This is a genomic window from Aeromonas sp. 600276 (genome assembly GCF_049175815.1).
GTDB lineage: Bacteria > Pseudomonadota > Gammaproteobacteria > Enterobacterales > Aeromonadaceae > Aeromonas > Aeromonas dhakensis.
Genome location: NZ_JAAKVU010000027.1, coordinates 1 through 45,684, shown reverse-complemented (window position 1 = coordinate 45,684; position 45,684 = coordinate 1). Strand labels below are relative to the sequence as shown.

The 45,684-nt window shown below is 60.4% G+C and carries 34 protein-coding genes and 1 pseudogene; 23 read left to right on the top strand and 12 right to left on the bottom strand.

Annotated features, from left to right (window positions below):
* Window positions 1-29: 29 nt before the first annotated feature.
* From G5134_RS20080 to G5134_RS20065, 4 genes and pseudogenes are all read right to left on the bottom strand, one after another.
* A pseudogene (locus tag G5134_RS20080) lies at window positions 30-116 on the bottom strand (ribose 5-phosphate isomerase A); the annotation flags it as partial.
* Window positions 117-151: 35 nt separating this feature from the next.
* On the bottom strand, window positions 152-805 hold the full coding sequence (gene rpiA / locus G5134_RS20075) for a ribose-5-phosphate isomerase RpiA (RefSeq protein WP_017766696.1): 654 nt from the start codon (window positions 803-805) through the stop codon (window positions 152-154).
* Between the two features lie 184 nt (window positions 806-989).
* Window positions 990-1,589, bottom strand: a complete 600-nt coding sequence (locus tag G5134_RS20070) for a 5-formyltetrahydrofolate cyclo-ligase (RefSeq protein ID WP_005302612.1) — start codon at window positions 1,587-1,589, stop codon at window positions 990-992.
* A 128-nt stretch (window positions 1,590-1,717) separates the two neighbouring features.
* Window positions 1,718-3,052: a Na+/H+ antiporter NhaC family protein gene (locus G5134_RS20065; protein WP_005302609.1), complete on the bottom strand. Its 1,335-nt coding sequence runs from the start codon at window positions 3,050-3,052 to the stop codon at window positions 1,718-1,720.
* A gap of 310 nt (window positions 3,053-3,362) precedes the next feature.
* Between G5134_RS20065 and dapB the strand changes: the two genes are divergently transcribed.
* From dapB to leuA, 4 genes are all read left to right on the top strand, one after another.
* On the top strand, window positions 3,363-4,175 hold the full coding sequence (dapB, locus tag G5134_RS20060; protein WP_017783110.1) for a 4-hydroxy-tetrahydrodipicolinate reductase: 813 nt from the start codon (window positions 3,363-3,365) through the stop codon (window positions 4,173-4,175).
* A 686-nt stretch (window positions 4,176-4,861) separates the two neighbouring features.
* Window positions 4,862-5,998, top strand: a complete 1,137-nt coding sequence (gene carA / locus G5134_RS20055; protein WP_017780751.1) for a glutamine-hydrolyzing carbamoyl-phosphate synthase small subunit — start codon at window positions 4,862-4,864, stop codon at window positions 5,996-5,998.
* Window positions 5,999-6,014: 16 nt separating this feature from the next.
* Window positions 6,015-9,251: a carbamoyl-phosphate synthase large subunit gene (gene carB, locus G5134_RS20050; protein WP_213343938.1), complete on the top strand. Its 3,237-nt coding sequence runs from the start codon at window positions 6,015-6,017 to the stop codon at window positions 9,249-9,251.
* A gap of 481 nt (window positions 9,252-9,732) precedes the next feature.
* Complete coding sequence (leuA, locus tag G5134_RS20045; RefSeq protein ID WP_368160756.1) at window positions 9,733-11,391, top strand: 2-isopropylmalate synthase; 1,659 nt, start codon at window positions 9,733-9,735, stop codon at window positions 11,389-11,391.
* A gap of 65 nt (window positions 11,392-11,456) precedes the next feature.
* On the opposite strand, the gene G5134_RS20040 is transcribed toward leuA, so the two are convergent.
* On the bottom strand, window positions 11,457-12,485 hold the full coding sequence (locus G5134_RS20040; protein ID WP_010633551.1) for a sterol desaturase family protein: 1,029 nt from the start codon (window positions 12,483-12,485) through the stop codon (window positions 11,457-11,459).
* A gap of 235 nt (window positions 12,486-12,720) precedes the next feature.
* Between G5134_RS20040 and G5134_RS20035 the strand changes: the two genes are divergently transcribed.
* A complete protein-coding gene (locus tag G5134_RS20035) occupies window positions 12,721-13,893 on the top strand; it encodes a DUF1615 domain-containing protein (protein ID WP_421232153.1) in 1,173 nt (390 codons plus the stop codon).
* A gap of 60 nt (window positions 13,894-13,953) precedes the next feature.
* On the opposite strand, the gene G5134_RS20030 is transcribed toward G5134_RS20035, so the two are convergent.
* The 3 genes from G5134_RS20030 to G5134_RS20020 form a co-directional block, all read right to left on the bottom strand.
* Entirely contained in the window at window positions 13,954-14,517 is a 564-nt protein-coding gene (locus tag G5134_RS20030) for a hypothetical protein (protein ID WP_024943431.1), read from the bottom strand.
* A 109-nt stretch (window positions 14,518-14,626) separates the two neighbouring features.
* Window positions 14,627-15,520 (bottom strand): nuclease-related domain-containing protein, encoded by an 894-nt coding sequence (locus G5134_RS20025; protein ID WP_065017824.1) that lies wholly within the window; start codon window positions 15,518-15,520, stop codon window positions 14,627-14,629.
* A gap of 25 nt (window positions 15,521-15,545) precedes the next feature.
* Entirely contained in the window at window positions 15,546-16,178 is a 633-nt protein-coding gene (locus G5134_RS20020; RefSeq protein WP_017785942.1) for a phospholipase D family protein, read from the bottom strand.
* Window positions 16,179-16,494: 316 nt separating this feature from the next.
* Here G5134_RS20020 and G5134_RS20015 point away from each other — a divergent pair, with 316 nt between their 5' ends.
* Window positions 16,495-16,866 carry a hypothetical protein gene (locus tag G5134_RS20015; protein WP_065017823.1) on the top strand — a complete coding sequence of 124 codons (372 nt, stop codon included), beginning with the start codon at window positions 16,495-16,497 and terminating at the stop codon, window positions 16,864-16,866.
* A 34-nt stretch (window positions 16,867-16,900) separates the two neighbouring features.
* Here G5134_RS20015 and G5134_RS20010 read toward each other — a convergent pair whose 3' ends face one another.
* Window positions 16,901-17,863 carry an autotransporter domain-containing protein gene (locus G5134_RS20010; protein WP_010633558.1) on the bottom strand — a complete coding sequence of 321 codons (963 nt, stop codon included), beginning with the start codon at window positions 17,861-17,863 and terminating at the stop codon, window positions 16,901-16,903.
* Window positions 17,864-18,085: 222 nt separating this feature from the next.
* On the opposite strand from G5134_RS20010, the gene G5134_RS20005 reads away from it, so the two are divergent.
* The 7 genes from G5134_RS20005 to G5134_RS19975 all read left to right on the top strand — a co-directional run bounded on the left by G5134_RS20005 (window position 18,086) and on the right by G5134_RS19975 (window position 25,246).
* Complete coding sequence (locus G5134_RS20005; protein ID WP_017785940.1) at window positions 18,086-19,669, top strand: CHASE4 domain-containing protein; 1,584 nt, start codon at window positions 18,086-18,088, stop codon at window positions 19,667-19,669.
* Window positions 19,670-19,887: 218 nt separating this feature from the next.
* Window positions 19,888-20,538 (top strand): DedA family protein, encoded by a 651-nt coding sequence (locus G5134_RS20000; protein WP_005302578.1) that lies wholly within the window; start codon window positions 19,888-19,890, stop codon window positions 20,536-20,538.
* Window positions 20,539-20,636: 98 nt separating this feature from the next.
* The gene (gene speG, locus G5134_RS19995; protein WP_017783097.1) at window positions 20,637-21,170 is read left to right on the top strand and encodes a spermidine N1-acetyltransferase; all 534 of its coding nucleotides are present in this window, start codon (window positions 20,637-20,639) and stop codon (window positions 21,168-21,170) included.
* Between the two features lie 227 nt (window positions 21,171-21,397).
* A complete protein-coding gene (locus G5134_RS19990) occupies window positions 21,398-22,693 on the top strand; it encodes a DEAD/DEAH box helicase (protein WP_065017821.1) in 1,296 nt (431 codons plus the stop codon).
* A 95-nt stretch (window positions 22,694-22,788) separates the two neighbouring features.
* A complete protein-coding gene (locus tag G5134_RS19985; protein WP_065017820.1) occupies window positions 22,789-23,436 on the top strand; it encodes a DUF2913 family protein in 648 nt (215 codons plus the stop codon).
* A 267-nt stretch (window positions 23,437-23,703) separates the two neighbouring features.
* Window positions 23,704-24,747 carry a M35 family metallo-endopeptidase gene (locus G5134_RS19980; RefSeq protein ID WP_019840285.1) on the top strand — a complete coding sequence of 348 codons (1,044 nt, stop codon included), beginning with the start codon at window positions 23,704-23,706 and terminating at the stop codon, window positions 24,745-24,747.
* Window positions 24,748-24,811: 64 nt separating this feature from the next.
* On the top strand, window positions 24,812-25,246 hold the full coding sequence (locus G5134_RS19975) for a hypothetical protein (protein WP_005302566.1): 435 nt from the start codon (window positions 24,812-24,814) through the stop codon (window positions 25,244-25,246).
* Window positions 25,247-25,275: 29 nt separating this feature from the next.
* Here the strand turns inward: G5134_RS19975 and G5134_RS19970 are convergent, their stop codons facing one another.
* Entirely contained in the window at window positions 25,276-26,274 is a 999-nt protein-coding gene (locus G5134_RS19970) for a questin oxidase family protein (RefSeq protein ID WP_065017819.1), read from the bottom strand.
* A gap of 66 nt (window positions 26,275-26,340) precedes the next feature.
* On the opposite strand from G5134_RS19970, the gene soxR reads away from it, so the two are divergent.
* The 3 genes from soxR to G5134_RS19955 all read left to right on the top strand — a co-directional run bounded on the left by soxR (window position 26,341) and on the right by G5134_RS19955 (window position 27,879).
* Window positions 26,341-26,811, top strand: a complete 471-nt coding sequence (soxR, locus tag G5134_RS19965) for a redox-sensitive transcriptional activator SoxR (protein WP_005302563.1) — start codon at window positions 26,341-26,343, stop codon at window positions 26,809-26,811.
* Between the two features lie 68 nt (window positions 26,812-26,879).
* Window positions 26,880-27,458 carry an O-methyltransferase gene (locus G5134_RS19960; protein WP_065017818.1) on the top strand — a complete coding sequence of 193 codons (579 nt, stop codon included), beginning with the start codon at window positions 26,880-26,882 and terminating at the stop codon, window positions 27,456-27,458.
* Window positions 27,459-27,468: 10 nt separating this feature from the next.
* On the top strand, window positions 27,469-27,879 hold the full coding sequence (locus tag G5134_RS19955; protein WP_017766677.1) for a nuclear transport factor 2 family protein: 411 nt from the start codon (window positions 27,469-27,471) through the stop codon (window positions 27,877-27,879).
* A gap of 218 nt (window positions 27,880-28,097) precedes the next feature.
* Here the strand turns inward: G5134_RS19955 and G5134_RS19950 are convergent, their stop codons facing one another.
* Together G5134_RS19950 and gltB are read right to left on the bottom strand one after the other, a co-directional pair.
* Window positions 28,098-29,513, bottom strand: coding sequence for an FAD-dependent oxidoreductase (locus G5134_RS19950; protein WP_065017817.1), 1,416 nt, complete (start codon window positions 29,511-29,513; stop codon window positions 28,098-28,100).
* A gap of 12 nt (window positions 29,514-29,525) precedes the next feature.
* Window positions 29,526-33,983, bottom strand: a complete 4,458-nt coding sequence (gene gltB, locus G5134_RS19945; RefSeq protein WP_065017816.1) for a glutamate synthase large subunit — start codon at window positions 33,981-33,983, stop codon at window positions 29,526-29,528.
* A 612-nt stretch (window positions 33,984-34,595) separates the two neighbouring features.
* Between gltB and G5134_RS19940 the strand changes: the two genes are divergently transcribed.
* The 7 genes from G5134_RS19940 to G5134_RS19910 form a co-directional block, all read left to right on the top strand.
* On the top strand, window positions 34,596-35,531 hold the full coding sequence (locus G5134_RS19940) for a TIGR01212 family radical SAM protein (RefSeq protein ID WP_024943443.1): 936 nt from the start codon (window positions 34,596-34,598) through the stop codon (window positions 35,529-35,531).
* Between the two features lie 403 nt (window positions 35,532-35,934).
* Window positions 35,935-38,079: a type I secretion system permease/ATPase gene (locus G5134_RS19935; RefSeq protein WP_010633572.1), complete on the top strand. Its 2,145-nt coding sequence runs from the start codon at window positions 35,935-35,937 to the stop codon at window positions 38,077-38,079.
* The gene (locus G5134_RS19930; RefSeq protein WP_005302548.1) at window positions 38,072-39,490 is read left to right on the top strand and encodes an HlyD family type I secretion periplasmic adaptor subunit; all 1,419 of its coding nucleotides are present in this window, start codon (window positions 38,072-38,074) and stop codon (window positions 39,488-39,490) included. Before G5134_RS19935 ends, G5134_RS19930 begins: the two co-directional genes overlap by 8 nt.
* A gap of 35 nt (window positions 39,491-39,525) precedes the next feature.
* A complete protein-coding gene (locus tag G5134_RS19925; protein WP_005302546.1) occupies window positions 39,526-40,854 on the top strand; it encodes a TolC family outer membrane protein in 1,329 nt (442 codons plus the stop codon).
* Window positions 40,855-41,012: 158 nt separating this feature from the next.
* Window positions 41,013-41,735 carry a transglutaminase-like cysteine peptidase gene (locus G5134_RS19920; protein WP_017766671.1) on the top strand — a complete coding sequence of 241 codons (723 nt, stop codon included), beginning with the start codon at window positions 41,013-41,015 and terminating at the stop codon, window positions 41,733-41,735.
* A 3-nt stretch (window positions 41,736-41,738) separates the two neighbouring features.
* The gene (locus G5134_RS19915; RefSeq protein WP_065017815.1) at window positions 41,739-43,664 is read left to right on the top strand and encodes a bifunctional diguanylate cyclase/phosphodiesterase; all 1,926 of its coding nucleotides are present in this window, start codon (window positions 41,739-41,741) and stop codon (window positions 43,662-43,664) included.
* Between the two features lie 266 nt (window positions 43,665-43,930).
* Window positions 43,931-45,684 (top strand): retention module-containing protein (locus tag G5134_RS19910; RefSeq protein ID WP_421173350.1); only part of this gene is annotated, 1,754 nt, incomplete at its 3' end.

Genomic DNA, 45,684 nt, shown 5'->3' with positions numbered 1-45,684 from the left:
GCCGTTGAGCTGCGTTTTGGCAGACAACCTTATTGAGTGATGACCCCGTCGGGAGTACCAATCACCACCACGTCTGCACCGCGGTGGGCAAACAGACCGTTGGTGACGGTGCCTACCATGATGCCGTTGAGCTGCGTTTTGGCAGACAACCTTATTGAGTGATGACCCCGTCGGGAGTACCAATCACCACCACGTCTGCCCCGCGGTGGGCAAACAGACCGTTGGTGACGGTGCCTACGATGGCGTTGAGCTGCACTTCCAGCCCCTTGGCATCGGTGATGGCCATGCCTTTCACGTCCAGGATGTGGTTGCCGTTGTCGGTGACCACCCCTTCACGCCAGACCGGGTTGCCGCCGAGTTTCTTGATCTCGCGGGCCACGTATTCGCGGGCCATGGGGATCACTTCTACCGGCAGCGGGAAGGTGCCGAGCACGTCGACCGTCTTGGTGTTGTCGATGATGCAGATGAACTTGTCGGCCACGGCGGCGACGATCTTCTCGCGGGTCAGGGCCGCGCCGCCGCCCTTGATCATGTCGCGGGTGCCGTTGATCTCGTCGGCACCGTCCACGTAGACGGAGAGGGCGTCGATCTCGTTGAGGTCATACACAGGGATGCCGAAGCCCTTGAGGCGTTCGGTGGAGGCCACGGAGCTGGATACCGCTCCCTTGATCTCGTCCTTCATGGTCGCCAGTGCATCGATGAAGTGGTTGACGGTAGAGCCGGTGCCTACCCCGACGATGGTGCCGGGAACCACATACTTGAGCGCAGCCCAACCGGCCGCCTTCTTCATTTCATCTTGAGTCATGATCGATCCTTTGGAAAAAAGCGGCCGCATTATATCCAAGCCGCCCCTCCAGAGCGACCACCCAGCTCACGTTCCGAGCCAAAAACCCGCAAGATGTAAATCGTTTGCCTGTTTATTGCGCCATGTCATTGCGTCATGGCTGTGTCAGCAAGAGCCGATCAGTGCGGCAAGGGCGCTTCTGGCCTCAGTCGGGAAAGTGCCAGCAGCGGCTGGGGGTGATGATCTGGGGCAGCGGTACGTCCCACTCCTCCTGCGGCACCGCGTCTACCTGCTGGCAGTCGTGGGCAATCCCCAGCGGCTTGGGGCCGAGCCTGTGTTCGTGCCAGCAGGCGAGGGTGCGATCGTAGTAGCCACCGCCCATGCCGAGCCGGTTGCCTGCCGCGTCGAACGCCACCAGCGGCGTGCAAATCAGATCGAGGGTGCTGTGGGGCACCACCTGCTGCATGTCGAGCTCAGGTTCGGCGATGCCGTAACGGTTGCGGGTCATGGGACTGGTAGCGGTGTAGCGCAAGAAGAGCAGGTGGCCCGGGGTGAAGGGGTGCAACACCGGCAGATAGACCTCTTTTTGCTGGGCCCACAGCCAGTGGATGGCGGGCAGGGGGTTGAGCTCGCCGTCGTTGGCCAGATAGAGGGCGATACGTTTGGCCGCCAGGATCTCGGGATGCTGCTTGAACTGGGCAACCAGCTGCTGGGCCGCCTGCTGCTGCTCGGCCTGGGTCAGGCTCTTTCTGCGCTGACGGATGAGCTGGCGCAGGGATTGTCTTTCAGGCTGGGTATCCGGCATGGGGGCTCCTCTGATGAACGGGCGACGGGGCGATACGTGGATCGCACTGGCAGGCGATCACCTTAACAAGGCCGCGCCGGGTTGAACAGCGCGGCTCGGCCGCCGGGTGGGACCCGGCGGCCGCACTATCAGGCGTGGGCGGCTTTGCGCATCTGGTGCTTGACGAACACCGCCACCAGGGCGGCCAGCGCCAGCGCCATGGGGTAGAAGCTCATGCTCACCACCGCCAGCGGCGAGAGGGCGAAGATGGAGCCCAGCAGCAGCGCCTGGGCGCCCCAGGGGATTAGCCCCTGCACCACGCAGGAGAAGATGTCGAGCATGGAGGCGGCGCGGCGCGGGGTGACCCCGTGGTGATCCGCCAGATCCTTGGCCACCTTGCTGGCGACTATGATGGCCACCGTGTTGTTGGCGGTGCAGAGGTTGGTGAGGCCCACCACCCCGGCGATGCCGAGCTCGGCCGCCTTCTCGTTCTGCTCGCCGTCGTGCTGACGGGTGAAGCGGGCGATGAGGGCGCTGATGCGGGTGCTGATCCAGGCCAGTCCCCCCTGGCGCTCCATCAGGGCGCCGAGGCCGCCGATCAGCATGGAGAGCAGGAAGATCTCCTGCATGCCGGTGAAGCCCTGATAGATGTCCTTGCTGAACTGGCCGAGGGGGTAATCCCCCAGCAGACCGACCCCGCCAGCGGCCACAATGCCGAGCCCCAGTACCATGAATACGTTCATGCCAGAGAGGGCCAGCACCAGAATCAGCAGGTAGGGCATCACCTTGAGCAGCTCGATATGGGCCTCGGTGGCGGGGGCATCCCCGACCGACCCCAGGGTCAGATAGAGCAGGATCACCCCGATGGCGGCCGGGGCGGCAATCTTGAAGTTCTCGCGAAACTTGTCCTTCATCTCGCAGCCCTGGCTGCGGGTGGCCGCAATGGTGGTGTCGGAGATGATGGAGAGGTTGTCGCCAAACATGGCGCCGGAGAGGATGGTACCCGCCATCAGCACAGGATCGATGCCGGCGGCCTGAGCCACGCCCAGCGCTACCGGTGCCACGGCGCCTATGGTGCCCATGGAGGTGCCCATGGCGGTGGCGATGAAGGCGGAGATGAGGAACAGCCCAGGCAGCAGGAACCAGCCGGGGATGAGGGAGAGGCCGAGTGCGACCGTGGCATCCACCCCGCCGGTGGCCTTGGCCACGGTGGCGAAGGCGCCTGCCAGCAGATAGATGAGGCACATCGCCATGATGTTGCTGTCACCGACCCCCTTGAAGAAGGTCTCGAGGTTCTTGTTGAACCCCTCCTTGCCCAGTACCAGCGCCAGCATGACGGCGGGGAGGGCGGCGACGGGGGCGGGCAGCTGATAGAAGGCGAACTCGACCCCCTGCAGGGTCAGCCAGGTGCCGGTACCGATAAAGAGAGCAAGAAAGACCAGCAGAGGCAGCAGGGCTCTGGCGCTGGGTTGAGTCTGGATCATGTGTTCCTCGATGGTTGTACATGACCTCCCTGTCTCAGCCAGCCCGCAGTGGGGTGAGCGTGGCGGGCATCCTGCCGCTATGGGGTGCCTACAGTAGTGAGTCGCGCCCGCCCGGTCAAGATAGACGTCCAGATGGATGCTGCTTTTTGTCTGGTGATTTTGTTGAATTGATTAAATCCGTGAAATATTCGGATTTCAGTAAATATGTTGTTGATTTTTCGGGTGGCCAACGATGGCCACGGCGGGCTTTTCAAAGCGGGCGCAGGCTGGTAAAACGGTCTCTTTCCTTAATAGAGATGAGAGGGTGGAGATGGACAATCCGATCCGTGTGGCCGTGATGGGCTGTAATGGTCGTATGGGCAAGGTGCTGCTGGAAGCGATCAGCCATGCCGAGGGCGTGGTGGTCGGGGCGGCGCTGGAGCGACCGGGCTCCGCCGTGATCGGGCTGGATGCCGGCGAACTCAACGGGCTGGGTCGGCTCGGCGTCATCATCAGCGACAGCTTGGACAAGGTACGGGACGAGTTTGATCTCATCATCGACTTCACCCGCCCCGAGGTGACCCTGGCCAACCTGGCTTTCGCCCGGGCCCACCACAAGCAGATGGTGATCGGCACCACCGGCTTTGACGACGCGGGCAAGGCAGCGCTCCAGGCTGCCGCCGGCGAGATCGGCATCGTCTTCGCCTCCAACTACTCGGTGGGCGTCAACCTGGTGTTCAAGCTGCTGGAGCAGGCCGCCAAGGTGATGGGGGATTACACCGACATCGAGATCATCGAGGGGCACCACAGACACAAGGTGGATGCACCGTCCGGCACCGCGCTCTCCATGGGCGAGGTGGTGGCCAAGACGCTGGGACGCGATTTGAAAGAGTGCGCCGTTTACGGCCGCGAGGGGATCACCGGCGAGCGGGATCGCAACACCATCGGCTTTGCCACCATTCGCGCCGGCGATCTGGTGGGGGAGCACACCGTCATGTTTGCCGACATCGGCGAGCGGGTGGAGATCAGCCACAAGGCCTCCAGCCGCCTCACCTTCGCCAACGGTGCGGTGCGCGCCGGCAAGTGGCTTAAGGGGCAGGACGCCGGCCTCTATGACATGCAGGACGTGCTCGGCCTCAAGTAACCACATCCACTGACATCACGGCACCCGTGGTGTGCACGAAGGGCTGCCCGGCCCGTCGTCTGCTCAAGACCCCGCTCATGCGGGGTTTTTTATTGGTGATTTTGTATAAATGCCGCTTACATGGTGATTTTTGCACGAAACGAGATAAATCTACCCTCTCTGCTGTTTTACCGGATCCTGCATTGCATGAATGTCATCGACTGGTAACGAAAATGGGCCTCAATAGCCCCTACCAGGGCATTTTTTTACATCCACCAAAACAGACTAAAAATTCAAACACGGAAAAACGTTTTCCATTTTTCAAGGCCACTCATCCTCCCTAAAAAAGCTGATTGCAGGCGTTGAGATTTTTTATGTGAAACTTCATTGCATTGTTTTTTAAGGATTAAAAATTGGTTTTTGTATCAATGCTGGTCTCTTGGTCTGGATTGGTAGCAACTTTTGCCTTTTCTTTTCAGGGAGGGGCTTGCAAAGCAATGAAGTGCATAGATAATGGGTAATGTTGCTTGTTTATTGAATTTAGATGCATTTCGAATGAGAAAAGACGTTGAAATGCGATCGTTTTTAAGTAGAATGCGCCCAATTTGCCAGAAATCTGCCGGGTTCGAGTCCTGTCCAAGGCCGGAACCGAGCCCGCAACACCCAGGTAAATTGCTGAATTTAAAGCTAAATAACTGGAGGTTGTCTTGAATCACACTGCATTGCTAGTGCTGGAAGATGGAACTGTGTTCAAAGGCGTGTCGATAGGCGCCGAGGGATGTTCCGTTGGTGAAGTGGTTTTCAATACGTCGATGACGGGCTATCAGGAAATCCTCACCGATCCCTCTTATTCCCGTCAGATAGTCACCCTCACTTACCCCCATATAGGCAACACCGGCACCAACAGCGAAGATGAAGAGTCCAGTCAAATCCACGCTCAGGGATTGATCATCCGGGACCTTCCGATACTTGCCTCCAATTTCCGCAATCAGCAATCCCTCTCCGATTACCTCAAGTCCCACAACATCGTTGGCATCGCCGACATCGACACCCGCAAACTGACCCGCATCCTGCGCGAGAAAGGCGCTCAGGCCGGCTGCATCCTGGCGGGTAAGCAGATAGATGAAGGGTTTGCCCTCGAACAGGCGCGCGCCTTCCCCGGTCTGAAGGGGATGGACCTGGCCAAAGAGGTCACGGTTGGCGAGGCGTACAACTGGACCGAAGGCAGCTGGCAGCTTGGCAAGGGGCACGTTACCCCGGATGCCGACCAGCTCAAATACCACGTGGTCGCCTATGACTTTGGCGTCAAGCGCAACATCCTGCGCATGCTGGTGGACCGCGGCTGCCGCCTGACCGTGGTGCCGGCCAAGACCCCGGCAGCCGAGGTACTGGCGCTGAACCCGGATGGCATCTTCCTCTCCAACGGCCCAGGTGACCCCGAGCCGTGCGACTACGCCATCGAGGCCATCAAGACCTTCCTTGATACCAACACCCCGGTGTTTGGCATCTGCCTGGGTCACCAGCTGCTGGGTCTCGCCTCCGGTGCCAAGACCGTCAAGATGAAGTTCGGCCACCACGGTGCCAACCACCCGGTGAAGAGCCTGGACGACAACACCGTCATGATCACCGCCCAGAACCACGGCTTCGCGGTGGACGAGAACAGCCTGCCGGAGTGCCTGCGCGCCACCCACGTCTCCCTGTTCGATGGGTCCCTGCAAGGCATTCATCGCACCGACCGTCCGGCCTTCAGCTTCCAGGGTCACCCTGAGGCGAGCCCGGGCCCGCACGACTGTGCCGGTCTGTTCGACCACTTCATTGAATTGATTAAGCAGTATCGCGCCTAAGAGGATAAAGAGAGCCATGCCAAAACGTAACGACCTTCAGAGCATCCTGATCCTCGGCGCCGGCCCCATCGTCATCGGCCAGGCCTGCGAATTCGACTACTCCGGCGCCCAGGCGTGCAAGGCCCTGCGCGAGGAGGGCTACCGCGTCATCCTGGTGAACTCCAACCCGGCCACCATCATGACCGACCCGGAGATGGCCGACGCCACCTACATCGAGCCCATCACCTGGGAAGTGGTGCGCGAGATCATCAAGAAAGAGCGCCCGGACGCCATCCTGCCCACCATGGGCGGCCAGACCGCACTGAACTGCGCGCTGGATCTGGAGAAGCACGGCGTGCTGGCCGAATTCGGTGTCGAGATGATCGGTGCCACCGCCGACGCCATCGACAAGGCCGAAGACCGCTCCCGCTTTGACAAGGCGATGCGCAGCATTGGCCTGGAGTGCCCGCGCGCCGGCATCGCCCACAACATGGAAGAAGCCTGGAAAGTGCAGGCCGAAGTGGGCTTCCCCTGCATCATCCGTCCCTCCTTCACCATGGGCGGCTCCGGTGGCGGCATCGCCTACAACACCGAAGAGTTCGTCGAGATCTGCGAGCGCGGCCTGGACTTGTCGCCGACCAAGGAGCTGCTCATCGACGAGTCGCTGATCGGCTGGAAAGAGTACGAGATGGAAGTGGTGCGGGATCGCAACGACAACTGCATCATCGTCTGCGCCATCGAGAACTTCGACCCCATGGGCATCCACACCGGTGACTCCATCACGGTCGCGCCAGCCCAGACGCTGACCGACAAGGAGTACCAGATCATGCGCAACGCCTCCATGGCGGTGCTGCGCGAGATCGGCGTCGAGACCGGCGGTTCCAACGTCCAGTTCGGCATCAACCCCAAAGATGGCCGCATGGTCATCATTGAGATGAACCCGCGGGTCTCCCGCTCCTCCGCACTGGCCTCCAAGGCGACCGGCTTCCCCATCGCCAAGATCGCCGCCAAGCTCGCCATCGGTTACACCCTGGACGAGCTGATGAACGATATCACCGGCGGTCGCACTCCGGCCTCTTTCGAGCCGGCCATCGACTACGTGGTCACCAAGGTGCCGCGCTTCAACTTCGAGAAGTTTGCCGGCGCCAACGACCGTCTGACCACTCAGATGAAGTCCGTCGGTGAAGTGATGGCCATCGGCCGCAACTTCCAGGAGTCCCTGCACAAGGCCCTGCGTGGCCTCGAGACCGGCAAGACCGGCTTCGACCCCATGCTGGATCTCAACGCCCCTGACGCCCTGACCCGCATCCGCCACGAGCTGCAGGATGCCGGTAGCGACCGTATCTTCTACATCGCTGACGCCTTCCGCGCCGGTCTCTCCATGGACGGCGTGTTCCGCCTGACCAAGATTGACCCCTGGTTCCTGGTGCAGATTGAAGAGCTGGTGAAGCTGGAAGAGCAGGTGAAAGAGCGCGGCATGGCGGGCCTTGATGCCGACTTCCTGCGCAGCCTTAAGCGCAAGGGCTTCGCCGATGCGCGTCTGGCCAAGATCCTCGGCGTGGCCGAAGGTGAAGTGCGTAAATTGCGCGCCCGCCACAACATCTTCCCGGTCTACAAGCGGGTCGATACCTGCGCGGCCGAGTTCGCCACCAACACCGCCTACATGTACTCCAGCTATGACGAGGAGTGCGAGGCCAACCCCACCAACCGCGACAAGATCATGGTCATCGGTGGCGGCCCGAACCGTATCGGCCAGGGTATCGAGTTTGACTACTGCTGCGTACACGCGGCGCTGGCCCTGCGCGAAGACGGTTACGAGACCATCATGGTCAACTGCAACCCGGAAACCGTCTCCACCGACTACGACACCTCGGACCGCCTCTACTTCGAACCGGTCACCCTGGAAGACGTGCTGGAGATCGTGCGGGTCGAGCAGCCCAAGGGCGTCATCGTCCAGTACGGCGGCCAGACTCCGCTCAAGCTTGCGCGAGCATTGGAAGCCAATGGCGTGCCGGTCATCGGTACCAGCCCCGATGCCATCGACCGCGCCGAAGACCGCGAGCGCTTCCAGTCCGCCGTCGAGCGCCTCGGCCTCAAGCAGCCGGAGAACGGCACCGTCACCGCGCTGGAGCAGGCGGTGCTGACCGCCGAGCGCATCACCTACCCGCTGGTGGTTCGTCCCTCCTACGTGCTGGGTGGCCGCGCCATGGAGATCGTCTATGACGAGCAGGACCTGCGTCGCTACTTCGCCGAGGCGGTGAGCGTCTCCAACGAATCGCCGGTGCTGCTGGACCGCTTCTTGGACGACGCCACCGAGGTGGACGTGGACGCCATCTGCGACGGCGTGGATGTGGTCATCGGCGGCATCATGGAGCACATCGAACAGGCCGGTATCCACTCCGGTGACTCCGCCTGCTCCCTGCCGCCCTACACCTTGTCCAAGGCCATTCAGGACGAGATGCGCGAGCAGGTACGCAAACTGGCGCTGGAGCTTGGCGTAGTGGGCCTGATGAACGTGCAGTTCGCGGTGAAAGACAACGAGATCTACCTCATCGAGGTGAACCCCCGTGCCGCCCGTACCGTGCCGTTCGTCTCCAAGGCCACCGGTGCCCCGCTGGCCAAGATCGCCGCCCGCGTCATGGCCGGCCAGAGCCTGAAAGAACAGGGCTTCACCAGCGAGATCATCCCGCCCTACTACTCGGTGAAAGAGGTAGTGCTGCCGTTCGCCAAGTTCCCGGGTGTCGACCCGCTGCTGGGACCGGAGATGCGCTCTACCGGTGAAGTGATGGGTGTGGGCAGCAGCTTTGCCGAGGCGTATGCCAAGGCGCAGCTGGGCGCCGGTCACCAGGTGCCGCGCGAAGGTCGCGCCCTGCTCTCCGTGCGCCACAGCGACAAGGAGCGGGTGGTGAATCTGGCCGCCAAGCTGCTGGAGCTGGGCTATGACCTCGACGCTACTCACGGCACTGCGGTGACCCTGGGTGAGGCGAGCATCAACCCGCGCCTGGTGAACAAGGTACACGAGGGCCGTCCGCACATTCTGGACCGCATCAAGAATGGCGAGTACACCTACATCGTGAACACCGCCGAGGGCCGCCGCGCCATCGAGGACTCCAAGCAGCTGCGCCGTGGCGCCCTGCAGCACAAGGTGGCTTACACCACCACGCTGCACGCGGCGTTCGCCACCTGCATGGCCATCACAGTCGATGCTACCGCCAACGTGAGCTCGGTGCAGGAGCTGCACCAGAAGGTCGAGAGCCAGCTGAAGAGCCGCTAAGAGCGCGTGATGAAGGAGGGACGCCTCCTTCGTGACCCGATAAAACCCCGCCAGCGATGGCGGGGTTTTTTATTGGCCGAAGGCTGCGGGGCAGAGGGGAAAATGCCTGGTCAGGGAACCTGAGGGAGATAGTCACTCAATAATCAGATAAAACATCACAATGATTGTGCAATAGATGTATTTCACAGCGCTCTTTGCAATCTCTCACCTGCGTCGCCTCTCTATACTGGGTTCTCGTCACAGGAGTCAACGGATCAGATCGTCTGCGCCTGCCGATGCAGGGGCGAACAGATCGGGCCCGCAGCCTTATCGGGTTGTGCGGCCGGCCCTTCTTACCGGGAAGGGCCACAGGATACCGGGCGTGGGGTTACCGCCTCGCGACTCGTCAGGGCCGGCGTTACCGCGCCGCCCCGCTTCCCTCTCTTCGTCCCTCTGTCAGCCGCCAGTCAGCCGTTCGTCTATCAGCCAAGGGAATCAGAATATGAGCTTCGATCATCGCAAATACCGCCGTGCCCCCGTCATCAATCTGGCGGATCGCCAGTGGCCCAACCGGGTGCTGGAGCGGGCGCCGCTCTGGTGCGCCGTGGATCTGCGCGACGGCAACCAGGCGCTGGTCGAGCCCATGACGGTGGCCCAGAAGCTGCAGATGTGGGCGCTGATGGTGCACATCGGCTTCAAGCACATCGAGGTGGGCTTCCCTGCCGCCTCCCAGCCCGATTTCGACTTCGTACGCGAACTTATCGACCGCAACCTGATTCCGGACGATGTCACCATCCAGGTGCTGGTGCAGGCGCGCGAAGATCTCATCGCCCGCACCTTCGAGGCCCTCAAGGGGGCGAAGCGGGCCATCGTGCACGTCTACAACTCGGTCAACCCGACCCAGCGCAACTATGTGTTCAACACAGGTCGCGACGGGGTCAAGGCCATCGCCGTGCAGGGGGCGCGCTGGGTGCGGGAGTATGCGGCCCGCAATCCGGGCACCGAGTGGAGCTTTCAGTACTCGCCGGAGAGCTTCAGCAGCACCGAGGTGGAGTTTGCCGTCGAGGTGTGTGACGCCGTCATCGATGAGTGGCGCAGCGCAGCCCGCCCCATGATCCTGAACCTGCCCGCCACGGTGGAGGTGAGCACCCCCAACGTGTTTGCGGATCAGGTGGAGTGGTTCTGCCGCAATTTGAAGGCGCGCCCCGAGGTGAGTATCTCCATCCATACCCACAACGATCGGGGTTGCGGGGTGGCCGCCGCCGAGCTGGCGGTGCTGGCGGGGGCGGATCGCATCGAGGGCACCCTGCTCGGCAACGGTGAACGTACCGGCAACATGGACATCGTCACCATGGCCATGAACCTCTACAGCCAGGGGATCAACCCCGAGCTCAACCTCTCCGACATGGATGCCATCGTCGCCACCGTGGGGGCCTGTACCCAGATTGCCCTGCATCCGCGCCACCCCTATGCCGGCGAGCTGGTCTACACCGCGTTTTCCGGCAGTCACCAGGATGCCATCCGCAAGTCTCTCGCGGCAGAAAAGCCGGATCACTACTGGGACGTGGCTTACCTGCCCATCGATCCGGCCGATCTCGGTCGCAGTTACGAGGCGGTGATCCGCATCAACAGTCAGTCCGGCAAGGGGGGCGTCACCTACCTGCTGGAGCGCGACCTTGGTCTGCAACTGCCACGCTGGCTGCAAATTGACTTCAGCCGCCGGGTTCAGGCCGAGGCCGAGGCTTGCAGCAGCGAAATCAGCCCGGAGCAGATCCGCTCCCTGTTCGAGCGCCACTACCTCGAGCCTGCCCACGGCTATCGCATCGGTCGCTTCCAGCTTGGTCGCGACAGCCAGGAGAGTTTGCGCCTGGAGCTGCAGACCCCGACCGGCTCGCTGCAGCTCAGTGGTGAAGGGGAGGGGGCCATCACGGCCCTGGTCAACGGCTGGCAGCGTCAGACCGGGATGCACATCGACGTGCTGGATTATTCCGAGCATGCCCTCACCGCCGGTACCGAGTCCCGCGCGGCGGCCTATGTGCTGCTGAGCGTCGATGGGACCCGCACCTGCGGGGTAGCCATCGGCCGCGACGTGGTCAGCGCCTCCCTGCAGGCGGTGATCAATGGCGCCGCCCAGATAGAGGCGCTGCGCCAGAGCGCCTGAGCCAGCACGCTTCTTCGCCAATAAAAAACGCCACTGCAAGGTGGCGTTTTTTATGGCTGCCAGGCTCAATCGGCCATCGCATTACGCCCGCGCGGGCGCGGCAGGGTGCGCCACAGCTTGAGTGCGGTGACCAGGAAGGGGCGCAGGATGAGCGCGCTCAGGTGGCTGTAGCGCTCGTTGTCCCTGGGACCGACCCCGAAAGAGAGTGGCTCGGGTTGGCTGTTGGTCACATAGAGGGTGCCGAACCACCAGTCCCAGAGCGAGAGGTTGGTGCCGAAGTTGTGGTTGAAGTGGCGGGGATCACGGCTGTGGTGGATCTGGTGCTGGGCCGGGCTGTTGAAGACATGTTCGAGCCGCGGGCCAAACGAGAGCCAGACATGGGTGTGGCGCAGGTTGGCAGCCAGGGAGTTAAACAGCAGCACCAGGTAGCTCACCCCGAACAGGGTGTAGGGGCGCACGGTGCCGCCACACAGCCAGTGGAAGGCGCCGGCGTAGAGGGCAAGACAGCTCCCCTTGGCCAGCATCTCGCACAGCTTCTCCACCAGATGGATGCGGCTCGCTGTCGGCGGCACCATGACGGTCGCGCTGTGGTGTACCTTGTGAAACTCCCAGAGCCAGCGACTGTGGAAGGCGCGGTGCAGCCAGTAATGCACCAGATCGCTGATGAGAAAGACGCCCAGACCGTAGAGCATCATCAGCCAGCTCGCCTCGGCCAGCCGGGGACGCTCCCCCCACAGCCGGGTCAGGGCAGACTGGACATCCTCAGCCTGCAGCAGCCAGGGGTGGAGCAGGGCCAGGATCGGCAGGATCAGCGCCACATGGAGCAGCGCCCGCACCAGATAGTATTGGTAGTCGAGCAGAGCCGAGGGGTGCAGCCAGACGGCCCGGCCCCCGAGGAAACTGCTAAAGCTGCGGGCGCCGGGATCTCCCTGGCGGCGTCGATAGCGATAGAGCAGGTAGGCGATCGTGCCCGAGATCAGCAAGAAGGGGACACCCAGGCGCCCATTGAAATCGAGCAATCCGGTGAGGCAGTGCCAGAGCGGCGTGATCAGCCACCGCTGCACGGGGTCAAAGAGAAGGGTCAGTCTGTCCATGGGGTCTATACCGTGAGCGTCCGGGCGGCGGCATTCTAAATGTAAATCACTCTCGATAAAAGCTTATCAATGGGCCTTTGTCATCCTGGTTTGTGAGGGGATGACGGCAGGGGCTGTCAGGCACAATAGAACGCCGCGGCCATCAGGCTTTAGCCTTGTGGATCAATCCTCTACAATGAGCGACCATTTGCTCGCCTGATACAGGTCGGGCACAGTCTCTGTACCGGATGCCTTGATGATCATGTCTCTATTCTCTCCTTCTGTGGTCGTGCGCGGGTTGCCGCTGCTCGTCACCTTGCTGCTCGCCGGTTGTGCCAGCGAGCCGCCCGCACCGGCCACGCCGTCGACCTCGGGGACCCCGGCGGGGCGTCCCATTCCCAAGGCGATGCAGCCACAGAAACCGGCCGACATGAAGAGCCGCATCGTCACCTTCCTGCCGCGCAATGTGGTGGACAAGCCGGGCTGGGCCAACGACGTGGTGACGGCGCTCACCAGCCAGGGGCTGACGGTGAGCGATCACAACGTCTGTACCGTGCTGGCGGTGGCCGAGCAGGAGGCCACCTACCAGGCTGACCCCGTGGTGCCGGGCCTTGGCAAGATAGCCTGGAAGGAGATCAACGCCCGCGCCGGCAAGCTGCTGATCCCTGAGTTTGTGGTGCGCACCGCGCTCTCCATCAAATCCCCCACCGGCAAAACCTACGCCGAGCGCATCGACAAGTTGCGTAACGAGCGGGAGATGAGCGAGATCTTTGAAGACATGATCGGGGAGGTGCCGATGGGCAAGCAGCTCTTTGGCAACATGAACCCGGTGCGTACCGGCGGCCCTATGCAGGTGAGCGTCGCCTTTGCCGAGGCCAACACCCGCGGCTACCCCTATCCGGTCAAGGATTCCATTCGCCACGAGGTGTTCACCCGCCGCGGTGGCATCTGGTTTGGCACCAAGCACATCTTCGGCTACCCGGCCGACTACCCCGACACCCTCTATCGCTTCGCCGACTTCAATGCGGGCTGGTACGCGAGCCGCAATGCCGCCTTCCAGGCCGCAGTGAGCCGGCTGAGTGGCAAGACCCTGGCGCTGGACGGGGATCTCATTCGCTACGACTCCGATCTGCCGGGCAAGACCGAGCTCGCGGTTCATGCCATCGCCGGCCAGCTCAGCATGAGCAAGCAGGCCATCCACCAGAGCCTCAAGCTCGGCGATACTGCTGAATTTGGCCAGAGCGACCTCTATCATCGCGTGTTCACGCTGGCAGACCAGAAAGCGGGCAAACGGCTGCCGCGCGCCATCCTGCCCGGCATCCAGCTGAAAAGCCCCAAGATCACCCGCAACCTCACCACCGCCTGGTTTGCCAAGCGGGTGGATGAGCGCGAACAGCGCTGCGTGCAGAAGATGGCGACGATCCGCTGATACCTTTCAACAACAAAGGCGGCCAATTGGCCGCCTTTGTCTTATGTAAATATCATGGTTTCAAGTTAACTCTTTAACCGCAACCAGTATCTTGTAATTGTTTTTCCACTCTCCTTCGATCGGGAGATCAGAAAAATCTAGTGCCTTACTATAGAGAAATGGGCCGCTATTTAGGCAGGTTGGCCAAGTATCGAAGATATCTTGTTTTCCTTTAGTTTCTGTCCAAACATCTGCCAGTACTACTGCATACCGCTGGCGCGGTATTGGGTTAATCAATCCCTTTTCAAGTAATAGAAGGGCTTCACTGGACTGCATTCGCTCAATGTCATGCCTGACACTATTAGTTTTTGATTGAGGTGCAGTAAAACGCTTAGCCTCAATAAGAAAAAGCTCAGTTTCAGTGAAAACAACTGCGTCCATATGTTTCTTTTCCGTGAGGCTGATTGGAGCCTCAAACCATGAGAAGCATGAACCTGGGTAAAGGCTTTCAAGTGCAGAAACAAAGTTGTTGGTGAGATTTCGTTCGGTGAAACCGGTAGAGCCATGTGCCGGGTAATAGTGAGAAAAAATAGTTGTATATCTGCTGTGCAAACGAGCCATGAGTTTATCTAAAAACACTTGCATGTTATTGCTCCATAAATGTACTGATGTGTCTAGACCAAGGGTGTTTAAGCTGTGACAGGGTGTAGACATAAAATAATCCCCTGCACAGATTCAATAATCTCTGGTCCGTTTAATGATTCGGTATAGTGTTCTCCGACATAGGGGACTGATTATCTAACAAAGTAATGTATCTGCATTTTGGAAACCTGCTGCATCCCCAAAACTGACTGCCCTTGTTTTCACCCCGAGTCGCGGTACGCAAGACCATTGTGTTGCCACATCTGGGGCAAAGTGGAGATGGACTGTCCAGTGGCGATGCGTCCTGTGATGGTAGGCTTGTGACTGATTGCCTGACAGGGGTATGGGTGGACACAGTTTTGAAGGATGGGTTGGCATGGCGCGCCTTGAGCTGGGTGACATGCTGTCTGTGGGTCTGCCAGTTGGCGGCCAGTCGTCCTCGCTGGATTGTGTCGATAACCCGGGTTACTTCGGTAGGTGTCAAAACCGGTGTGGTGTTGCCTTTGATATAACGAATGAGCCCGCGGTTCATCACGTTGTCTGGCACAGGGGTTTTGAAAGTGCAGTCGCCGATAAAGAAGATGACGGAGTGAAGCTGGTGATCCGCCAGCCCAAGCAGGGATCTGAGGGTCATCACATGCAGATAGTTCTGGCGCAGGGGATTTTGAAAACAGTGCCTGCGGCGATAGATCTGCTGGGTCCAGCTTTTATGGGCAGGATTGCCGAATATCCACCCCTTTATGTTTTTGGTCTCTATCACGAAAACCCCGAAGCGTGACACCAGCACATGGTCGATTTGGGTCGTGCCCTGCGGGGTGGGCAGGGTTACGTCCTTGAGCAGGTGATATTCCTGCTTGTCGAGAAAGAGACGGAGGCTGAGATTGATAAACCACTCCCCGATCATCCCCTTGAACCAGGGTGTTTTGATCAGGGTGGCAATCAACAGCACTGGCAGAAGAAACCAGAGCTGAGTCAGCAGCGGCGCTATGGCAGCAGTGATATCCATGTGATTTAGCCTTCACAGACCTGGGTCAAGGATGTGTCTCGATGGGGATGATGCTGCGGCATTTGGGATAGCTGGGGCAGCCCCAGAAGCTGTTGCCCTTGGTATCTCCCCGTTTGCTGGTCCTCAGTACCATGGTTGTACCGCATTTGGGACAAACCGGTGCCGGACCTGCATGGGCGGCCACGGTGTCCTGCTGGTCACTGTCGCTTGTGACGCGCTCCAACGTGATGCGCACCTCTTCGCTCACCCGGATAATGCGCTGGGCTTCATCGTAGGCATCGCGGTACAGGTCGCTGTCTTCCGAACGCTGGATCAATACCCCCATCTCGTTGTTATTCACCTGGCTGAACTCATAGAGATTCAGGCTGGTGATGATGCACATCTCTTCATTGAGGTAGCACTTGGCATGGAGGTTCTTGCAAAAGCTGGTGCGGATATAGGTGAGCTCCTTGAGCCAGCTGATCTCTTCCGGCTGAAGCTCACTTTTGCCATAGACGATCCGTACATCGATCTTGAGGCGGTTCTTGTCGGTCAGCAGCTCCTTGATCCTGTCATTGAGCTTGAGGAAGGGGCTGATCAGGATCAGTCGCTCCTTGGCGTCCTTGATCAGTTCTTCAAGAAAGTAATTGGTTGCACTGGTATTGAGGAACTTGGCCATGGTGATGTCCTTGTCGATCTCTTCCGTCTGGGAAGCCCCTGATGTCCATAGTTGCCGAAGCAGGTAGGGGCGTTCTCTTTTTATACAGGGTCATCTGGCAATGTTAAATCACTCAATGATGAAAAAGTGCGAGCGGGATCAAGCGGTTGGTAGTGACAGCCTGGCGTAGGGAGCCGCGTTGAGGGAGGCCCCCTGTGCTATGCGATGAAAACTGGTTAGGATTGCCACCTTTTTGTAAAGCAAGTGAGGGTTGCCTGCTGGCAACCCGTTTACCTTGTGCCAAGGCAATACCATATGAACCGGGAAGGAAGTCATCATGACAAACGCCATACTCTTTAGCCTGCTGCTCGCTGGCTCTGCCGCGAGTGCGACGGAATTGACCGTGCAGCCACTGTCAGCGCAAAGCCGTTACATCGAGATCCCTGCCCAGGGTGGCCCCGTGTGGCAGTTCGAAAGAGGGGGGGAGCGGGTGAAGGTGACACGCGACAGTCAGGACGCGGGTGTCTACCATATCACCATCTTGCAGCTGGGCAAGAGTGGCGAGCGGCGCGAGCTCAGCAACCAGGTCTTCCTCTCTCCGGGGCCGGCAAAAGTGATAGGCGGTGTGTCTGATAGCCAGCGGGGCATGACGGTCTATTTGGTGTCCCTGGCCGCCACCTTTGACGAGGAAGGCGGCACAACGCCCTGAGCCAGCGGCGCAGGCAAATAAATGAAGGGTTGGCCTAGAAACTCATCGCCAGCCCGACGCCGTAGCCGCTGGTGTTGTGGCTGAACATATAGCGGGCCACCAGCCGGGTGCGGGTGACGAAGATATCGTACTTGCTGCTGTCGAGCTCCAGCCCGAGGCCGAGGGAGTTGAGGGAGTTGAAGCCGAGCAGGCCGCGCTGCTCGCCCAGGTATTCGGTACGGGCCCCCTCCAGCACGTAGCGCACGGGTTTGCCCAGCAGCGTCAGACTGCCGATGGGGGCGCGGCGGCGCAGATAGAGGCCGAGGTTTTCGGCGTTGGCCTGGCCGGTCACGCTGGCGGCGGTGCCACCAAAACTCTGCAGGTGCTGATAGGAGTAGCGCAGCTCGGCGTCGATGTCCTGAGCGGGGGAGAAGAGCTCGTAGTCCAGCATCATGGCACCGCCGAGGCCATAGACGTCGAGCCGGCCGCCATCGAGAAAGTCGAGGTTCTTGCCGGTGTACTGACCCAGCAGCCAGTTGCCGATGCGCAGATCGCTCGCCACCGTGCCGAGGGTGACGTTGCCGATGGGGCGCAGCACCAGGTTGCCGCCGTGTCTGTCCCGGTGCAGCCCTATGTCCCAGCCGATCCCGCCGGTGGCCGTCAGGCTGTTCCACTTGGTGGGGAGGGTGCGGCTCTCGCTGCCGTTGCTGATCACGAACTGGGGGTCGTAGCGGCTGAATCCCAGGGTTCCTTCCAGATAAACCGGCACGCTCTCGCTCATGGTGGCGCCGCCGCCGACCTGGGTCATGTTGAGGGCCGAGGATTGATTGGTGCCGCTGCCGATGTTGATGTTGCTGGCGGTGATGTCGGGCACCACGGTAAAGGTCATCAGGGAGACCACCGCATTGGCGCGTTGTTGCACCCGCGACTCCTCCTCGGCCATGGCCGGCTGGCCGAGGCCAAGCAGCGGGGTGAGCAGCAGGGCGCTGCGCAGCGGGTGAACGAGTGGTATGAGCATGGCGGGCTCCGTGACGCCTCTTGCGCTGAGGCACGGTTACACTGTAGCGATTTTTGGCTGGCTTGGCAGCTCATATGCCGAGTCGAATGAACCTTTCCAGGCGACGTTTTATCCCCGCGGCGAAGGGTTGAGCACTCTGGCGAGGTTTTTCGCACACAAGGCGGATGGCGAGGCAAAATCCATTAAACTCAATGGGTCACCTGTTCGGGAGTGTGGGTAAAGATGAAGATCAGCCGCAAGATTACGCTGACCATAGTGCTGACGCTGCTGCTGTTGCTGGGGGTCGGCTATGTCGGCCTCCATTATGTGGTGGGCAACAAGTTCGGCGAGCTGGAGCGCCTGAGCGTGGAGCGCAACCGCGAGCGGGTCAGGGCCGTGGTGCAGGCCGAACTGGATCAGCTCACCATCCTGGGGCAGGACTGGTCCGAGTGGGATGACACTTACGCCTACATGGCGAGCCGGGATCCCGCCTATCTGGCGGCCAACCTCAACGCCCGCACCTTCGAGACCCTGGCGGTGGATCTGGTGGCTCTTTATGACGCCGACAAGCAGCCGCAGGTGGCCTTTGCCTATCACGGCGGCAAGCTGCTGGCGCAGACGCCGGACGAGCTCGCGCCGCTCACCGACTATCTGGTGCGCTACGGCAGCCTCAAGCCCAATGGCGGCATCTGGTTCGACGGGGAGCGCTACTACCTGCTGGCCGCTACCCAGATCCTGACCAGCGAGGGGGAGGGGCCGAGCCGCGGCACCCTGCTGCTGCTCAAGGCTTTCAATACCCGGCTGGTTCATCAGCTGCAAAAGCGCACCAATCTGTCGCTCTCGTTTCTCAGTCCGCAGCAGCTGGCCACCAGCCTGGGGGTCACCACCCTGGCCAGGCTCAGGGCCAATGACAGCCTGATCCTGCCGCAGGAGGAGCGGCTGCTCACCCTGGCCCAGATCGATACCCTGCGAGAGGAAGATCCCCTGATCTTTCGCTTCACCCTGCCACGGGATCTGATGCTGGAGGGCAAGGCCGTCGAGCGGCGCATCTTCTGGCTGCTGAGCCTGGGGGTACTGCTGTTTGGTGGCCTGGTGCTGCTGATCCTCAACGGCTATATCGCCGCCCGCCTACAACGGTTGAGTGCCAATCTGCGGCTCATCGGCGAGGACGGCGCGGTGCGCCGCCTGCTGGTGGAGGGCAGTGACGAGATCTCCCAGGTGGCCGTCGACTGCAATCGGATGCTCGATCATCTCGACAGTCTGCGCCAGCAGCAGGCCGACAGCGAAGCCCGCCAGAAGTTGCAGCACGGCGCCCTCATTCACCTGGCCAAAAGCGATCTGCTGACCGGCGAGGATCCGGGCCAGGCCGCCCGTCACATCAACGAGGCGATCTGCGCCGGCACTGGGGCGGTGCGGGCCAGCGTCTGGTTCAGCGCCGAAGACAGGCAATCCATGTACTGCCAGGATCTCTTCTTCCTGCCCAAGCTCCACCATCAGCAGGGGTTTCACCTGCCCTATGCGCTGATCCAGGGGCGCTACGAATCCTCCAAGCCCGAGCACGAACCCTGCCTCATCCTGCGCGAGCCCTACGATCTGACCCGCTTTGGCGCCATGCTGGCCCAGCTCGGGCTGGAGGGGCTCTCTGGCACCATCCTGATGGCGCCCCTCAAGCATGGGGATGAGCTGCTCGGTTTCATCATCGCCGAGCGGGCTAGGCTGGAGGAGGTCTGGCACCCGGACGAGCTCGCCTTCGTGCTGTCGGTGTGCGATCTCTCGGCTCAGACCCTGCTCACCCTCACCAAGCTGCAGCGGCTCAAATACAGCTGAGTGGCTGGATGGCCGGGGCCCGCACGACAGATGCGGGCCTCATTTTTTTAGGGCCTGCAGCCGATTATCTCGTCTATCCGTGACCTGTATTAATTTCTTGTTCACTTGGCCGGGTGTATAACGGGCCACCCTCAGGGAAGAGAGGGGTTGGCGACAGGGGAGGGTCTGCCGCACCGGAGGCCGTCGGGCCACCTCATGAAGTTGATGGGAGTCACCAGATGCAGGAGATGCTGCTTGCCATATGGCAACAGGACTTTGACCAATTGATCCAGATGCAGGCCGTGGGTCTGCTCGTCACCTGCCTGGTGGTGATCCTGTTTCTCGAATCGAGTTTCGTGTTCCTGCCCCTGCCCGGTGACAGCCTGGTGCTGCTGGCCGGCGGCCTGGTGGGCATGGGGGTGCTCGGCCCCGAGGTGACGCTGCTCTACATGCCGCTTGCCGCCGGGCTTGGCAGCCTCATCGCCTACGTGCAGGGCCAGGCGCTGCACGGTACCTCCTTCATGGGCCACGTGGAGCGGATGATCCCGGATGGCAGCCTGCCACGGGCCTCGCGCCTGCTGCACAACTACGGCTTCTGGGCCATGTTCTCCTCCCGCTTTGTGCCGTTCGTGCGGGTGTTGACGCCCATGCTGATGGGGGTCTCGCGTCTGCATCTGCCACGGGTGATGATCGCCAGCTTCGCCAGCGCCTTCCTCTGGGCCCTGGTATTGAGCCTGGTGGGCAAGTTCGTGATGGCGACCCCGGTGTTCGCCCAGCACCACGAGCTGCTGACCAAGTGCCTGCTGGTGACCTCGCTCGGCCTCTTCATCATCGCCATGGCGGCCATCGCCATCCGTCTGCTCAAGCGACCGACCAACCGCATCCGCTAAGGGGGCAGGGGCCTTGCCCTCTGTTTCTCCCCTCTTCATGTCATGGCGCCGCCCCTTTTGGCTGGCCGGCGCCCTTCCAATCTGCAAGCAGGTACCTTATGTCATCCCCCGACACCCTGACCCTTCGTCCCCTCGAGCGCGAGGATCTCAAGTTCGTTCATCAGCTCAACAACAACGCCAGCATCATGCGCTACTGGTTCGAGGAGCCTTACGAGGCTTACATGGAGCTGGCCCAGCTCTATGACAAGCACATCCACGACCAGCACGAGCGCCGCTTCATCCTCGAGGTGGCGGGCAGCCAGGTGGGGCTGGTGGAGCTGGTGGACATTCGCAGCATCCATCGCCGTGCCGAATTCCAGATCATCATCGCCCCCGCCCATCAGGGGAAGGGGTATGCCAGGAGCGCGACCCTCAAGGCGATGACGTACGCCTTCAACGTGCTCAACCTGCACAAGCTCTATCTCATCGTCGATCGGGACAACGCCCGGGCCATCCACATCTATCAGGCGCTGGGATTCGAGCCGGAAGGGGAGCTCAAAGAGGAGTTTTTCATCGATGGCCACTACCGCACCGCCATCCGCATGTGCCTGTTCCAGCGCGATTTCCAGGTCAGAAACGGGCGGGGAGGCTAAGCTGGAGCCAGCCCGGACCGGCCCATGGGGGGCGATCCGGGACGCCGTGAAAAGGAACGTTTTTGAGGCAGAATTTGCGCCGCCTATCTGTTACACTTCGCGCCCGCCATTTTCCGGCCACTCTCTGACTTGATGTCAGGCACAGCCGTCGGTGGTCATAGCCGACTTCTTGCTCATGCCGAGCCAACCAGGCCAGCCACAGTCCCGCTGGAACACAGGAACCCATTATGAGATTTGAATCGTTCGATTTTGCCCCCGAGATTTTGCGCGCCATCTCAGAGTGCGGTTATCAGGAGATGACCCCTGTGCAGAGCCAGGCCATCCCGGCCGTGCGCCGTGGCCGTGACCTGCTGGCCAGCGCCCAGACCGGCACCGGCAAGACCGCCGCCTTCGCCCTGCCGATCCTGCAGCGACTGGTGGACAATCCGGCGCCGGTGCAGCCTTCCAACGCCCGGGTGCTGATCCTGACCCCGACCCGCGAGCTGGCGGCCCAGGTGGCGAGCAACATCAATGACTTCGCCAAGTATCTGGATATCACCACCCTCACCATCGTGGGTGGCGGCAAGCAGGACGTGCAGGCCAAGCGGTTGAAAGCGGGCGCTCACATTATCGTGGCGACCCCGGGCCGTCTGCTCGAACACCTCACCGCCTGCAACCTGAGCCTCTCCGGGGTCGAGACCCTGGTGCTGGACGAAGCGGACCGCATCCTCGACATGGGCTTCAGCGCCGATGTGCAGAAGATCCTGCAGGCGGTCAACAAGACCCGCCAGAACCTGCTGTTCTCCGCCACCTTCTCCGAGGCAGTGAAGAAGCTCGCCAACCTGATGCTGGACAAGCCGCAGATCGTCAGCGTCAACAAGCAGAACTCCACTGCCGACACCGTCAGCCACACCGTCTACCCGGTGGAGCAGAAGCGCAAGCGCGAGCTGCTCTCCGAGCTCATCGGCAAGCAGAACTGGCAACAGGTACTGGTGTTCGCCAGCACCCGTGAGAGCTGCGACGAGCTGGTGGAAGAGCTGAACCTCGATGGCATCAAGTCCGCCGTGGTGCACGGCGACAAGGCTCAGGGCAGCCGTCGCCGCGCCCTGCGCGAGTTCAGCGAGGGCAAGCTGCGGGTGCTGGTGGCCACCGAAGTGGCCGCGCGCGGGCTGGATATTCCGGATCTTGCCTACGTGGTCAACTATGATCTGCCGTTCCTCGCCGAAGACTACGTGCACCGCATCGGCCGTACCGGCCGCGCCGGCAAGAGCGGCATGGCCATCTCCTTCGTCAGCCGCGAAGAAGAGCGCACCCTGCTGGAGATAGAAGCAGTGATCGGCCAGAAGATCCGCCGCATCATGGTGCCGGGCTACGAGGTAAGCAGCCGCGACGATCTGATCAAGCAGCTGCAGGAGCGTCGTCGTTTCGGCAAGCGCCCGCAGCGTGAAGACAACGCCGCCGCCCAGGCCATGGCCGAGTCCAAGCTGCAGGGCCAGCGCCTCAAGCGCCTGGCGGCCGCCAAGAAGCCGCGTCAGCCTAAATAAGGGCGCACGCTCTATTGAACCGCAAAGGCGCCACTGGCGCCTTTGCCTTCTCTGTCATCGGTGTTGACCCGTCGCGGTCAACTGAAGGATTGCTTATGACCTCTCCCACCTACAATCAGGCCCTGCTCGAGATGGCCAGTCAGAGCCTGGCAGAACTGGCCCGTACCGCCGAGCAGAAGTCTGGCAAGCGCACCCCGGCGCAAGAGAGCCACTTTCTCTGCAGCTGGATGGCGGAATCCCTCAAGGAGAAACGCTTCTCCCGCCTGGTGATGGAGGATTTGAAAGAGTGGGTGCAGCTGGGCCGCACCCTGGGGGCTGGCGCCGATCTCAAGGGGTTGCTTGAGCGGATCATTCGCCAGTATGAGCGGGCCACATGCGAACCGCTGCAGCTGGGGAGCAAGCTGGCGGCCCTGCTGGCCGAGCTCGCGGCCGAGGGTTGGTTAGTGATCACCGACAGCGAGGTGAGCGCCAAGCTGCGCCTGCAGTCGGGCGGTCAGCCGAGCCTCATCATCAGTGCCAGCGAATATCAGGGCCACATCGAGGCGGGTGAGCTGGTCAAGCCGCTCACCCTCTATGTGCGCGGCGACGAGGCCCGACTGGCGCAAGGCGCCTTCACCCACGGCCTGCTGCTGAGCCAGGGCAACAAGAAGACCACCCTGGTCAAGCACCACAAGGCCTACCGGCTGGTGCCGGGCAATGCGCAGCCGGCGCTGGCCCTGCTGGCGGGCCCCTGCAAAGAGTGAGTGCCATTTGTCTGAGACCCCGGCCCGGTGCCGGGGTTTTTTATGGACGCAATCCACCGGACAGAGAATGCAGAGAGGGGCAAGGGGGAGGGGCCGCGATTGTTGTCGCAGCAGCGAGGGATGCCCGACGTTCCCCCTATCCTGGGGGGCGTCACCCATATGGTGGGATGGTCGCGGAAAAAAACTGCTCTAGGGTGGTTGAGCCCCAAAGAGGGCCTTGAAGGAAGCAAACCGCCTGACAAGGCGACACTCAATGAATGAGGAAACATGATGAAAGCGACTCCCATTGCCCTGTTGCTGGCCGGCGTGCTGGCCTCTCCGCTCTGCGCCGCCGGGCTCGATGCCAAGCTCACCCTGGTGGATGGCAGCAGCGACGACGTGCGCGTCAACCTGACCCTGACCAACACCGGGGACAAGCCGGTTCGCCTGCTCAAGTGGCAACTGCCGGGCAGCGAGGATGCCCCCCTGTTTCTGGTGGAGCGGGACGGCCAGCAGGTCAGCTATGAGGGGGCCCTGATCAAGCGGGCTGCCCCGACCGACAAGGACTTCCAGCTGCTCAAGGCCGGCCAGAGCCTGACGGTGCAGGCTGAAGTCTCCGGTCTCTACGACATGAGCGCCCAGGGCCAGTACAGCATCCGCTACCTGCTGCCGACGCTGCCACAAGAGGCGAAAGCCGCCAAGGCCAAGCAGGCCCAGGCGAGCGAGTCCAATGCCGTGACCCTGTGGGTGGAAGGGGTGAGCGACGAACGGGTGCTGGCCAAGGCGGCTCCCCTGGTCGAGCCGCAGGCGGTGACCGCCTCGGTCAGTTTCAGCGGCCGCTGCACCAACACCCAGAAGAGCGACATCTTGGCGGCGCTGGATGCCGCCAGCGGCATCACCAACAACTCCAGCAGCTACCTGGCGGTGGACAAGCCGGATGGCCAGCGTTACCGCAGCTGGTTTGGCGCCTATGATGCGTCGCGCTGGGATCAGGCCGAGACCCACTTCAGCAAGATCAAGGATGCCATCGACAACAAGCCGCTCACCTTCGACTGTGGTTGCAAGCAGAGCTACTTTGCTTATGTCTATCCGGATCAGCCTTACAAGGTCTACCTGTGCAAGAGCTTCTGGACCGCACCGGTCAGCGGGACCGATTCCCGTGCCGGCACCATCGTTCACGAGCTGAGCCACTTCAATGTGGTGGCGGGCACCGACGATCTGGGTTACGGTCAGGCCAATGCCCGCAACCTGGCGAAGACGGATCCGGTCAAAGCGCTCAACAACGCCGACAACCACGAGTACTTCGCCGAGAACACGCCGAGCGAAAACTGATTTGCCGACCGGGGGCCGCAAGGCCCCTTTTTGTCCATGTCGTTTGTCACAGGAAGGAGCGACCATGATGACACTCTTGCTCACCACCCTGGCGCTGGCCCCCCTGCAGTGCGAGCTGTCGGTCAAGGCACAAAGCCGGGTCAACGAGCCGCTGCCGCTGGTGATGACCCTGACCAACCGGGGGGAGGGGCCGCTCGAGGTGCTGAGCTGGTTCACGCCGTTCGAAGGCTGGTTTGCCGATGCCATCGATCTTACCCTCGATGAACAGCCGCTGCCCTACAAGGGCCCGCTGGCCAAGCGGGGCAACCCGGGCGCCGAGGATTTCTTCCTGCTGGGGGCTGGTCAGCAGAGTCAGGCCGACGCGGATCTGACCCTGGTCTATGATCTCTCCCGGCCCGGCAGCTACCGGCTGAGTTACCGTGCCCAGCCGCTGACCCTGACCCGGGGCGTGGCCCCCCGCTGCCCCGTCATTCATTTCACCCGGCTGCCCGCCTCCTAGGGGCGGTCCCATCCTGTGGAGCCCAGCCCTTAGATGGCATCCGGCTTGGTAAGGGGCGCCAGCAGACCCGTTGCGCGGGCAGCCACCACCAGATAACGCTCCGCCAGCAAAGGCCTGGCGAGCCCCTCCCGCCAGCAGCAGTGCACCAGCTTGATCACATGATCGTCGAGGCTCTCCACCGCGCTGGCCAGCACGTGTTGCCACACCAGCTTGCCGGTATCGGGCCAGACCGGCCTTTGCAGTGACGGTGCGCCGACCGTGACATAGGCGGCCGCTACCGCCTGCCACATCAGGGTCTGCCAGCGCCCTTGCCATGACGCGGGCAAATGGCGGGCGACGATGGCGGCGGCGCGACTGCCGGTCACCATGTGCAGCACGGTAAAGTTGCCGGTCTGCCAGTAGAGGGCGAGGGCCGCGTCAGCCAGCTGCACCAGCAGATCCGAGGATGACGGGAGCCCACCCGGCAATCCCGCCGCCCAGGTCGGCGCATCCGTCACCTGCCGCAGTCGCTCGGTGATCCAGTCGCCCTGCCAGCGCGACCCTTCCCACTGCTGCGCCAGTACGCTCAGCAGGCCGTCGATATCCTGCACCGGTGCTCCCTGCCCGGCCGGCACCCGCAAGGGGTCGCATTGCCAGGCAGCCAGGGCGGCGGCCTGCTCTCCCAGGTGACCATTTTCCAGCGCGCAGGCCAGGCGGATCAGCGGATGAAAGGCGCCGCCTGCCGGGGAGAGCCCCTGCTCCAGCAGGTCGCCAAAGGCGGGTAGCCAACCCTCAGCGGCCAGCCGTGCTGCCAACTGCTGACGCAGCCGGACAAACTGCATCTCCTTTTCATCCCCCTGCTGTTGCTCACCCCCCGGCAGGGCATGATTGGCCTGCCAGTGGGCAAAGAAACGCTGCAGCCGCGCTGGGCTGGCGCTCATCTCATGCAGGGCGTGCAGCGCCATCGGGCAGTGGTTGGTGGTGCCGCGACCATTGAGGGCAAATGCCTGGTTGGCATCGAGCAGTTGATGAAGATAATGCATAATCATTTGACTCCTTTCATGAGGGGAGACAGGATTGTGCAAGTTAAAGCTAACTTGAGGTCAAGCGTGGCGATGGAACGCAAATGGCTGGCCATCGGCCAGATTGCCAAACGCTCGGGCGTCAAGGCCAGCGCCCTGCGCTTTTACGAGCAGAAGGGGCTGATCCGCAGCGTGCGCAGCGACGGGGGACAGCGGCTCTATCCGCAGGATGTGCTGCGGCGCATCGCCTTCATCCGGGTGGCGCAGGGCATGGGGCTGAGCCTTGGCGAGATAGGCGAGGCCCTGGCCGGCCTGCCCGAGGGGCGCACCCCGGATCGCAGCGACTGGGTCGGGATTGCCGGTCAGTGGCAGGGGCTGCTCGATCGGCGCATCGCGGCCCTGCAGCAGCTCAAGGAAAAGCTCGGCGCCTGTGTCGGCTGTGGTTGCCTCTCCCTCGAGCACTGCGCACTTTACAATCCGGATGATCAGGCCGCCGCCCTCGGCAGCGGCCCTCGCTACCTGCTGGGGGATACGCCCCCGGATGACGAACAGGCAGCCACATGATGAACATCGGGGTCGGCCCAGCCATGCCATGCACCGGGCCGACTCGTTTACACCGTCAAGGAGGATACATGGCACTGGAACAACTGAAACGGGAACTGGAGCTGTTTGGCGAGCGGCACGACGGCGCACAACACTCCCGTGGCAGCAAGATGCTCAACATTACCCGCGACACCGGCGAACTGCTGGCTGTGCTGGTCCAGACGAGAGGGGCACAGGCGGTGCTGGAGATAGGCACCTCCAACGGCTACTCCACCCTCTGGCTGACTGAAGCGGCGAAACGGCTGGGGGGGCGGGTCACCACCATAGAGCTGGACGAGGGCAAACGGGCCATGGCGGCCGCCAATTTTGAGCGCGCCGGGCTCGATGCCTGGATTGAGCAGCTGGCAGGGGACGCAGGCACGCTGCTGCCCACCCTGCCGAAGGCCGCTTATCAGCTCATCTTCCTCGACTCCGATCGCCGCCACTACCAGGCCTGGTGGCCCGAGATCCAGCGCCTGCTGGCCCCCCGCGGCCTGCTGGTGGTGGACAATGCCGTCTCCCATCGCGAGGAGCTGGCCGAGTGGATGGCAGAGGTGGAGCAGGATCCGGCCTTCGCGACCTCGCTGGTGCCGGTGGGCAAGGGGGAGTGGCTGGTGGTGCGTCTGTAGGAGGGCTGGCATGGAAAACAAGACCATGGAACCAAGAGCGGTGGTGGAGGCCTACTGGCAGGCCATGCAGAGCAATGATTTTGCCAAGGCAGCCCGCTGGCTGTGTGAAGATTTCATCTGCGACTGGCCCCAGTCGGGGGAACGGATCGAGGGGCGCAGCAACTTCGTCGAGATCAACCGGCGCTATCCGGCGGCCGGGCCCTGGAACTTCGACGTCGTCCGCCTGCTGGAGCAGGGGCGGGAAGTGGTGACCGAAGTGCTGATCACCGACGGTGAAGTGGAGGCACGCGCCATCACCTTTCACACGGTGCGCGGCAATGCCATCTGGCACCAGACCGAGTTCTGGCCCGATCTCTACGAGGCGCCGCACTGGCGTCGTCACTGGGTCACCACCATTCCACGGGAGCCGCAACCCGCCTGATCCCCTCCGCTGGCGCGCTACCGCCAGCGGAGTCGTTCATGATGTGCCGTGACCATCCCGCCGCCTGCCTCATGTCCCCCTTTTTATGATCTCCAGGCGCCTCCCCGACATGACCTGGCTAGGGTGTGCCCGCTATTGCATCGCGGTTTGCGGCAAACATAAAACAACAGCCCCGCATAAGCGGGGCTGTTTACTTGGGTTGGTCTTGGGATGGCCGCTTACACGGCCAGATAGTCCATGATCCCTTCGGCGGCCTTGCGACCCTCGTAGATGGCGGTCACCACCAGATCCGAGCCGCGCACCGCGTCGCCACCGGCGAACACCTTGGGGTTGCTGGTCTGGAAGGCATACTCGGCCTGCTCCGGCGCCTTGATGCGATCCCGGCCGTCGAGCTCGATGCCGTACTCCGCCATCCAGGGCTGGGGGTTGGGCTGGAAGCCGAACGCCATCACCACCGCATCGGCGGGCAACACCTGTTCGGAACCTTCGATCACCACAGGATTGCGGCGGCCATTGGCATCGGGCTCACCGAGCGCGGTGCTCACCACCTTGATGCCGCAGGTACGGCCATGGGCGTCCAGCTCCACGCCGATGGGCTGAAGGTTGAACATAAATTCCACCCCCTCCTCCTGGGCGTTCTTCACCTCCCGCTTGGAGCCCGGCATGTTCTCGGCGTCGCGGCGATAGGCGCAGATCACCCGATCGGCACCCTGACGGATGGCGGTGCGCACGCAGTCCATGGCAGTATCGCCGCCCCCCAGTACCACCACCTGTTTGCCGGCAAAGTCGATGTAGTCGGCCTGGGCCTTCTCGAAGCCCAGCAAGCGGTTGGCGTTGGAGATGAGGTAGGGCAGGGCGTCGTAGACCCCTGGCGCCTCTTCGTTGGCAAAGCCGCCCTTCATATACTTGTAGGTACCGACCCCGAGGAAGACCGCATCGAACTCGCCAAGCAGGTCGGCGAAGGTGACGTCACGGCCCACTTCGGTCTCGAGGCGAAACTCCACCCCCATCCCCTCGAAGATCTCGCGCCGGCGCTGCATCACCTCTTTCTCCAGCTTGAAGGAGGGGATGCCGAAGGTGAGCAGGCCGCCTATCTCCGGATACTTGTCGAACACCACCGGGGTCACGCCATTGCGTGCCAGCACGTCGGCACAGGCGAGGCCCGCGGGACCGGCGCCGATGACGGCGACCCGTTTGCCGGTCTTCACCACCTTGGAGAGATCAGGGCGCCAGCCCATCTCGAACGCCTTGTCGGTGATGTATTTTTCGATGTTGCCTATGGTGACGGCACCGAATCTGTCGTTGAGGGTGCAGGCACCCTCGCACAGACGATCCTGCGGGCAGACCCGGCCGCACACCTCCGGCAGGCTGTTGGTCTGGTGGGAGAGTTCCACCGCCTCCAGGATGCGCCCCTCGTTGGCCAGTTTCAGCCAGTTGGGGATGTAGTTGTGCACCGGGCACTTCCACTCGCAATAGGGGTTGCCGCAGTCGAGGCAGCGATCCGCCTGCATGCCGACCTGGGCCTGGTTGAAGGACTCGTAGATCTCCACAAACTGGATCTTGCGGATCTTGAGCGGCTTCTTGGGCGGGTCGACCCGCTGGACGTCGATAAACTGGAATACGTTCTGGCTCATAGGGTTCCCTCCTTATTGCGCCTGGATTCTGAGTTCTGCACTGGAACGGCTGGTGTGGCCCAACAGGGACTTGACGTCGCTGGACTTGGGTTTGATCAGCCTGAACTTGGGCACATAGGAGTCGAAATTGGCCAGGATCTCCTCGGCGCGCGAGCTGCCGGTTTCGTTGAGGTGCGCCGTGATGATGCCGCGCAGGTGCTCCTGGTGGATGGCAAGATCCGCCACGTCCAGCAGTTCAACCAGCTCGGGGTTGGTGCGCTTGGCGAAGCTGCCGCACTCATCCAGCACATAGGCAAAGCCGCCGGTCATGCCCGCCGCGAAGTTGACGCCGGTCTCGCCGAGCACGGTGACGATGCCGCCTGTCATGTATTCACAGCCGTTGTCGCCAATCCCCTCGACTACCGCGAGGGCCCCTGAGTTACGCACCGCGAAGCGCTCGCCGGCGGTGCCTGCGGCATAGAGCTTGCCGCCGGTGGCGCCGTAGAGGCAGGTGTTGCCTATGATGGCCGCCTCGTGGGATTTGAACGCCACGCCGACGTGGGGTTTGATCACCAGCTTGCCGCCGGTCATCCCCTTGCCCACGTAGTCGTTGGCATCCCCGGTGAGGATCATCTCAAGGCCACCCGCGTTCCAGACGCCGAAGCTTTGGCCGGCGGTACCGTTGAAGTGTACCTTGACCGGATCGGCCGCCATCCCCTGGTTGCCGTGGCGCTTGACGATCTCGCCGGAAAGGCGCGCCCCCACCGAGCGGTCGGTGTTGCGGATGTCGTAGCGGAACTCGCCGCCACTCATGTTCTCGACGGCCTCCAGCAGGTCTTCCACCATCTTGAGGTTGAGCGGCCCCTTGTCGAAGGTGGGGTTGTGCTGCTGGCTGAACAGGCTGGAGCCTTCCGGTGCTACCGGACGGGCCAGGATGCCGGACAAGTCCAGCTTGGCCTGACGGGCGGTGAGGCCGGGCAGGGCCTCCAACAAGTCGGTGCGACCGATGAGGTCGGTGAGCTGGGTGACGCCAAGCTGGGCCATCAGCTCGCGGGTCTCCTCGGCGATGAACTTGAAGTAGTTCATCACCATCTCCGGCAGGCCGGTGAAGTGCTCGCGGCGCAGCTTCTCATCCTGGGTGGCAACGCCGGTGGCGCAGTTGTTCAGGTGACAGATCCGCAGGTATTTGCAGCCGAGCGCCACCATGGGGCCGGTGCCGAAGCCAAAGCTCTCGGCGCCGAGGATGGCCGCCTTGATGATGTCCAGACCCGTTTTGAGACCGCCGTCCACCTGCAGGCGCACCTTGTGGCGCAGGCCGTTGGCGACCAGGGCCTGCTGGGTTTCGGCCAGGCCCAGCTCCCAGGGGGAGCCGGCGTATTTGACCGAGGTGAGCGGGCTCGCGCCGGTGCCGCCGTCGTAGCCGGAGACGGTGATGAAGTCCGCATAGGCCTTGGCCACGCCGCAGGCGATGGTGCCGACGCCGGGCTCGGAGACCAGTTTCACCGAGACCAGGCAGTTCGGGTTGATCTGCTTGATGTCGAAGATGAGCTGGGCCAGATCCTCGATGGAGTAGATGTCGTGGTGGGGCGGCGGCGAGATCAGGGTCACGCCGGGCACGGAGTAACGCAGCTTGGCGATCTGGGCCGTCACCTTGTCACCGGGCAGCTGGCCGCCTTCGCCGGGCTTGGCGCCCTGGGCGACCTTGATCTGCACCACGTCGGCGTTCATCAGGTAATGGGGGGTGACGCCAAAGCGCCCCGAGGCCACCTGCTTGATGCGCGAATTCTTCTCGGTACCGAAGCGCTTGGGATCTTCACCGCCTTCACCCGAGTTGCTCTGGCCGCCGAGGCGGTTCATGGCCACCGCCAGCGCCTCGTGGGCTTCCGGCCCCAGAGCGCCGATGGACATGGCGGCGGAGTCGAAGCGGGGGAACAGCTTGGCCGCCGGCTCCACCTGATCCAGCGCCACCGGATTGTCGACCTTCTTCAGAGTAAGCAGATCGCGCAGGGTAGCGATCGGCCGCTCGTTCACCAGACGGGCGTACTCCTTGTAATCGGCATAGTTGCCGGAGCGCACCGCGGTCTGCAGGGTCTGCACCACGTCCGGGTTGTAGGTGTGGTACTCGCCGCCGTGGACGAATTTGAGCAGGCCGCCCTGGGTGAGGGCCTTGCGGGCCAGCCAGGCCTGGCGGGCCAGGTTGAACTGATCCTGCTGGATGTCGACAAAATCGGCACCCTGGATGCGGCTCGATACGCCGCGAAAACACATCTCGACCACGGCTTTGGAGAGGCCCACCGCTTCGAACAGCTGGGAGCAGCGGTAGCTGGCCACCGTGCTGATGCCCATCTTGGACATCACCTTGTAGAGCCCCTTGTTGATGCCGTTGCGGTAGTTGAGCATGGCCTGGCGCAGGCTCATCTTGAGCACGCCCTCTTCTACCTGCTTGGCGAGGGTCTCGTAGGCGAGGTAGGGGTAGATGGCGGTGGCGCCAAAGCCCAGCAACACAGAGAAGTGGTGCGGGTCGCGCACGCTGGCGGTTTCCACCAGGATGTTGGCGTCACAGCGCAGGTTGTTGTCCACCAGGGTACGCTGCACCGCCCCCACCGCCATGGCGGCCGGGATGGGCAGGGTGTCGGCAGTGACGTCCCGATCCGAGAGCACCAGCAGCACTGTGCCGGCCTTGGCGGCAGCCTTGGCCTCTTCACAGACGCGTAGAATGGCCGCCTCCAGCCCCTCTTCGGGTCTGAAGTTGAGGCTGATCACCTGATGGCGATAGTGCTCCCCTTCCAGGGCCAGCAACTGGTGGAAGTCGGAGTAGAGCAGGATCGGCGACTGGAACAACACCCGGTGGGCGTGGCCGAAGGTCTCGTTGAACACGTTCTGCTCGCGGCCGATACAGGTGGCCAGCGACATCACGTGGTTCTCCCGCAGCGGATCGATGGGCGGGTTGGTCACCTGGGCGAACATCTGGCGGAAGTAGTCGTACAGGGTGCGCTGGCTGGAGGAGAGCACCGCCATCGGGGTGTCATCCCCCATGGAGCCCACCGCTTCCTGGCCGTTTTCACCCAGTACCCGGATGATCTGATCCAGCTCCTCATAGGAGTAGCCGAACAGCTTCTGATAGGTTTTCAGCTGATCGTCGGAGAACTCGCGGGCGCCGGTGCTGGCGTCATCCATCTGCTCGAACGGCACCAGCCGCTTGCAGTGCTTGTCCATCCACTGCTTGTAGGTGTGGCGGCTCTTGAGGTCGTCGTCGATCTCGAAGCTGGTCCAGATCTTGCCGTTGCTGGTATCCACCACGAACAGCTCGCCCGGGCCGACCCGGCCCTTCTCCAGCACCTCGTCCGGGGTGTAGTCCCAGGTGCCCACTTCGGAGGCCAGTGTGATGAACTTGTCCTTGGTGATGACGTAGCGGGCCGGGCGCAGGCCGTTTCTGTCGAGTGCGCAGGTGGCGTAGCGGCCGTCGGTCATGACGATGCCGGCCGGGCCGTCCCAGGGCTCCATGTGCATGGAGTTGAAGTCGTAGAAGGCGCGCAGGTCGTCATCCATGTTCGGGTGCTTCTGCCACGCAGGCGGGATCAGCAGGCGCATGGCGCGGAACAGGTCCATGCCGCCGGCCAGGAACAGATCCAGCATGTTGTCGAGGCTGGAGGAGTCCGACCCCGTGGTGTTGACGAAGGGGGCGGCTTCTTGCAGATCGGGGATGAGCGGGGTGGCGAACTTGTAGCTGCGCGCTTTGGCCCATTGGCGGTTGCCGGCGATGGTGTTGATCTCGCCGTTGTGGGCCAGATAACGGAATGGCTGCGCCAGCGGCCAGCGCGGACTGGTGTTGGTGGAGAAGCGCTGGTGGAACACGCAGATGGCCGCCTGCATGCGGATGTCGGCGAGATCCAGATAGAAGCGCGGCAGGTCCACCGGCATGCACAGCCCTTTGTAGACGGTGACCAGGTTGGAGAGGCTGACCACATAGAAGTAGTCGTCGCTGATGCGTTTCTCGATGCGGCGGCGCACGATGTAGAGGCGGCGCTCGAGATCCTTGTCGACCCAGCCAGGCGGGGCGTTGACAAAGACCTGTTCAATGCTGGGCAGGGACGCCTTGGCGATGGAGCCGAGTACATTGGTATCGATGGGCACCTTGCGCCAGCCGACCAGACTCAGGGTCTCCTTTTCCAGCTCCTCGTCGATGATGTCGCGCGTGGCCTGGGCCAGGATGGGATCGGGGTTGAGGAACAGCATGCCGACCGCGTAGTTGCGGCCCAGGTGCCATCCCTTCTCTTCGGCGACCGCTCTAAAGAAGCTGTCGGGTTTTTGCAGCAACAGACCGCAGCCGTCGCCGGTCTTGCCATCGGCGGAGATACCGCCGCGGTGCTGCATGCGAGCCAATGCTGACATCGCGAGACGGACAAGCTTGTGGCTGGCTTCACCTTCCATGTGGGCCAACAGGCCGAAGCCACAGTTATCCCTCTCCAGCTTTGGATCATATAGTGACATTGCATTTCTCCCTTGCTCGGCCTTGCATCGCGCTGTCGTCAACAGACTGCATAAATTGCGATTGGCTCTTGTGGTTCCGTCCGCCTGAGGTGGCGAATCTCCAAACTAATGGGATTTTTCGGCAAGGTCAATTGGACATCCCGGCTGTTTTCATTATTACAATGTCATAACAAAATCTCGATGCGCGAGGATAAATGGGGTGGTAATTGGCTATTACTCTGGCATTTTTTATTTTTGCGAGATTAAATCCTGATGTGTCGGGTTTTGTTGGTTGACTCGGTGGGTGTGGATGTTTGTAGTAAATTTACCAATTCACTGTCGGAGTGGCTGGTTGAGATCACATTACTGATGTGAATGACTTGCATTTGCCAAATCCCCGTCTAAAGAAAAATTTTCATTATTCAACAGAATGTTAGCTAACAATTATGCAGCCATGCTGAAGGTTGGTCAGAAGGGGGATGGGTCTCGAAAGCGTCGAGAATGTCCGGTTAACTGATATTTATCCTATTATTGGTGAATATTTATATGTTTTTTGACTCTCGTATCCCTTGATCCAGCGCAGCGCCCCGTACGGGCAAGCTCGTACAATGACGCTCCTTTACTGGAGGTGTCATGCAGTTACACGAACTCGTCAATACATTCGGTCAGGATCTCAAGCAGCGCCATGGCCAGAAGATCCACAAGCTCTCCATTCACGGCGCCTTCACCTGCCCCAATCGTGATGGCACTCTGGGGCGTGGTGGCTGCACCTTCTGCAATGTCTCCTCCTTTGCCGACGAATCGGCCCAGCAGCTCTCCGTGGTGCAGCAACTGCTGGCCCGTCGGGACGAAGTGACCCGCGCCAAGCGCTATCTCGCCTATTTTCAGGCCTATACCAGCACCTATGCCGAAGTGGAGTACCTGCAGCGCATGTATGAAGAGGCGTTGTCGGTGAGCGACATGGTGGGCTTGTGTGTGGGGACGCGCCCAGATTGTGTGCCGGATGCGGTGCTGGACCTGCTGGCCGGTTATCAGGCCCGGGGCTACGAGGTGTGGCTGGAACTGGGGCTGCAGAGCGCCAACGACAAGACGTTGCAGCGCATCAACCGGGGCCACGGCTATGCCGCCTATGTGGATGCGGTGACACGAGCCCATCAGCGGGGCATCAAGGTGTGTGCCCACCTCATCGTGGGTTTGCCCGGCGAGGTGCCGATGGACAGCCTGGATACCCTGCACCGTATCGTGGATACCGGCGTGGAGGGGATCAAGCTTCACCCGCTGCATGTGGTGGAGGGCAGCACCCTCGGTAAGGCCTGGCAGGCGGGGAGGCTCGATGTCTTGAGTCTGGAGCAGTATGTCGAGGCGGCAGTCGCCATGATCCAGCACACCCCCCCCGAAGTGGTGTATCACCGCATCTCGGCTTCAGCGCGCCGGCCAACTCTGTTGGCTCCTGCCTGGTGCGAGAATCGCTGGACAGCGATGGCCGATATTGCTAGTGCGCTGGCCCGCACCGGTCCTCAGGGGCAGGCGTTGGGGCGCCCGTTTTCCCTTGTGGGCAATATTGATTAGGTCGTCAGATTTCATTAAAAAAACAGTGGGTTATTAGATGAAATTCAGTCTTTGCGGTATAGTTTCGGTAAAATTGTCTTGATATAGTACTTGGCTTGAAAAAGATATCATTATCAATAAGCTTGTATTATTTCCAATTTGGACGGGGTATATCGGGCATGGCGCCACCCTGTGTCGCGATCAACAGCCTGACCTGCCGTCCCCGCTTTGGGCATAATGCCGTTCAGGTCTGTCGATGACATCCAGTGTCATGTACCTGTACTTTTAGTGTGTATCAGGCTGTAGCTCCTTTTTTGGGAGCGCTGTTCTTTATGTCACGGGCATGTCTGCGCCAACAATGCCCGTGAGGCTTGAATATCGGTATGGCGAGACAGCCGGCCCAATCATGCAGTGACAGGATGCTATGCAAGCAGAAACTAACCGTATTGACGAGTTGTTGGAGTGCCTGGTCTTTCTGACCCGCTTTTATGGGGTACCCAACAGCAAGGACGCTCTTACCACCGGCCTGCCGCTGGTGTCCGGTCTGCTGACGCCCAATCTGTTCGGCCGTGCCGCCGAGCGGGGTGGCTTGTCCGCCCGGGAAGTCATCCAGTCTCTCGACGAGATCTCCCCCCTGTTGCTGCCCTGCGTGCTGCAGATGCGCAACGGCGGCGCCTGCATCCTGCTGGAGTGGAACGAAGACAGAACCCAGGGCAAGGTGATCTTTCCTCAGGCGGGGGATGCGGCCCAGTGGCTGAGTGCATCTCAACTGGGTGATGAGTATCTGGGGCGGCTGTTTTTTGTCAAAAAGCAGTTCAAGTTCGATGAGCGTTCACCCAAGGTGCTGGAGACCCGCGATGGTCACTGGTTCTGGAGCACCCTGCTCGAATCTCGCGGCATTTATCGGGATGTGTTGGTCGCCTCCATCCTCATCAACCTGTTTGCCGTCGCAAGCCCTCTGTTCACCATGAACGTCTACGACAAGATAGTGCCCAATCTGGCGTTTGATTCGCTCTGGGTGCTGGCGGTCGGCGCCATGGTGGTATTCACTTTTGACTTCGTGATGCGCCAGCTACGCAGCTACTTTATCGACATCGCCGGCAAAAAGTCCGATGTGCTGCTGTCTGCCAAGATCTTTGCCAAGGTGATGGGCATGCGGATGGAATCGCGTCCTGCGTCGACCGGCGCCTTTGCCAAGCATCTGCAGGAGTTTGAATCGGTGCGGGAGTTTTTCACTTCCGCGACGGTATCTACCCTCATCGATCTGCCCTTTGCCATCTTCTTCCTGTTCATCATCTGGATCTTTGCCGGCGTCATGGTGGTGGTGCCCATCGTGGCCATGGTGATCCTCATCATTTACAGCTTCTATATCCAGGCGCCGCTCAAGCAGTCCATCGAAGAGGGCTCACGGCTGGCTTCCCAGAAAAACGCCAACCTGATCGAGAGCATCTCGGGCCTCGAAACCGTGAAGATCTTTGGTGCCGAGAGCATGTTCCAGCACCGCTGGGAACAGGCCGTGTCCCACATTTCGACCTGGGGCGTACAGACCCGCCGCATCACCAACTCCATGTCATCGCTGGCCAGCTACATCCAGCAGGTGGTGACGGTGGCACTGGTGATTGTCGGGGTTTACCAGATCTCGGAAGGACTGGTCACCATGGGGGGCATGATTGCCGCCGTCATGCTGTCGAGCCGCGCCATCGCGCCCATGGTACAGCTGTCGGTTCTCTCGACCCGCTACAACCAGGCAAAGTCAGCATTGGAGATCCTGGAGAAGATCATGATCACGCCGGGCGAGCAGGAGGAGGGCAAGCAGTACATACATCATCCCGTGATCTCCGGTCGGATCGAGTTTGACAAGGTGTCGTTCAAGTATCCCGGGATGGAAACCAGCACCCTGCACAATATCAACCTGCGCATCGAGCCGGGTGAGAAGGTGGCGATCATTGGCCGGATCGGGGCGGGCAAGACGACGCTCGAGAAGATTTTGATGGGCCTCTATCGGCCCACCGACGGTTCGGTACGGCTCGATGGTTTTGAACTCGATCAGCTGCCGGCCTCGGTGATCCGCCGCAATATAGGCTGTGTGCCACAGGATGTGACCCTGTTTTTTGGCTCGGTACGCGACAACATCATGCTGGGCAATCCGCTGGTGGATGATGTGCGAGTCATGCGGGCTGCCAAGCGGGCCGGTGTGACCAACTTCACCAACCGGGATCCCAATGGGCTGGATAGACAGATAGGGGAAGGGGGTCGTCAGCTCTCCGGTGGCCAGCGTCAGGCCATCTTGCTGGCCCGGGCCTTGCTCAATGATCCCCCCATACTGGTGATGGACGAACCGACCTCCAACATGGATAACCAGTCGGAGATGCAGGTCAAGCATGAGCTGGCCAGACTTGGGCCGGAAACGACCCTGATCGTCATCACCCACAAAACCACCATGCTTGACGTAGCCTCACGGGTCATCGTGATCGAGCAGGGCCAGGTGGTGGCCGATGGTCCGAAGGAAATGGTGTTGCAACAGCTGAAAGAGGGCAAGGTGCGCGTACAGGAGGCCTCCAATGGCTAAGTTTGGCCTGTTCAAGAAGGCGCCTTCCGATACTGTGCTGCCGGCTCCGGAACACCTTGAGTTTGTGGATGACGGTGCGGCCGCCGTCTTGCTGAGTACCCCGACGCGGGCACGTGCCCTGCTGTGGGCCTGTTTCCTGTTTTTCATGAGTGCCATCATCTGGGCGGCCTGGGCCGAGCTCGATGAGGTGACCGTCGGCCAGGGCAAGGTGATCCCGTCACGTCAGCTGCAGGTGATCCAGAACCTGGAGGGGGGGATCGTCAAGGAGATCTTCGTTAAGGAAGGGGACATCGTCGAGAAAGGGCAGCCACTGCTGCGCATCGATGATACCCGTTTCCGTTCCGACTTTCGGGAGCGGGAGCAGGAGCTGGTGACCCTCAAGGGGGACATCGCCAGATTGCGGGCGGAGATCCAGAGCGTGGTGGTCAAGACAGGCCCCAATCTGGGTTGGCGTGAACAGGTGGTGGTTGAAAAGCAGCCTATCGTTTTTCCGGACGGTTATGAGAACGTGTTTGCCGAATATGCGACACGGGAAAAGTCGGTGCAGAATGAGCGCCTCAACAACCTGAGCAACCAGCTCTATATTCTTGGTCAGCAGATCGAGCAGAAAGAGCAGGAGACCATAGAGCTCAATGCCAAGATAAGGACGGTGGCACGCAGTGTGGATCTGGCGCGCCAGGAGCTCAATATCAGCCGTCCCCTGGCCAAAGAGGGGATCGTGCCCCAGGTTGAGTTGATCAAGCTGGAGCGCCAGGTCAACGAGATGCAGGGGGAGCTTGAAAGCAACCGGCTGCTGATCCCCAAGCTTGACTCCGTGTTGCGGGAAACCATTTCCAAGCGCAACGATATTGCGTTGAAGTTTCGGGCCGATTCGCAAACCGAACTCAACGAGCGGCAGGGCAAACTGAGCCAGTTGTCCGAGGGGCAGGTGGGATTGCGTGACCGGGTTGACCGCACCAGCGTCATCGCCCCGCTCAAAGGCACTATCAAGAAGCTCAAGATCAATACCCTGGGCGGCGTCGTCCAGCCCGGTATGGATCTGATGGAGATAGTACCGCTGGAAGACACCCTGCTGGTCGAAGCCAAGGTGTCGCCGAAAGATATCGCATTCCTGCGACCGGGGCTGGAAGCCGTGGTCAAGATCACTGCCTATGACTTCACCATTTATGGTGGATTGCATGGCAAGGTTGAGCAGATAAGTGCCGACTCAATTCAGGATGAAGATGGCAATTCCTTCTACCTGGTTCGGGTACGCACCGAGAAGAGTTACTTGGGCGATGAGCTTAACGCACTTCCCATCATCCCCGGTATGTTAGCCAGTACAGATATTATTACTGGTAAAAAAAGTGTCCTAGACTATTTGCTTAAGCCGATATTACGGGCAAAGCAGTCGGCACTGAGAGAACGATAAGCCAACAATCTAAAAACAACATGACTGGAGATACCATGAAGAAGACGATTGTTGCCATGTTAGTAAGTGGCGCCGTGCTGTTCCCGGGCCTAAGCCAGGCACAAACACTGGAGGAGTCAGTGGCACAGTCATTGGCTACCCATCCCAAAATCAAGGAAGCTTTTGATCTCTATCAGGCGCGACTGTATCAGCATGACGGGGCCAAAGGGGGTTACTACCCCACCATCGATCTGCGTGGCGGTGTCGGCTACGAGAAGACTGACAGCCCGACCACCCGTGCGGCCGGCGCAAACTCGACCACCATCGATGACTCCATGACCCGTAAAGAAGCCGGCATCAGCCTGCGCCAGATGTTGTTCGACGGCTTCAACGTCAGCAGCAACGTGGCGCGTACCGATGCCGAAGCCAATGCCCAGCGCCTGGCCATGATCTCCGAGGCGGAGAACACTGCACTGCGGGTGGCCGAGGTCTACCTCAACATGTTGCGCCAGCAGGAGATCCTGGAGCTGTCCAAGCAGAACCTGGAAACCCACGAACAGATCCGCAGCGACATCAGTAAGCGGACCGATTCGGGGTTGGGTTCAACCGCTGACCAGACCCAGATCGATGGCCGGGTAGCCAGAGCGTATGCCAACCAGGCTGCCGCCGAGAACAACTATCGCGATGCCGAAAGTGAGTTCATCCGGGTGGTCAACGAGATGCCAAAAGATCTGGTACAGCCGGTTCCGGATGCTCAGCTCATTCCTAGCAGCCTGGATGCTGCACTGAAGACGGCAACCGAAGTTCACCCGACGCTGCTCTCCTCCCTGCAGGATATCGAAGCCGCTAAATACCAGCATGAAGGTTCCAAATCCGGTTTTTATCCCAACGTCACCTTTGAAGTGGATCAAAACTGGAATGAGGATATCGATGCCGTCAAGGGGCGCAACGATGACCTGACCGCCATGGTACGGATGCGCTACAACTTGTTCCGCGGTGGTTCCGATCTGGCCCAGAGCAAGGCCACTTCCGCACTCTATTCCCAGGCCAAGGACATTCACATGAATGCCTTCCGTCAGGTAGAGGAAGGAACCCGCCTGGCCTGGAACGCAAAAGAGTCTTTGGCTAAACAGAAGACCTTCCTGAAAGAACACGTGGATGCAAGCTATGACACTGTGCAGGCGTACAAGAAGCAGTTTGGTCTCGGTCAACGTACCTTGTTGGACGTATTGAACACCGAAAACGAATTGTTTGAAGCGCGCCGCAGCTACATTACAGCCGAGTATGACTCCCTGCTGGCGGATTATCGGATCCTCAATGCCACTGGCAGCCTGCTCAACGCATTCAATGTGAAGCAGCCGGCCGATTGGCAAGCCAAACAGTAATGGAGTGCGCATCAGGTTTGATGCGAGTGAAAGGGATGGTTGCAGCCGGGCTGCCGCCATCCCTTGTCTCTGACGGCCATCTCTGGCCAATGCAGTGAGTACCATTGGATCTGTCGAAGATGCATGTGACCGGATGGGATAGAGCAAGCAGTATCGGCATGGCGTCAACCTCCGGTTTGACCCAGTTGCTGCGCGCTCGCTGGTTACGCTGGTCACTTTGGCTGCTGCTGATATCTCTGCCGCTACTGCTCTCCGCCAGTCAGCCTCTTACCCCTGAAGATCTCAAACTGGTACAACGGGCTCAGGAGACCTACGGCGTCAGAGCCGGCAAACGGGTTACCACCTGGCGCACACTGGTAATGCAAAACCGCGCTGCCGGCCTGACCGACCGTCAGAAGCTGGAGAAGGTTAACCAGTTTTTCAACCAGATGCGGTTTATCGACGATATCAAGTTGTGGCGAAAAAAAGACTACTGGGCAACCCCGCTGGAGTTTTTGGGAGCGGCTGGTGGCGATTGTGAAGACTTCAGCATTTCAAAATACTTTACCCTGCTGGAGCTGGGTGTTCCGGATGAAAAGATGCGGATGGTCTATGTCAAGGCATTGGATTACAACCAGTTTCATATGGTCGTCGCTTACTATGAAACACCGTCTGCGGTGCCCGTCATTTTGGATAATTTGATAGGGTCGATCCGGCCTGCCAGTCAACGTAGGGATCTGGTGCCGATATACAGCTTTAACGGTAGTCACTTGTGGTTGATGAAGGCGCGTGGTCAAGGGGAACTGGCTGGACAGTCCTCACGCCTAGGATTATGGAATGATTTACGCAATCGCATGACGTCGGGGCGATTGGCTCAGCCTGTGTTGAATTTGGATGATTAACCTATGACGCTCTACAGACAATTATTGGCAACCATGTTGATCCTGTTCGGGTTGTTGTTTGCAGCTACCTATTGGGTGCAATTCAACTCGACTCGTACCTATCTGGCCCAACAGCAGGAAACTACCGTCATCAATACAGCCACATCTCTGGGGCTGGCACTGACCCCTTATTTAGAAAATGGTGACAAGGTGGGAGCTGAGTCCGTCATTCAGGCGATATTTGACGGGGGATATTATCGTCTGGTCCGTCTGGACTTGCTGGCTTCCAAGGATGTCATCGAGCAGGAAAATACCAATAACATTCAAGGTGTTCCCCAATGGTTCATCAATCTTGGGTTGTTTCCCGAAGTATCCAATGAGTCGATCCTGACGTCGGGCTGGCTGCAACTGGGTAAATTGAAGGTCGTTGGCCATCCCGGCCAGGCCTATTACGAGTTGTGGCGCGGAATGAGTGAGCTTGCCAGCTGGTTCCTGATAGGTTTTCTGATCACCACCATCTTGCTCATGCGGGCACTCAACTACCTGCTCAAGCCGCTCAAGCAGATTTGTGAGCAGGCCGTCGAGATAGAGCTGCATCACTTTGGTCATGCCATTCCCGAACCCAAGACCCATGAATTGAAACAGGTGGTTCAGGCCATCAATACCCTCTCCAGCAAGTTGGCCGTGCAATTCAAAGAGCAGGCCGACGAGGCTGAAAAACTGCGGGAGCGGGTCTACGTCGACGCCGTTTCCGGCTTGGGCAACCGGGCTTATTTCGTGGGTCAGGTCAACGCCTGGATTGCAGAGGCTGGTCAAGGGGGGGTCATGCTGGTTGCCGTCGACATGCTGGACGAGCTGTACCGCGAAGAGGGATTTGCTGCGCGTGACAACATGGTCAAATCGATAGCCCAGGCTTTGAAAGAACAATTGAAAGGGTGGGATGGCTCTGCTGTGGCGCGGATCTCGGCAACGGAATATGCCCTGTTGTGCCCGACAGATGACCTTTCCCAATTGAAGGATTTGGCTGAAGTGATCAACAGTCGCATCGCCGATCTGGTGGTAAATCCCATGGGTGAGGGGAGCGCCTTGTCCGTCATTGGTATTGCTGGCCGAGATGGCAACGATGATTTGTCGGCACTGCTGACCAAGGCTGACAATGCGCTGGGCAGGGCCCGCAATGAACGTCGTGGTGCCGTGGTCATGGAAGGGGGCACAGATCAGGGGTTGATGGGACGCCTGGCTTGGCGTGATCTGGTTCAGGATGCGATTGCACGGCATTTGTGGCGTTTCAAGGCGCAGCCAGCCTGCCGATTTGATAATGGTCTACGTATGCATGCAGAACTGTTTGCCTCTATCTCTCGCGATGGTACCGATTATTTCGCAGGCCAGTTCCTGCCTGCCATCGAGCAGTTCAAGCTGGGTGGTGAGTTTGACCAGGCAATACTGGATGCGTCAGTTCCATTACTGCAGCAGCAACCTGATCTGGTCCTGGCGGTCAATATTACGGCTGGCTCGCTGTGCTCAGATGAATTCCGTACTTGGCTGACCGGTTATCTGAGCGACAATGCCGGATTGAAAGAGCGCTTGCTGTTCGAGATCCCTGAAGCCGCCATCATGAAGCACAAGGAGCATGTGACCGCTCTGGTTAATGTTCTGCAAGAGCATGACTTTCAGTGGGGGGTGGATCACTATGGACGCCACTTCCAGTCACTGGGGTATCTGGAGGAGCTTGCGCCTTCCTATGTCAAGGTTGACCACGGCTATACCAGCCAGGTTATGGAGCCTGGGGCTGATACTTCCTTCCTGGCTGCGGTATGTCGTGCTGCCCACAATGCCGGCGTTACAACCATTGCGACCAGAGTGGAAGATCAACACCAGGTCGAGTTGCTTTCAAAGCTTCATATCGATGGTTACCAAGGCTTTGTACACCCGGCATTTCCGTTGCCGTGAGCATGACCAAGTATTTCAGGGGCCCACAAGGGCCCCTTTTTTATTCGAAAAATTAATAAGCATGCTTATTCTCAGTTTAATTAGACTAGATGGCTTCATTTGGTGTCGCGCAACTGATTGATTTGACGATATAAAAAAGAACATTCGATTTCGTATATTTCCTCTCCCCAGTTTTGACACGAATCCCATACATTTTTGCAACGGATGCAAGAAGCACGGACATCTATGGTGTAGACATCGAGATCCGTCACGTTGGAGCAATGGACATGCGTACCCAAATCATCGACAAAACCGTTGTGGTTTCTGCAGTTGAAGGCAATGTGCAAATCGTGCTGGCTGATGGAAGCAGCCGCCCTCTGCAAAAAGGAGAGATCCTGCAACCCGGGGCAAAGCTCAACATTGCAGATGATGCCAAATTGTTATTGGCGCCCTACGATGATTCACCAGCGGCTGCCACACCGGATGCTCCTGCCCATGATGCACCTGCTACCGGCCAGCCACCGGCTCCGGATGCCGGAAATGCGGCCTCTCCTGATATAGCCGCCTTGCAAAAGTCGATTTTGCAAGGGGTTGACCCGACGCAAAACTTTGAAGCGTCAGCTGCGGGTGGTGCTCCGGCTGCAGGTGGTGGCGGTGGGATCGGTGGGGTTGCTGGAGCCAGCGGTAACGGTGGTTTTGTAACCATCGACAGGATTGGCGATGCCACTATCGCCGCCGCCGGGTTTGACACTACCTACCAAGCTGAGCCGGTGGTGGATACCCAGCAGATAGCGGAGCCCTTGCTGGTCAATGAGTTGACGGATCAGGGAGAGCAACTAACCGTTGCTGAAGACGGATCTCTGAGTGGTAATCTGCTGGATAACACGGTGAATACCGATGGGCCGCAGGCTGCATCAGTACTGATCTTCACCTGGGGGGACAATGCCAATATAGCTGCCGGTACCAGCGTGACCATCGATGGGGTAGGCACGCTCATCGTCAATACGGATGGCAGCTTCACATTTACACCGGCCCCCAACTACGATGGCGCCGTTCCACCAGTGATATATACCGTGACTGATGGCACCGACACGGTGCAATCCACCTTGGAGTTGACGATCACCCCCATCAATGATCTCGCCGATGAGGGAGAGAGTGTGGTGGTGACGGAAGATGTAGCCGTATCGGGCAATTTGCTTGCCAACACCATCGACAATGATGGTCCGCAGGCGGCTTCCGTGTCTGGATTTAGCTGGGGTGGGGTTGCCAATGCCACCTTGGGTACACCTGTCAGCCTGGCAGGGATCGGTACTCTGCTGATCAATGCGGATGGTAGCTATCAGTTCACGCCGGCTCCCAATTATGATGGTCCCGTTCCCGCAGTCAGCTACACCGTCACCGATGGTGTAGATACCGTCCAATCCACTTTGACCATCACTATCACGCCGGTTGATGAACCGGTCGAACTGGCTGGTTTGCAGGTGGAAGGAGGAGAGCTGACGCTCAATGAAGCCTCTTTGGCAGATGGCAGTAATCCCAATGCAGCATCCTTGACCCAGAGCGGTATTTTTACCTTCAGTGCGGCCGATGGTGTCCAGAGCTTGACCCTAGGTGGTGTTGCACTGATCACCAATGGACAAACCATCACTTCGTTCCCGCAAACCATCGCCAGTCCGTTGGGCAATCAGTTGACTGTTACTGGCATCAATTACAACCCTGCAACTGGAACGGGGAGTGTGAGTTACAGCTATACGCTGAACGACAGCAAGACACACACTCAACCAGCTAACGATGCATCACTGGTGGAGAGTTTCAATGTTGTGCTGGTCGATCCGGATGGTGACACAGCCAATGGCAGTCTGGATGTCGTCATTCTGGATGATGTTCCCAGTGTTACCCTGAGCTCCAATACGGAAGGGCTGGGGACTGTCTCCGTCGACGAGAGCCTGGTCAGCCTGGGCGGGGTGGGCGGCGACGGGGTGGCCAGTGCCAGCCTGAGCGCGGCCGACGTGCAGGCCCAGTTCAACCCGGCCTTCGGGGC

Coding starts and splice junctions, on each gene's coding strand:
- dapB (WP_017783110.1), top strand. CDS start 3,363: ATGGACAATCCGATCCGTGTGGCCGTGATGGGCTGTAATGGTCGTATG.
- speG (WP_017783097.1), top strand. CDS start 20,637: ATGTCATCCCCCGACACCCTGACCCTTCGTCCCCTCGAGCGCGAGGAT.
- soxR (WP_005302563.1), top strand. CDS start 26,341: ATGGAACGCAAATGGCTGGCCATCGGCCAGATTGCCAAACGCTCGGGC.
- G5134_RS20020 (WP_017785942.1), bottom strand. CDS start 16,178: ATGGCCAAGTTCCTCAATACCAGTGCAACCAATTACTTTCTTGAAGAA.
- G5134_RS19950 (WP_065017817.1), bottom strand. CDS start 29,513: ATGAGCCAGAACGTATTCCAGTTTATCGACGTCCAGCGGGTCGACCCG.
- G5134_RS19930 (WP_005302548.1), top strand. CDS start 38,072: ATGGCTAAGTTTGGCCTGTTCAAGAAGGCGCCTTCCGATACTGTGCTG.
- G5134_RS19990 (WP_065017821.1), top strand. CDS start 21,398: ATGAGATTTGAATCGTTCGATTTTGCCCCCGAGATTTTGCGCGCCATC.
- rpiA (WP_017766696.1), bottom strand. CDS start 805: ATGACTCAAGATGAAATGAAGAAGGCGGCCGGTTGGGCTGCGCTCAAG.
- G5134_RS19970 (WP_065017819.1), bottom strand. CDS start 26,274: ATGATTATGCATTATCTTCATCAACTGCTCGATGCCAACCAGGCATTT.
- G5134_RS20025 (WP_065017824.1), bottom strand. CDS start 15,520: ATGGATATCACTGCTGCCATAGCGCCGCTGCTGACTCAGCTCTGGTTT.
- G5134_RS20015 (WP_065017823.1), top strand. CDS start 16,495: ATGACAAACGCCATACTCTTTAGCCTGCTGCTCGCTGGCTCTGCCGCG.
- leuA (WP_368160756.1), top strand. CDS start 9,733: ATGAGCTTCGATCATCGCAAATACCGCCGTGCCCCCGTCATCAATCTG.
- G5134_RS20000 (WP_005302578.1), top strand. CDS start 19,888: ATGCAGGAGATGCTGCTTGCCATATGGCAACAGGACTTTGACCAATTG.
- G5134_RS20030 (WP_024943431.1), bottom strand. CDS start 14,517: ATGCAAGTGTTTTTAGATAAACTCATGGCTCGTTTGCACAGCAGATAT.
- gltB (WP_065017816.1), bottom strand. CDS start 33,983: ATGTCACTATATGATCCAAAGCTGGAGAGGGATAACTGTGGCTTCGGC.
- G5134_RS19980 (WP_019840285.1), top strand. CDS start 23,704: ATGATGAAAGCGACTCCCATTGCCCTGTTGCTGGCCGGCGTGCTGGCC.
- G5134_RS20035 (WP_421232153.1), top strand. CDS start 12,721: ATGATCATGTCTCTATTCTCTCCTTCTGTGGTCGTGCGCGGGTTGCCG.
- G5134_RS20070 (WP_005302612.1), bottom strand. CDS start 1,589: ATGCCGGATACCCAGCCTGAAAGACAATCCCTGCGCCAGCTCATCCGT.
- carB (WP_213343938.1), top strand. CDS start 6,015: ATGCCAAAACGTAACGACCTTCAGAGCATCCTGATCCTCGGCGCCGGC.
- G5134_RS19915 (WP_065017815.1), top strand. CDS start 41,739: ATGACGCTCTACAGACAATTATTGGCAACCATGTTGATCCTGTTCGGG.
- G5134_RS19940 (WP_024943443.1), top strand. CDS start 34,596: ATGCAGTTACACGAACTCGTCAATACATTCGGTCAGGATCTCAAGCAG.
- G5134_RS19985 (WP_065017820.1), top strand. CDS start 22,789: ATGACCTCTCCCACCTACAATCAGGCCCTGCTCGAGATGGCCAGTCAG.
- G5134_RS19975 (WP_005302566.1), top strand. CDS start 24,812: ATGATGACACTCTTGCTCACCACCCTGGCGCTGGCCCCCCTGCAGTGC.
- G5134_RS19925 (WP_005302546.1), top strand. CDS start 39,526: ATGAAGAAGACGATTGTTGCCATGTTAGTAAGTGGCGCCGTGCTGTTC.
- G5134_RS20005 (WP_017785940.1), top strand. CDS start 18,086: ATGAAGATCAGCCGCAAGATTACGCTGACCATAGTGCTGACGCTGCTG.
- G5134_RS19920 (WP_017766671.1), top strand. CDS start 41,013: ATGGCGTCAACCTCCGGTTTGACCCAGTTGCTGCGCGCTCGCTGGTTA.
- G5134_RS19935 (WP_010633572.1), top strand. CDS start 35,935: ATGCAAGCAGAAACTAACCGTATTGACGAGTTGTTGGAGTGCCTGGTC.
- G5134_RS19960 (WP_065017818.1), top strand. CDS start 26,880: ATGGCACTGGAACAACTGAAACGGGAACTGGAGCTGTTTGGCGAGCGG.
- G5134_RS19955 (WP_017766677.1), top strand. CDS start 27,469: ATGGAAAACAAGACCATGGAACCAAGAGCGGTGGTGGAGGCCTACTGG.
- G5134_RS20010 (WP_010633558.1), bottom strand. CDS start 17,863: ATGCTCATACCACTCGTTCACCCGCTGCGCAGCGCCCTGCTGCTCACC.
- G5134_RS20065 (WP_005302609.1), bottom strand. CDS start 3,052: ATGATCCAGACTCAACCCAGCGCCAGAGCCCTGCTGCCTCTGCTGGTC.
- G5134_RS20040 (WP_010633551.1), bottom strand. CDS start 12,485: ATGGACAGACTGACCCTTCTCTTTGACCCCGTGCAGCGGTGGCTGATC.